Source organism: Bradyrhizobium sp. MOS003, from assembly GCF_003020125.1.
Taxonomy (GTDB): Bacteria; Pseudomonadota; Alphaproteobacteria; order Rhizobiales; family Xanthobacteraceae; genus Bradyrhizobium.
The window spans coordinates 1-57,010 of record NZ_PYFW01000005.1 but is presented as its reverse complement, the minus strand read 5'-3'; the positions used below and the strand labels follow the sequence as shown (position 1 = coordinate 57,010).

Genomic DNA, 57,010 nt, shown 5'->3' with positions numbered 1-57,010 from the left:
CGCTGGGCGCCTGGGGCCTCGGCTGGGAATGCTGGTGCGACGGCATGGAAGTCAGCCAGTTCACCTATTTCCAGCAGGTCGCGGGCTTCGAATGCGCGCCGGTCGCGGGCGAGCTCACCTATGGGCTCGAGCGCCTCGCGATGTATGTGCAGGGCGTCGACCGCGTCTACGATCTCAACTTCAACGGCCGTGACGGCGATGCCAAGGTCACCTATGGCGACGTCTTCCTGCAGGCCGAGAAGGAATATTCGAAACACAATTTCGAAGTCGCCGACACCGCGATGCTGTTCGAGCAGTTCAAGATGGCCGAAGGGGCGTGCAGAAAGTACCTGGAGGCAGGCTGGAAAGACGGCAAGCGCGAGGCGCATCTGATGGCGCTGCCGGCTTACGACCAGTGCATCAAGGCCAGCCACGTCTTCAACCTGCTCGACGCCCGCGGTGTGATCTCGGTGACCGAGCGGCAGAGCTACATTCTGCGCGTGCGCGAATTGGCAAAAGCCTGCGGCGAGGCCTGGATCCATACTGAAGCGGGCGGAGCGGCCTGATGCCTGATCTCCTGCTTGAACTGTTCTCGGAAGAGATTCCCGCGCGCATGCAGGCCAAGGCGGCCGAGGATCTGCGCCGCATGGTCACCGACAAGCTCGTCGCCGAAGGCCTCGTCTACGAGGGCGCCAAGGCGTTTTCGACCCCGCGCCGCCTCGCGCTCACCGTGCACGGCATCCCCGCGCGCCAGCCGGACCTGAAGACCGAACGCCGCGGACCGAAGGTCGGCGCGCCCGATGCGGCCGTGCAAGGTTTTTTGAAAGCGACCGGTCTGAAATCGCTGGATGAAGCCAAGATCCAGCGCGACCCCAAGGGCGATTTCTACATCGGCTTGATCGAGAAGCCCGGTCGCGATGCGATCGACGTGCTTGCGGAAATCCTGCCCGTGATCATCCGCACCTTCCCGTGGCCGAAATCGATGCGCTGGGGCGCGCGCTCGGGCAAGCCGGGCTCGCTCAATTGGGTGCGTCCGCTGCACGCGATCACCGCGACCTTTGGGCTCGAGACGGAAGAGCCCGATATCGTGAAGTTCGAAGTCGATGGCATCGAGACCGGACAGACCACGTACGGCCATCGCTTCATGGCGCCGGACGCGATCAGCGTGCGTCGCTTCGAGGACTACGAAGCGAAGTTGCTGGATGCGAAGGTCGTGCTCGACTCCGAGCGCCGCAAGGACGCGATTCTCACCGACGCCAAGCAGCTCGCGTTTGCGCAAGGCTTCGAGCTCGTCGAGGACCAGAACCTGCTCGACGAGGTCGCCGGCCTCGTCGAATGGCCGGTCGTGCTGATGGGCTCGTTCGAACAGGAATTTCTGGCGACCCCCGCGGAAGTGATCCGCGCCACCATCCGCAACAACCAGAAGTGCTTCGTGGTCAGCGATCCCAAAACGGGCAAGCTCGCCAACAAGTTCATCCTGGTCGCCAATATCGAGGCCACCGACGGCGGCAAGACCATCATCGCCGGCAACGAGCGCGTGATCCGCGCACGCCTTAGCGATGCGAAGTTCTTCTACGAGACCGATCTGAAGACCAAGCTCGAGGATCGCTTGCCGAAGTTCGAGCAGATCGTGTTTCACGAGAAGCTCGGCACGCAGGCGGAGCGCATCAAGCGGATAGAACGTCTGGCTGCCGAGATCGCCCCATTGGTCCGTGCCGATGTCGAGAAGACAAAACGTGCCGCGCACCTGGCCAAGGCCGATTTGCTGACTGAAGTCGTTGGCGAATTCCCAGAGGTGCAAGGCCTGATGGGCAAGTACTACGCACTGGCTCAGGGCGAACACGCGTCCGTCGCTGCGGCCTGCGAAGAGCACTACAAGCCGCAGGGCCCGACGGATCGCGTGCCGACTGATCCGGTCAGCGTAGCGGTGGCGCTGGCGGATAAGATCGATACGCTAGTTGGATTTTGGGCGATTAATGAGAAGCCGACGGGCAGCAAGGACCCGTACGCGCTGCGCCGTGCGGCTCTCGGCGTGATCAGGCTGATTGCCGATAACGCGCTTCGGCTGTCGCTGACGAAGGTGGCTGCGTCGGCGCTCGCCGGCTTGTCCGTCCAGCCTGTCGATGCGCAGAAGCTCCCCGGCGATCTCCTCGCCTTCTTCGCCGACCGCCTGAAAGTCCAGCTCCGCGAGCAGGGCGCGCGGCACGACCTCGTCGATGCAGTGTTCGCGCTCGGCGGCCAGGACGATCTCCTGATGATCGTCCGCCGCGTCGAGGCGCTCGGAAAATTCCTCGAGACCGACGACGGCAAAAACCTGCTCGCCGGCATCAAGCGTGCCAGCAATATCCTTGGCATCGAGGAAAAGAAGGACAAGCGCAGCTTCGACGGTGCGCCGGATGCTACGCTTTATGGCCTGGACGAGGAGAAGGCGCTGGCCCAGGCGATTGGCGAGGTGACGGCGGAAGCGAATGCCGCGATCGCCAGGGAAGACTTTGCCGCCGCGATGACCGCGATGGCGAAGTTGCGTCCGCCGGTCGATGCGTTCTTCGAAAAAGTCCGCGTCAACGACGATGATCCGAAAGTGCGCGAGAACCGCCTGAAGCTGCTCAACGAGATCCGCAGCGCCACGCGCGCGGTGGCGGATTTCTCGAAGATCCAGGATTGAGACGCGCTCGCGGGGTAAACACCGGTTTCATTCCGGGCTCACGCCAAGTGCGCGCCCCGGAATGACAGCGCAAAAATGCCCCGCCCGGCGGGGGAGACCGGGCGGGGCCTGATGTCCGCTTAATTTCGCGCGCCAGCCTGACGTGACGCGCCGGACACCGAGTCGAACTGATTTAGTCGACCACCTCGACAATGCGGCGCGAGCGGGGCTCGACCAGCACGGTCTCGCCATTCACGACGGTGTAGCGATAGGTGGTGGCACCGAAGCGTTGCGGCACGTCATAATAAGTGACGCCTGCCTCGGGTAAGGTGGTGCCGACCACGATACGATCCGGAATGCTGAAAGCCGGCACGCGTTGTTCGACGACATAGTCGCGGAAAGCCGGCCGCTGTTCGACCGCAATGGTCGGGCCGGTGTCGACCACGACGGGCGCGCGTCCGACGGTGACGCCGCTTTGCGCCTGCGCCGCAAGAGGCGAGCCGATCGCGGCTGTGAGCACGGCAAGGGCGAGAATCCTGTTCCGCATGGGCAACTCCTTCGACGTGATGGTTCGGACGCGCCACGGACGCGACCGGTTGGCCAATGCATGCACCCTCGGCAATGTTCCGGGAAAAGCCCCGCCGTATCAGCGGCAATTTCGAGCAGTTTTCGTGGGAGACGGAACTCGCATCGCGCCTTGCGCGTCTCTACTCGCGGAACCGGGAGGGCTATGATCCGCCCGCGATTCGCCCTACCTTCACAGAAAGATAGTTCATGCACATCACCGTCGCCCACATTTCGCCGATCCTGTCGTTGATTGCGGGTGTGCTCATCCTGATCATGCCGCGACTCCTCAATCTGATCGTCGCGATCTTCCTCATTGTGAACGGCGCGATCGGGCTCGGGCTCCTGAAATGGCTCCACCTCTAGGAGTTCACTTTCCGGAACTGTCTGACTTGCGCGGGCCCGTCCAAAATGGTGTAAGGCCCGCGAAATCCCATTCCTCTCGCAGGTTGTGTGCAAGCTATGGCCAAAGCCGCCTCGAAGCCCAATAAAACTGCAGCGAAATCAAAGTCTTCCGCCAAGGCGAAGGCCGCCCCGCCGGCCCGCAAGGCGCTTGCCAAGAGCGTCGCCAAAGCTGCTGCCAAGCCGACCGCAAAGGCTGCTGCCAAGCCGGCTGCGAAGGCTGTGACCAAGGCGGCTTTGCCGAAGGTCGCTGCGAAGCCTGCGCCGAAGAAGGTCGCTACCGTCAAGGCATCGCCGGTCGCGGGCAAGGCCGGCAAATGGGTCTACACGTTCGGTGACGGCAAGGCCGAGGGCCGCACGGAGATGCGCGACCTGCTTGGTGGCAAGGGCGCGAACCTCGCCGAGATGGCCAATCTTGGTCTGCCGGTGCCTCCGGGCTTCACCATCCCGACATCGGTCTGCACCTACTTCTACGCTCACGACAAATCCTATCCGAAGGAATTGCAGGCGCAGGTCGAGAAGGCGCTCGACCATGTCGGCAAGTTGACCGGCAAGATCTTCGGCGACACCAAGAACCCGCTGCTCGTTTCCGTCCGCTCCGGCGCGCGCGCCTCGATGCCGGGCATGATGGACACCGTGCTGAACCTTGGCCTCAACGACCAGACCGTGGAAGCGCTGGCGGAATTGTCGGGCGATCGCCGATTCGCCTATGACAGCTATCGCCGCTTCATCACAATGTATTCCGACGTGGTGCTCGGCTTCGAGCATCACCACTTCGAGGAAATCCTCGACACCTTCAAGGACGGCCAGGGCTACACCCTCGACACCGACCTCACCGCCGACGACTGGGTCGATCTGGTCGGCAAGTACAAGGATGCGGTCGCGCGCGAGACCGGCAAGGACTTCCCGCAGGACCCGCACGACCAGCTCTGGGGCGCGATCGGTGCGGTGTTTTCATCCTGGATGAACGCGCGCGCGGTGACGTACCGCAAGCTGCACGACATTCCGGAATCCTGGGGCACCGCGGTCAACGTGCAGGCCATGGTGTTCGGCAACATGGGCGAGACGTCAGCGACCGGCGTTGCCTTCACCCGCAATCCCTCGACCGGCGAGAGCAAGCTTTACGGCGAGTTCCTGATCAACGCGCAGGGCGAGGACGTGGTGGCGGGCATCCGCACGCCGCAGGACATCACCGAGGAAGCGCGTCAGGAATCGGGCTCGGACAAGGCGTCGATGGAAGCGGCGATGCCGGAGGCCTTCAAGGAGTTGACGCGGATCTACACGCTGCTCGAGAAGCACTACCGCGACATGCAGGACATGGAGTTCACGGTCGAGCAGGGCAAGCTGTGGATGCTCCAGACCCGCGGCGGCAAGCGTACCGCGAAGGCGGCGCTGCGCATCGCGGTCGAGCTCGCCAATGAAGGCCTGATCACCAAGAAGGAAGCGGTGATGCGGATAGATCCCGCTTCGCTCGACCAGCTGCTGCATCCGGCCATCGATCCCGGCGCCAAGCGCGATGTGATCGCGACCGGCCTGCCGGCTTCGCCGGGTGCCGCCTCCGGCGAGATCGTGTTCTCCTCGGATGAAGCGGCCAAGCTTCAGGCCGATGGGCGCAAGGTCATCCTGGTCCGCATCGAGACCAGCCCGGAAGACATCCACGGCATGCACGCCGCCGAAGGCATTTTGACCACCCGTGGCGGCATGACCTCGCACGCGGCGGTGGTCGCGCGCGGCATGGGCAAGCCCTGCGTCTCCGGCTGCGGCACCATCCGCGTCGATTACGGCCGCGGCACCATGAGCATCGGCTCGCGGACCTTCAAGACCGGCGACGTCATCACCATCGACGGTTCGCTCGGCCAGGTGCTCGCCGGCCGCATGCCGATGATCGAGCCGGAGCTGTCCGGCGAGTTTGGCACGCTGATGGCGTGGGCCGACCAGGTCCGCAAGATCGGCGTTCGCGTCAATGGCGATACGCCGGACGACGCGCGCACCGCGATCAAGTTCGGCGCGGAAGGCATCGGCCTCTGCCGCACCGAGCACATGTTCTTCGAAGAGACCCGCATCCGCACGGTGCGCGAGATGATCCTCTCCGAGGACGAGCAGTCACGCCGTGCCGCGCTCGCAAAGCTCCTGCCGATGCAGCGCGCCGACTTCGTCGAGCTGTTCGAGATCATGAAGGGCCTGCCCGTCACGATCCGCCTGCTGGACCCGCCGCTGCACGAGTTCCTGCCGCACACCCATGCCGAGGTCGAGGAAGTGGCGCGCGCCATGAACACCGACCCGCGGCGCCTCGCCGACCGCGCCCGCGAGCTCTCGGAGTTCAATCCGATGCTCGGCTTCCGCGGCTGCCGCATCGCGATCGCTTATCCGGAGATCGCCGAGATGCAGGCGCGTGCGATCTTCGAGGCGGCGGTCGAGGCCGAGAAGCGCACCGGCAAGGCCGTCGGCCTCGAGGTGATGGTGCCGCTGATCGCCACCAAGATGGAGCTCGATCTCGTCAAGGCGCGGATCGACGCGACCGCGCAGGCGGTGATGCGCGACACCAACACCAAGCTGACCTATCAGGTCGGCACCATGATCGAGCTGCCGCGCGCCTGTCTGCTCGCGGCCGAAATCGCGGAGAGCGCCGAGTTCTTCTCGTTCGGCACCAACGATCTGACGCAGACCACCTACGGCATCAGCCGCGACGATGCCGCGAGCTTCCTCGGCACGTACGTGTCCAAGGGCATTCTCCCGATCGATCCCTTCGTCGCGCTCGACCAGGAAGGCGTCGGTGAGCTCGTCAAGATCGGCGTCGCGCGCGGCCGCAAGACGCGCCCGAAGCTCAAGGTCGGCATCTGCGGCGAGCACGGTGGCGATCCCGCTTCCGTCGCCTTCTGCCACAACATCGGCCTCGACTATGTCTCCTGCTCGCCCTACCGCGTGCCGATCGCCCGTCTTGCCGCTGCGCAAGCCGCGCTCGGCAAGGCAGTCGCAAGCCAGGCGTAAGCAGGACTAAAATGCTGAATGAGAGAGGCGGGGCGAAGCTCCGCCTCTTTCTTTTTGGCGATGCTCGCCCTGCGCCGGCATTGCGAGTGCATGTCCCCACTCGGTGTCATCTCCCGCGAAGGCGGGCGATCCAGTACTCCGAGACAGCAGTGGTCGAATCGAGACGCCGCGGCGTACTGGATGCCCGCTTAACCTGCGGGGTGGATACACCTTGCGAAAACACTGACGCCGGAACTCATGCGCGTCCCGTGTTGATACACGCCAGCAAGAGTTCCTTCACCATTCGTGTTGACCTCTTGTTTACCGTTTCACGCGACGACGCGTTTACCACCCTGCGTGATCACCCGTGAAAACACCTGAGATCGCTTGCGTGTGCCGCGCGCGCCACGTCGATTAACGCCCCGGCAACCTAAATTAGATACTCACGATAAAGATCGAATTGCACGGATGTACTGCATCTCGATTTTTGTAAGCGTAGCGTGAGCGTATCGATGTCTGTGTTGCGTAACCATCCGAAGGGCGCGCGGTTCGCGTCCTTCGGCATCGGTCTCTGCATCTTCGCATTGATGCCGAGAGAGACCGGCTATCAGGATATTGCCTCCCTGCTGGCGCGTCAGCCCGGCGTCGCCGAGCGTTGGCAGAAGCAGGTTTTCTCCGCGGCGTCCTCCATCCAGCTTGCCACCTACAGTTTTTCCCGCCCCATCGGCACCTCGGTTCCGCAGAGCGCGATGGTTCGCCTGGCGAGCCTCGACGGCCGCGACGTTACCGGCGCGATCGGCCGCAATCCGGCGCTGCAGGCTGCGCCGCGCTACCAGGCTTCCGACTTTCCCAAGGTCGATCGCTCCATGAAGGGTGATCGCCTCGCAACCGTCACACCGACGCAGGCTCCCGAGACGGCCGCGCCGGCTGCGGCACCGGCACAGCAAGATCCCGCGACGTCGAACAGTTCGGTGTTCGGCGCCAAGACCGCCGCGCTGCCGCAGGCGATGTCGCCGGAATCCGCGGCCGCGCTCGATCCCGAGCTTCAGGAGGCGCTGCGCGCGCCGCCGCTGCCGCAATATTCCAATTCACCGCGGGCCAGCGACGCCGCGCGCGCGCTCGCGACCGCGCCGCTCGAGGCTCTCAAGCGGACCACCGCGCCGACGACGCCCGTGCGCGAGCCCTTCAGCGTCAAGACCTCCAACCTGTTCTTCGGCAGTTCCTCGCTCGGCGGCAATCTGGAGAGCATCGAGAGCTGGCAGCCCGGCGCCGAACCGCTGATCGTGATGGCGGATCCCGACATGAAGGTAACGGCCTCGCTGTCACCGCCGACGGTGGATATCGCCCGGGATATCGAGAGCGGCGAGAGCGTCGCACCGAAGGGCGAGGTCAATGCCGACAACCAGCGCGCCAAATCGCCGGCAGAGCGCCTCGCGCTCGACGACAAGTCGCGCGCGAAGTCCGAGAAGTGCCTCGCGGAAGCCGTCTATTTCGAATCGCGCGGCGAAGCCGTGCGCGGCCAGATGGCGGTGGCGCAAGTCGTGATGAACCGCGTGTTCTCCGGCAAATATCCGGACACCGTGTGCGGAGCGGTCTATCAGAACAAGCACCGCCATCTCGCCTGCCAGTTCACCTTCGCCTGCGACAACAATACCGACGTGATCCGCGAGCCCGAGATGTGGGACCGCGCCAAAAAGATCGCCAAGGCCATGCTCGACGGCCAGATCTGGCTGCCCGAGGTCGGCAAGTCCACGCACTATCATGCCTATTGGGTGCGCCCGTCCTGGGTCGCCGAGATGAAGAAGATGTACAGGACCGGCGTGCACACCTTTTATCGGCCACGCGCTTGGGGCGACGGCAGCGAGGAACCGAGTTGGGGTACCCCGGCCCAGACCGCCGCGCTGTCGGCCGAGCTCGCGCAGGAAGCGAAGAGTTCTGCCGAGATGGGTGTGAGTGAGCGAAGGTAGCGCTTTCACGAGAGACCGTCATGCCCGGGCTTGTCCCGCCTGCGCGGCCGAAGCCGCTTCGGCGCGGCGAAGGCCCGGGCATCCACGTTCTTCGCGCTATCCGGCAAGACGTAAATGGTCGGGACAAGCCCGGCCATGACGTTGTGGAGGCGTGGGCGTTGCAATCACGCCCCGATATCCAGCGCACAGTCGAAGTTCGGCGCCGAATGCGTCAATGCGCCCGCCGAAGCGTAATCGACGCCGGTCGCCGCGATGGCTGCGATCGACTCCAGCGTGACGCCGCCCGAGGCCTCCAGCTCGAGACGACCCTCGTTGATCCGCACCGCCTCGCGCAATGTCGCAAGGTCCATGTTGTCGAGCAGCACGGCGTCGGCCATTCCGGTGGCCAGCACCTCGCGCAGTTGCGCCAGCGTATCGACCTCGATCTCGATCTTGACGAGATGGCCGGCGTGGCTGCGGGCGCGCTCCAGCACCGGCCCGACGCCGCCCGCGACCGCGATGTGGTTGTCCTTGATCAGGATCGCATCGTCGAGGCCGAAGCGGTGGTTGAAGCCGCCGCCGCAGCGCACCGCATATTTCTCCAGCGCCCTCAGTCCGGGCGTGGTCTTGCGCGTGCAGCAGATGCGCATTGTCGTGCCTTCGGTACGAGCGACATAGTCGGCCGTGAGCGTTGCGACGCCCGACAGGCGGCCGACGAAAATTCAGCGCGGTTCGCTCCGCGGTGAGAATGGCGCGCGCGGGGCCGGAGATCGTCAGCACCTGCTGGCCGCGGGCAACGCGTGCGGCATCGCGGACATGTGCGCGGACGTCGATGTCGGACGAGAGTTTTTGCAATGTCGCCAATGCCAGCGGCAATCCGGCGATCACGCCGGACTGGCGTGCGACCAGGATGGCTTGCGCCCTGGTCGCTTCCGGGATCGTCGCAAGCGAGGTGATGTCGCCGGCGCGGCCGAGGTCCTCGTCGAGCGCGCGCTGCACAGCTGCGTCGATGGCGAGTGGTGAGAGAAAGGCGTCGGGGTTGAGCAATGAGGTCGGGGTGATCATGGGGGTCTCCGTCAGGCGATCATGGGTTGCGCAGCGCGCGGCAGGGAGCTCAGGCTTTCCGCGATCTCGCGCGCTGCCGTGAGGGTGGTCATCGTCCGCTGCGCCAGCGCGGGGATTTCGGCGCGATGGTCGGAGCGGAAATGCGCGCCGCGGCTCTCGCGCCGGCTCCACGCCGAGGCTGCCACGAGCAGGCCCGCAACCGCCATGTTGCGCAGCGCCATGCTGGTGGCCTCGCGTTCGACCGCGGCGAAGTGGCGCACGGCATCCGCGAGACCCTCGCTTTCGCGGATCACGCCGACATGGGCCGCCATCGTTGCGCGCAGCCGCTTCACGGCGGCGGCATCCGGCGCGCCGCCGCGCGGTGTCACCAACGCGTCGGGGAGGCGAGCAGGCGAGGGGATCGTACGGCCGGCGATGTCGTCGGCGATGCGCGCGGCGTAGACCACCGCTTCCAGCAGCGAATTCGAGGCGAGCCGGTTGGCGCCGTGCGCGCCTGTCGACGACACCTCGCCGCCGGCCCAGAGCCCGTCGATCGAGCTGCGTCCGCGCGCATCCACGGCGATGCCGCCCATGGTAATGCGCGGCGGGCGCAATTGGGATGATCTGCGTGGCCGGATCGATGCCGGCGGCGATGCAGCTCGCATGCACGGTCGGAAATCTGTCGGCGAAGCGCGCGCCCAGGGTCAGCCGCGCATCGAGGAAGGCGCCGCGCCCGGCCGCGATCTCGGCGAACACGCCGCGCGCCACGATGTCGCGTGGCGCGAGCTCTGCGAGCGGGTGAAGCGCAACCATGAAACGCTCACCGGCGCCGTTGACCAGCGTCGCCCCTTCGCCGCGCAAGGCTTCGGTGGCAAGCGGTGCGGGATCGCGGCCGACCATGATGGCCGTTGGATGGAACAGCACGAATTCCGGGTCGGCGATCACGGCACCGGCACGAGCGGCGATGGCAAGGCCGGAGCCGCTGGCTTCCATCGGATTGGTCGTGACGGCGTAGAGATGTCCGATGCCGCCGGTGGCAAGCACCACCGCGCGCGCGGCGAGCAGGAGCGGCCGTGCCGAAAGGTTGCGGGCTTCGCGCAATTGAAGGCCGGCGACGGCACTGCCCTCAGTCAGGAGGGCTTCGGACACGAGCCCCTCGATCACGCGGATCGACGGCGTGCGGCGTACCGCGTCGCTCAAGGCCGCGATGATCGCGGCACCGGCGCCATCGCCTCGCACATGGACGATGCGCCGGGCCGAATGTGCCGCTTCGCGTCCCACGGCGAGCCTGCCTTCGAGATCGCGATCGAACGGGACGCCATAGTTCAGGAGATCGTGGATGCGCGGCGCGGCCTCGCGCGCGATCCCAAGTGCGACCGCATCGTCGACGAGGCCGCCGCCGACCGCGATCGTGTCAGCTGCGTGCGCTTCCGGCGTATCCTCCTTGGCCACCGCCGCGGCGATACCGCCTTGCGCCCATGCTGAGGATGCTCCCTGTCCGAGCGGCGCGGCCGAGATCAAGGTCACCGGCCGCGGCGCGAGCTTCAGCGCGCAGAACAGTCCGGCAAGGCCGCCGCCGACGATGACGACGTCGTCGGTGCGGGTGAGGTTGTGGATGGTGTCTTGCATGCTGTGCTCTCAATTCTTCAGATTGATCATCCGCTCGACCGAACGCAGCGCACGCACCGCAAGCGCGGGATCGATGGTCACTTCCTCGCGGAGCGTCAGCAGGCTCTCCAGGATGTTGGCGAGCGTGATGCGCTTCATGTGCGGGCAGAGATTGCAGGGCCGCAGCATCTCCACGTCGGGCAGCTCGGCCCGTACATTGTCGGCCATCGAGCATTCCGTGATCATCACCAGCCGTCGCGGCCGCTTTTGGCGCACCCAGTTGATCATGTGCGCGGTCGAGCCGGTGAAATCGGCCTCCGCCAGCACGTCCGGCGGGCACTCCGGATGCGCGATGATCTGGACGGACGGATCGGCCTCGCGAAAGGCGCGCAGCTCTTCGCCTTTGAAACGCTCGTGCACCTCGCAGGAGCCTTTCCAGGCGATGATCTTCACGTCGGTCTTCGAGGCCACGTAAGTGGCGAGATAGCGATCGGGCAGGAAGATCACGGTTGGCGCGTTCAGGCTCTCGACCACCTGCACGGCGTTCGAGGAGGTGCAGCAGATGTCGACCTCGGCCTTCACCTCCGCGGACGTATTGACATAGGCGACGACGGGCACGCCGGGAAATTTCTCGCGGAGCAGGCGCACGTCGGCGCCGGTGATGCTGGCGGCAAGCGAGCAACCGGCGCGCGAGTCCGGGATCAGCACCGTCTTGTCATCCGGGTCGAGCAGTTTTGAGGTCTCTGCCATGAAGTGCACGCCGCACTGGACGATGATATTGGCCTCCACCTTCGTGGCTTCGACCGCGAGCTGGAGCGAGTCGCCGCCGATGTCGGCGACGCAGTGGAAGATCTCCGGCGCCTGGTAGTTGTGCGCGAGGATCACCGCGCCCCGCGCGCGCTTCAGCTCGTTGATTGCCTTGATGGTCGGCGCCATCAGCGGCCACTCGATCGGCGGGATCACGTGTTTCACGCGGTCATAGAGCGCCGCGGTGGCGCGTTCGACCTCCGGCGTCCATTCCAAAGAGGGCCTCGGCAGCGCGGGCCCTGTTCGGGCCGGCGCGTCCCTGGGCGAGCTGACGACCTGGCCCTGCGGCCGGCTGGCGAGATCGTCGGGACCGTAAATTCCAGTGATCGGCATCGAAGCCTCCCATGCATGCTAATTATACTCAGTATGAGCATATATAGAGCCTGAGAAATCCGGCCCGGAGGCCGGGGGTTCGTTGAGGCTGATATGCTCAATCTGAGTAAATCGAAGATATCACGCAGTGCCGCAGGCCGCTAGATGCCGCCCCACACATTTCCGTCAAGTCGCACTTGGGGCGTCAGCCGGGGGCGCCAGAAATGCAATGCTCCCGCCTCAGCCCTTCGTGGAACGCAATTATTTTCGACTTGGGATTTTCATGCAGATGCATTAAACGAACTGGCTCGCGGCGGCCGTTTGCGAATCCGCCAACGAACATGAGGAACAGCATGTCGACACAGATGGGCGAGCTCGGTTCGGTCTCCCGTTCCTCCAACTGGCGTACGCCGGCGGTCATCATCCTCTGTGGCTGTGCGATCGGCATGCTCGGCTTTGGTCCGCGCTCGGCGCTCGGCTTCTTCGTGCAGCCGATGAGCCACGAATTTTCCTGGGGCCGGGACGTGTTCGGCCTCGCCATTGCCTTTCAGAATCTGCTGTGGGGACTGGGCCAACCGGTCGCCGGCGCGGTCGCCGATCGCTTCGGCCTGTTCCGTGTGATGTGCGTCGGCGCTCTGCTCTATGCCGGCGGCCTGCTGTTGATGCGCTACTCCACGACGCCGTTGTCGCTCGACATCGGTGCGGGCGTCATGGTCGGTTTTGGTCTTGCAGGCTGCTCGTTCAATCTGGTGCTGTCGGCATTCACCAAGCTGCTGCCGGCCGAGAAGCGCGGTCTTGCGCTTGGAGCCGGCACGGCGGCTGGCTCGTTCGGCCAGTTTCTGTTCGCACCGATCGGCGTCGCGTTGATCGACAATTTCGGCTGGCAGCAGGCGCTCTCCGTGTTCGGCTTCCTGATGCTGCTGATCATCCCGCTCGCGCTGGCGCTCTCGACGCCGCCGGTCGCAACCACGGCAAACACGGCGCCTGCGGATGAGCAGACGTTTATGAAGGCGCTCGCGGAAGCCTTCGGCCATCGCTCCTACGTGCTTTTGGTGCTCGGCTTCTTCACCTGCGGATTCCAGCTTGCCTTCATCACCGTGCATCTGCCGGCCTTCCTGGTCGATCGCGGCATCTCCGCGCAGACCGGCGGCTGGGTGATCGCAGCGATCGGCCTGTTCAACATCGTGGGCTCGCTGAGCGTCGGCTATCTCCAGAACTCACTGCCCAAGCGCTACATCCTTTCCACCATCTATTTCACGCGAGCGCTCGCGACCCTCGCCTTCATCTCGTTCCCGATCACGCCGTTCTCGGCGATCGCGTTCGGTGCGGTCTCCGGCCTGACCTGGCTGTCGACGGTGCCGCCGACCTCGGCGCTGGTGGCGCTGATGTTCGGCACGCGCTGGCTTGCGACGCTCTATGGCTTCGCCTTCGTCAGCCATCAGGTCGGCGGCTTCCTCGGGGTCTGGCTCGGGGGCATCGTCTTCGAAAAGTACGGTTCCTACACGCCGATCTGGTGGCTCTCGATTGTGTTCGGTGTGCTCTCGGCGTTGATCAATCTTCCGATCGTGGAGAAACCTGTCGTTAGGGCGGTTGCGCAGCCTGCCTGATCGGCTAAACATCCCCGTCAAACCAGTCAGGGAGTTCAGTCGTGGCCACATTCAAGGCGATCCGGATCGACAAGGCGGACAAGGGCACCACCGCCGCGCTGACGCAGTTCGACGAAGCCGAGCTGATGGACGGCGACGTCACCGTCCGCGTGGAATGGTCGACGCTGAACTACAAGGACGGCCTTGCGCTCACGGGCAAGGCGCCGGTGGTGCGCCGCTTCCCGATGATCGCCGGCATCGACTTCGCCGGCACCGTCGAAGCGTCATCGCATCCGCAGTGGAAGGCGGGCGATAAGGTCGTCTGCACCGGCTGGGGCATGGGCGAGACCCATCTCGGCGCCTATGCCGAGATGGCACGGGTGAAGGGCGACTGGCTGGTGGCCTTGCCACAGGGCCTGTCGGCGCGCGATGCCATGGCGATCGGCACCGCCGGCTTCACTGCGATGCTCTCGGTGCTGGCACTGGAGAAGCACGGTCTCTCCCCGAAGAGCGGCCCTGTGGTGGTGACGGGTGCCGCCGGCGGCGTCGGCTCGGTCGCGATCGCCGTGCTCTCCAAGCTCGGCTACCACGTCATCGCTTCGACCGGCCGCGTTTCGGAGGCCGACTATCTGAAGCAGCTGGGAGCAGCCGAAATCATCGACCGCAACGAATTGTCGGCGCCGGCCAAGCCGATCGCGAAGGAGCGCTGGGCAGGGGGCGTCGACAGCGTCGGCTCGACCACACTGGCGAATCTGCTGTCGATGACGAAATACGGCGGTGCGATCGCGGCCTGCGGCCTGGCTGCCGGCATGGACCTGCCGTCGTCTGTCGCACCCTTCATTTTGCGCGGAGTGTGCCTTCTCGGCATCGATTCCGTGATGTGCCCGATCGAGCCGCGCAAAGCCGCCTGGCAGCGCTTGGCGTCCGATCTCGATCGGACGAAACTATCTGAAATTACTCACGAAATTTCACTCGACCAAGTTCCGGAGTGGGGCGCGAAAATCTTGGCCGGCCAGGTCCGCGGCCGCATCGTGGTAAAAATTGTCTAACGCCGTTCAGACTTTACCAACCAAGCTGCTTCAATGTCGCCATGGTTAGTATGGTAAGCAGCGGGTAAAGAGATAAGGCATCGCCCGCGCTGGGGTTGGTTCGGAGTAGAGCATGCTTGCGCGTATTGTGTTGGGGGCTGTCACGGCGGCGGCAACGTTTGCGCCGGCCCTTGCCGGAAGCATGAACGCCGATGAGGCGCGCCGCTTCGTGGCGGGCAAGGTGTTTGCCTTCACCTGTTTCGACGGTACCCGCGGCGCGGGCCGTATCCTGGACGATCTCGGTGCCGCCGGCGCGGTGCAGTTCTCCGGCGCGGGCCCGGTCAAACATCTCCGCCTGCCCGGCAATACGCTCCAGATCCGCGGCCAGAACGTCTGCGCCTCGATCAAGGGCATCCCGTTCGAGCCCTGTTTCAACCTGGAAAAGACCGACGATCGCAGCTTCCGCGGCTCGGTGTCGGGCATGGGCTTCGCCTATTGCGACTTCCATCACCAGGGCGGCAACCAGATGCTGATGGCCCGCGCTGCGGCGCGGCCGCGTTCGCTGCACAGGGCAGAGCACACCGGTTCGGTCGGCCCGGCCAACACCGAAGTGGCCGCGCGCGTCGAGACGCCGCGCGTCGAAAGCAGCCGGCTTGAGCCGGTGAAGTCGGAAATCAAGTCCGATCCCGCCAGGAACGAGGGCCCGCTGGAGCTGCGCCGCTCGACCCAGTGAGACAGCTGCGCGGGACGGTCCGCGCACTTGGTCGTTGAAGACGCCCATCGAACATGAAGCCGCCGCGCCGTAGTCATACGGACGGCGGCTTTCATGCGTTGGTAGCTGTTCGCGCTCCAGTTTGCGTACGGCCGGGGGGCGCGGCCCGATAAAAGGGTTCAACGATGTCGCTGTACTTCTTTCGCATCAGTACCGGACGCTATTCCGGCGCCGCCGACCAGCCGTACGAGTTCGAGGATCGCGCAGCCGCCTGGACCGAGATGACCGAGGTCTGCGCCAACCTGCTCGGTGGCATCGCGCGCAGCCTGAAGCCGAATGCCGAGTGGTGCATGGAGCTGCTCGACGAGAACAAGAAGCCGGTCTTTCGCATCAGCCTCCTCGGCGAGAGCGTACGCTGACGATCGCCGATCGTGCGACCGGCATTGGCGGCGCCGATACCTGTAAATTCGCGAAGTCCAATTTCACCACACGTAAGAGGTGCGGGAAGCCCGAGGGTTGAGCGGTTCTTCCCGTATTTCTACTGAGGTCGCCGAGGTGCTGCTTAACGTTAATGAGGAACCTCGTTGTTAACCTCCCCCAATGTTCACGCGCTTCGCCGCGGCAAATGCGTACCCTTGGGGATACTTTAATGATGTTCATTCAGAACCTGCGAATCGGCACCAAGCTCGCCGTCACTTCGGCGCTGACCATCGGGCTCGTCGCGCTCATGATCTTTCTGCAGATGAGCGGAGATGCCGACGTCCAGAAGCTCGGCAATGCCGCGTCGGGACAGCAGGCGATCGCGCAGAACGCCGCGGAAGCGAAGGCGTCGGTCCGGGGCATGCAGATCGGCATCCGCGACATCCTGTCGTCCGCCTCGCCGGCCGAGATGCAGAAGGCGGTCTCCTACTTCAACGACCGGCAGACCGCCGCCAGCAAATTTTCGAGCGAAATGGCGAAGCTTTCGCACTCGCCGGAAAACCGCAAGCGGATCGACCGCCTGACCGTGTTGATCGGCGAATTCGGCAAGGGCCAGCAGCAGATCGAGGCCATGCGCAAGCAGGAGCTCGCGCTGGAGGGGAAGAAGGACGGCGAAGCCGGGGCGCAGCTCGCCAAGCTCGTGGCCGACGTCGATCATTTTCGCAAGGGAACGCTCGCGCCGATCAACGCAGAGATTTCCGAGTTGACCAACCAGATCACCGATTTCGCCAAGCAGAGGAGCGTCGAGGCGCGCGCAGCCGCGGAAGCCGAGGCCGCCTCAGTTGCACGGACCTCACTCGTCACCGGCGTTCTGGCCGCGCTCGTCTTGATCGGTGCGTGCGTCTTCTCCGTCTTCAGCATCGCGCGGCCCATGCGGGCGCTGACGGCGGCGATGGAGAAGCTCGCCGGCGGAGATTTCTCCGTGGTGCTGCCGGGCCTCGGCCGCAAGGACGAGGTCGGCGAGGTCGCTGGTGCCGTCGAAAAATTTAAGGTGGTGTCAGAGCAGAAGGCGCGCGAGGAAGTGGAAGCCAAGGTGCGGCAGGATCAGATCGCTGCAGAGCATCGCAAGGCAGAGATGCGCAAGCTCGCGGACACTTTCGAGTCGGCGGTCGGCGAGATCGTCGGCACGGTGTCGTCGGCCTCGACCGAGCTCGAGGCATCCGCCACCATGCTGACCTCGACCGCAGAGCGCACGCAGGAACTCACCACCATGGTTGCTGCCGCCTCTGAGGAGGCGTCCACCAACGTGCAGTCGGTGGCGTCCGCGACCGAGGAGCTGTCGTCGTCGATCACGGAGATCAGCCGCCAGGTGCAGGAATCCGCCCGCGTCGCCGGCGAGGCCGTGAGCCAGGCCCGCACCACGACCGACCGTGTCGGCGAGCTTTCCGCCGCCGCGGCGCGGATCGGGGACGTGGTCGAACTGATCAACACCATCGCCGGCCAGACCAATCTGCTGGCGCTCAATGCAACCATCGAGGCCGCGCGCGCCGGTGAAGCAGGCCGCGGCTTTGCCGTCGTCGCCTCCGAGGTCAAGGCGCTCGCGGAGCAGACTGCGAAGGCGACCGGCGAGATCGGCCAGCAGATCGCCAGTATTCAGACCGCCACCGAGCATTCGGTCGGCGCGATCAAGGACATCAGCCACACCATCGAGAAGCTGTCGGAGATCTCCTCGACCATCGCAGCTGCCGTCGAAGAGCAGGGCGCGGCGACGCAGGAGATCTCCCGCAACGTGCAGCAGGCGGCGGAAGGCACCCATCAGGTGTCCTCCAACATCACCGACGTACAGCGTGGCGCGAGCGAAACCGGCTCCGCGTCCTCGCAGGTGCTGTCCGCCGCGCAGATGCTGTCCGGCGACAGCAACCGCCTCAAGATCGAGGTCGGCAGATTTCTCGACACCGTGCGCGCCGCCTGACCGGCGGCGGCGCCCTTCGCCAAACCTTGATCTGCAACCGTCGCGCGTAACCCCGCGGCGGCTGCGCGCGTTCGCATCTCGACGCCGTGCTCGCCCACGCAAGGTTAACCTTCCGGAAAAGCGACGCAGTCATGATGCCCGCAATATTCCGGGCGCCAAGTCGCCCATCGCGCATTGCGTCTCAATCGTTGGAGCAGGTTCATGAGCGGCATTTCCATTCGCCTCACTCACAGGGTCATGGCGATCGGGCTGTTCGGTCTCGTCGGGCTCGTCGCCTTTGGTTCGATCTACCAGATCGGCAGCCTCTCCCAGGACACGTCGCGCGATGCCGCTGAAAGCGCGCGCAAGATGTCCGATCTCAACCAGCGGGTTTCCCAGCAATTGCTCGAAGCTCGCCGGGCCGAGAAGGACTTCCAGCTCCGTCGCGATCAGTCCTACGCGAAGCGGCACGCCGAACTCGCATCCGACATCGTCGGGAACTTCGATCACCTCGGGAGCGCGACGCGTGCGGCGGGAGACGCGACGATTGGCGAGAAGGTGTTGCAGGCCCGCGCCGGGTTCGAGAGATACGTGAATGAGTTTGCGGCCGTCGAGAAGGCCGAGGTCAAGCTCGGATTGAACGAAACGCTCGGCTTGTCAGGTTCGCTGCGCGCCGCGGTCCACGACATCGAGACCAAGCTGAAGGAGGTAGACGATCCCCGACTCACCAGCGGCATGCTGATGATGCGTCGGCACGAGAAGGACTTCATGCTGCGTCGCGACCAGAAATATGTGGAGGCTTTCAAGAAGACCGCGGCGGATTTCTCCAAGCAGGTAGACGCATCGACAATTGCCCCGGCCATGAAGGCGGATATCGCCAAAAAGCTCGCCAAGTATGAGGGTGATTTCTCGACCTGGGCGGGTGGCGCGCAGGATCTGGCCTCGCACGGCTCGGCCATGTCCAGGGAGTTCCGGGTGATCGAACCCGTCCTCGAAGACATCGAAAAGAACGTCGCCCAGCGATACGACGCGGCGAAGTCTGACGAAGCGTCGACGCGAGCCTCGATCAAGCTGTGGATGTGGGTCGCGCTGGGATGTTCCATCCTGCTGGTGGGAAGCGTGGCCTTTTTCATCGGCCGCTCGATCTCGACCGCGCTGATCGCCATGGTGCGCTCGATGACCGGCCTGGCAAACGGCGATAAATCCGTGGTGATCCCCGGCGTCGGCCGCAAGGACGAGATCGGCGAGATGGCCGGAGCGGTCGCGGTCTTCAAGGCCAACATGGCGGAGGCCGAGCGGCTGCGCGCCGAGCAGGCGGAAACCGAGGCGCGTGGTCGCGCACAGCGCAAGGCCGACATGCAGCGGCTCGCCGACGGCTTCGAAGGCGCGGTCGGCGAGATCATTGAGACCGTGTCGTCGGCAGCGACCGAGCTCGAGGCGTCATCCAGCACGCTGACGCGGACCGCCGAGCGCGGCAATAGCCTCGCCACCGCCGTAGCGGCGGCCTCGGAGGAGGCTTCCGCGAACGTGCAGTCGGTATCGTCCGCGAGCGAGGAGTTGACCTCCTCGGTCTCCGAGATCAGCCGTCAGGTGCAGGAATCGGCGCGTGTCGCCGACGTCGCGGTCGGGCAGGCCCAGCGTACCAATACGCGCGTCGCCGAGCTGACCAAGGCCGCTTCCCGCATCGGCGACGTGGTCGAGCTGATCAACACCATCGCCGCCCAGACCAACCTGCTGGCGCTCAACGCGACGATCGAGGCGGCGCGCGCGGGCGAGGCCGGCAAGGGCTTTGCGGTGGTCGCGACCGAAGTGAAGGCACTTGCCGAGCAGACCGCGAAGGCCACCGGCGAGATCGGTCAGCACATCGGTGCGATCCAGACCGCGACGGAAGAGTCCGTCGGCGCGATCAGGGAGATCGGCGAAACCATCGCGCGGATGTCGGAGATTTCGTCGACCATCGCTGCTGCGGTGGAGGAGCAGGGTGCCGCCACGCAGGAGATCTCCCGCAACATCCAGCACGCCGCGCAGGGCACCTCCGACGTCTCGGCGAATATCGGCGACGTCCAGCGCGGTGCGGGCGAGACCGGGGCTGCCTCGGCCCAGGTGCACTCGGCCGCGCAGTCATTGTCCCAGGAGAGCAACCGCTTGAAGAGCGAGGTCACGCGGTTCCTGGAGACGGTACGGGCCGCCTGAATCGTCGGCCACCCCGTTCGACGCGGTGCGGAGCGGTGCAGTGGTGTGGCGCTGCGCGATGTCGGCCGTGGCGCAACAGATGGTTGCGGATCATATAACGGGAGCCATGCCGAATTCCGTAATTCAACGTAGCTTCCTGTTAACGCCTGTTTGCAATTATGGGCGCAATCTTACGAGATAAGAACCAGCCAGCATTATTGGAATGACCACGTCCAGTCGTCCGTCGAGGCGATTGCGGCGTAGGTGATCTGCGCGTTGTATGTTCTTCGGGATTTGTGTGATGTCGAAATTGTCGATCGTCTTCAAACTGCTGACCGTGCTGTCGGTCCTCGTGCTCTCGCTTGCCGGTGTCGGCGTGATGGCGATCGGCACCATGCAAAACATCAACTCCCACACCGTCGAGATTGCGGAGAGCTGGCTGCCGAGCGTGCGTGCGCTGGGCTCCATGCGCGCCGACATCAACGAGCTGCGCGTCGCGCTCCGCCTGCACTTGATGCAGGATACTGCCGAGGGCAAGGAGGCCGCCGAGAAGCGCCTCGCCTCGTTGCGCGAGCGCATCGAAAAGACCCGCAAGGTCTACGAGCCGCTGATCACGGTCGCGGAAGAGCGCTCGCTGTACGAACAATGGACCAAGGCGTGGGCCGAATATCTGAACGGCGTGCAGGAGACGATGGCACTGTCGCGCAAGAGCGTCGGGCGCTTCCCGACCGACGCCAACGAGTTGCTGCAGACCAAGGTCGCGAAGATGGCGCAGGCGGCCGATCCGCTGCTTCAGAAGGGCATCGAGCTCAACAACAATGGCGCCGAGCTGGAGACGAGACAGGCGGCCGAAAGCTACGCGTTGATCTTCCGCGTGCTGGTCGGCATCATCGTCGCGGCCGTCTTGATCGCGATCGCCGCTGCCTATTTTCTGGTGCGCGACGTGTCGCGCGGCATCGCCTCGATCATCAAGCCGATGCAATCGCTCGGCGAGGGCGACCTCTCGGCCGAGGTGCCGCATCGCGGCGAGAAGACAGAGATCGGCTCGATGGCGGATGCGCTGCAGATATTCAAGGAGGCGCTGGTCGCCAAGAAGGCCGCCGACGAGGCGGCGGCGCGCGACGCCGAAGCCAAGATCGAACGTGGCCGCCGCGTCGATGCCATCACGCGCAATTTCGAGGTCATGATCGGCGAGGTCGTCGAGACCGTGTCGTCGGCCTCGACCGAGCTCGAAGCCTCCGCGGCCACGCTGAGCGGCACGGCGCAGCGCGGCCAGGAGCTCGCGACCGTCGTCGCGGCCGCCTCCGAGGAAGCCTCCACCAACGTCCAGGCGGTTGCGTCCGCCTCGGAAGAGCTGTCGTCCTCGATCACCGAGATCAGCCGCCGCGTGCAGGATTCGGCGCGGATGGCTGCGGAAGCCGTCGAGCAGGCGGCGCGGACCAACGACCGGGTCAACGCGCTGTCGCAGGCGGCCTCCCGCATCGGCGACGTCGTCGAGCTCATCAACACCATCGCCGGCCAGACCAACCTGCTGGCGCTGAATGCAACCATCGAAGCGGCCCGCGCCGGCGAAGCCGGCCGCGGCTTTGCCGTCGTCGCGTCCGAGGTCAAGGCATTGGCCGAGCAGACCGCGAAAGCGACCGGCGAGATCGGAGCGCAGGTCGCAGGGATCCAGGCTGCGACGCAGGAATCCGTCAGCGCCATCCAGGAGATCGGCGGCACCATCGAGCGGTTGTCCGAGGTGTCCTCGGCGATCGCCGCCGCTGTCGAGGAGCAGGGCGCCGCGACGCAGGAGATTTCGCGCAACGTCCAGCAGGCCTCGGTCGGCACGCAGGAGGTCTCGTCCAACATCACCGACGTGCAGCGCGGTGCGATCGAGACCGGCGAGGCCTCGGGCGAGGTGCTCTCGGCAGCGAAATCGCTCGCGACCGACAGCACCCGTCTGAAGGTCGAGGTCGCGCAATTCCTGGAATCGGTTCGCGCGGCCTGATCTTTACGCACCCGTCTGCGGAGCCGGTGGCGGTGCGACCTGCCGCCGGAACAGGATGCGCTGGTACAGCCAGCCGATCGCGACCAGCACGATGCCGAGGCACATGAACGACAGCGCGCGGTAGACGCCGGTCAGCGTCGACATGTCGATGACGAAGGCCTTGAGGATCGTCAGCGCGATGACGGCGGCCGAGGCCAGCCGCGCGCGCTCTGAGTTGACGAGGATGCCGACGCCCAGCAACACCACGCCGAAGGCAAGCCAGCCGATCGAATAGGTGTATTGCTCGGCGCCCGTCGTCGGGCCGGTCGAGAGGATCGGGCCGTGATAGAAGCGGCGGATCTCCAGCGTGACATAGGCGAGCGCGAACAGCAGCGCGCCACCAGCGATCGTGTTGGCGTAGACCTTGCCGCGCTCGCCGGCCACGGCATAGGACAGCAGTAGCATCAGCACGGCCGGCAGCGCGTAGCCGAGCAGCAGCAGGTTGAACACCGCGCCACCGACGTCGGTGCTCCACAGCAGCGGATTCTCCAGAATCAAGAGGCCGAACACGCTGATGAGCCCGGCGATCGCCGTGAGCACGACCGCGCCGACATTGTGTACGATGCTGCGGCTGCGCAGCCGCAAGCGCTCGAGCCCGATGGCCATCGCCAGCGTGACACACACTTGCAGTGCGAATTCGAGCAAGGAGGGGGCCGCGGTCATGCGGCCGCCGGTCGCAAAGTGCCGGACCTCCATGAAGGCGAGCAGCGCGGTGAACAGGATCGCCGCGGTCTCGACCATGCGCAGCGGCGGATCGTCGGCGCGGCGGCGCAGGAAGATGCTCGCGCCCCAGAACGAAGCCGCCGGCAGACCGTAGCCCCACAGCAGCCAGTTGAAGATCGGCGTGGTGCCGACGGCATCGCCGACGATGCGCGGGTCATAGCCAATGCGCGCAGTGACGATCGCGGCGAAGATCGCCGCGAGCCGGCGCAGCACAGGGATCGGCCGTTGCAGCGAGATCCAGGCGGTGCCGAGCGACATCAACGCCAGGGCAATCGTGAGCCAGCCCTTTTCCAGAGCGAACGTCAGTGCCAGCGCCAGCGCGCCGAGCGTGCCAGTCGCGAAAAGTGCGGTCGAGATTGCCACGCCCGGTCGATCTTCGCGGCGCGCAAGCGCCTCGGTCGCCGCGCCGAAGGCGGCTGCGAGCAGGACGGCCAGGATCGCGAACGGGATCGAGCGGTCGAGATGGGCGATGCGGGCGTAGAGCGCGACGAGGATCGCGATCGGTGTGGCGACAGCCGCCGCCGACCACACCACGGGAATGATCGCCGAGTTGGAGCGGCCCTGCGCGAGGAAGCCGGCAACGCCGAAGCCGATGGCGAAGATCGCGGCCATCACCAGATGCAGCGTCACCGAGCTGTCGATCGCGGTCGGCCCGATACCGGACATCGCGCCGCCGGGCAGCACCAGCATATCGGGGTTGGCGCGCACCGCCCATTCCGCGAACACGATGAAGACGGCCGCCGCGGCCGCGCCGAGCGCGCCGGTGGCCGCCGGCGCACGCCAGGCGACGAGTAGCGTCGCGCCGACGAGAAGCGCGAACGCGATCAGCGCCAGGTCCGCATGTGCGCTCGACAGCACGATCAGCATTGCGCCGAACAGGTAGGCGCCGAGCGAGCTCGATGAGACCGGCTCGATCTCGCCATCCTCGCTGCTGGGGCCGAACATGAAGCCGCAGACGACGAGCAGTGCGGCGAGCACGAAGCCTGCGATGGCATGGAAGGCGTGCGGCGCGACCTGCACCTGCTCGGTGTCGAGACCCGGGAAGATCCACAGCACGGCGAAAGCGATGGTGGTCACCGCGAGCCAGCGCCACAGCCGGATCCGGGCGAGGCCGAAGCTCGCGGCAGTAACGACGGCAAGATAGATGTAGAGCGCCCAATAGTCCGGCTTGCCGCTGGAGACGAGGAGTGGCGTCACGAAGGCGCCGACCACGCCGAGGCCGGCGAGCGCGGGTCCGTGCAGCAGTGCGGCGGCGAGCGTGCACATGGCCACGATGCCGAGCAGCACGAAGGCGGTCGCGGGCACCAGGAAGCCGTAGAGCGCGTAAGCCGCATAGACGGTCGCGAACGCGACGGCCGTACCCGCTGCGGTGAGGATCGCCGGGATGTTGGCGATCGGCAGCGCCTGGATGTTCGAAATGCTTTCCTTGCGCCGCGACCACTCGCCGGCCCCGAGCAGCGCGGCGGCGAACAGGCCTCCCAGGAACACGCGCACGCCGGGGCCGAGCAGGCCGGCCTCGATCGAATAGCGCACCATGAAGAAGCCGCCGAGCGCCAGCGCAAGGCCGCCGATCCACACCACCCAGCGGGTGCCGAGCCGCTCCTCGAAGCCGGGCGCAGCGGCCGGCACCGGAGGTGGTGCTGCAGCCGCGGGGCTCGCTGCGAGCGGCGGCGGTGAAAGCTCTTCGGTGACCAGCGGAGACGGCGCCGCTTCGGCTTCGGGCGCAAGCGGCGGTGGCTCGGTGGCCATTGTTGCGGGCGCATCAGCCTGCGCCTGTGCGGGGAGCGGTGGCGGCGTCTGGACCGGCCGTTGCGCGTAAAACATCTGTTCGAGCGCGTCGAATCGCCGGCGCAGCTCGGCCGCCTGGCTGGAGGCCTTGATGGCGATCAGGATGGCGATGATCGCGATGATCAGCGCAAAGACGTCAAACGGGCCGTCGAACATGAAGCCTCCAGGCGATCGACGGGCAGGGGCCGATCACGCAAATCTTGAATTAGCGCCGGGAGCGTACCCGCAACCCCGGCGCGGGTCGCTCCTGGAGCACGTCGCGCCGGAAGCGATAGAGCGCCGCCGGCCGTCCGCCTGTCTGTGTCGACATCACCCCGGTCGGTTCGACCAAGGCTTCCATTTCGACCAGGCGGCGGAAATTCTGCTTGTGCAGGTGTCGGCCGGAGATCGCCTCGACCGTATGCTGCAGTTCGGTAAGTGTGAATTCAGGCGGCAAAAGTTCAAACACGACGGGACGATACTTCAGTTTTGCCCGCAGCCGCGCGATTCCAGTAGCGAGGATCCGGCGGTGATCGAACTGCATCGAGGTCCCGAGCGGGGCCAGTGTCTTGCGCGCTAATGCCGCGGGGCGGCCATCGCGCCGCGCTTCCTCGACGAGCCCCGCCTCGTATAGGAGCTCGTAGCGGTCGAGCACGCGCTCTTCGTCCCAGGCTGCCCCGTCGAGGCCGAAATAGAACCGCACGCGATCCTTGCGCGGCAACGCGCGATTCGTCTCCGGCGTCTGCTCCGCAGCCCATTCGGTCAGCGCCGGAATGATGTCGCGGGCGATGATCGCAGGTGGCTCCTCGCGCCGGTCTTCCCAGGGGAAGAAGCGATACCATGGCGCGAAGCTCGCCGCGTTAGCCGCAAGCTCGCCGTCCATCGCGCGCGTCAATGCGAGATAGCCGATCGACACCATATGGGCCCCGGTGTCGCCGGCCTCGGCATGGCGGCCGCGATCGCCGAATGTGTAGAGCTGTTCGACATAGCCGAGCCGCAAGCCGGTCTGTTCCTCGACCCAGGCGCGCAGGCCGATGTCGAAGGTGCGGTGTGCGAGCGCGTCGAACGGGCCGAACGGCAGGCCGGCAAGCCCGTCACCGCCGCGCGCGGTGAGGATCAACGGCTCATGCCCCTCGATCGCGACGATCGCCGCAGTCAGGCCGATCTCGATCGGCGTGAGGAGCTTGTCGCTCATGCGATGGTGATCGCGAATGTCATTCGAGCTCGATCACGAAGGGGCGGCCCTCGACCATCATCGCGCCCGGGCCGATCTCGTCGAGCGCGCGCAGCATGCGGCCGTTGCGTCCCAGGGCACGGTCGGCCAGGCTGACGATGCGCCGGTTCGGCGAGGCGATCGGCGAGGCCGTGCGGATCTTCTGCGCGATCTCGAGTTCGTCGCGGTTTGGATTGAGCGCGCAGGCCGCCGCAAACGCGCTCGCGGTGGAGCGGCTGATGCCGGCATAGCAATGCACCACCAGCGGCGCGCCGCGGTCCCAGCCGCGCACGAAGTTCAGCACCTGATCGATATGGGTCTCGGACGGTGCGACGAAACCGTCCATCTCCTCGGTGATGTCGTCCATCGACACCTTGAGATGGTTGGCGGGCAGCACGGATACCGGCCGTGCCACCTGCTCGACATTGGCCATCACGGTCAGCACGTGGCTGGCCCCGGTGAGGCGGACGGTTTCGGGAAGCGCGGCGAGGGAACAGACGTGGATCATGGGGGACCTTTTTGTCGCTGATTATAGCCAGCCCTCGTGGGGTGGGCAAAGGCGCATCGCGCCGTGCCCACCATTTCGCGTCGCGCACGCCTCGCTTGTTTGGTGGGCACGCTTCCGCCGTCGCTCTCCGAGCTATGGCGGACAAGTCGCTTTGCCTACCCTACGAAGGGATGATGTTACGCGAACACCGCGCCGAACCGCTCCAGAAACTGCTTCTCGGCCCGCGCCGCGGTCCAGGGCGTGAGGTAGTCGCGCCGGACGCTGTCGGAGAGGCCGGGATCCTTGCCGAACAGGCGCCGCGCCTCGCTCTCGCTGAAGCCGGCAAGCTCGGTCGCCTCGAGGTAAGCTGCGCCGCGATCGGCGGCCTTGATCGCCAGCGTGACCTCCTCGGGCAGCACCGGCGGCAGGCCGAAGCGGATATGGATGGCGCCGAGCAGGCGCATCTCCACGGCCTTGTAATGGCCGTCGAGCACGGCCTTGAACGGCGAGATCATGTCGCCGATGACATATTCTGGCGCATCGTGCAGCAGCGCTGCGAGCCGCAGGCGCTGGTCGGCCCGCGGCATCTCGTGCCGCAGCACGGTCTCCACCAGCAGTGTGTGCTGCGCGACCGAGAAGATGTGCGTGCCCGTCGTCTGCCCGTTCCAGCGGGCGACGCGCGCCAGCCCATGCGCGATGTCGGCGATCTCGACGTCGAGCGGGGAGGGATCGAGCAGGTCGAGCCGCCGGCCCGACAGCATGCGCTGCCAGGCGCGGGACGCCACGTCGCGTGCAGTCTTCTTCGCGGTCATTTGACCTTGAGGCGCGGCTTGCGTTGCGACTTGCTGCAACTGGCGTGACAGTGGCAGTCGACGAGGTGGTCGTTGACCATGCCGGTCGCTTGCATGAAGGCATAGACGATGGTCGGGCCGACGAATTTGAAGCCGCGTGAGGACAGCTCCTTCGAGATTTGCACCGACAGCGGCGTCGAGGCCGGGACGCTCGCGGTCGTCTTGAAATGGTTGACGAGCGGCCGCCCGTCCATGAAGTCCCACAGCAGCTTCGAGAAGCCCGGGCCTTTCTCCATGATATCGAGATAGGACTTCGCGCTCGCGATCGTGCCGTCGATCTTGGCGCGGTTGCGCACGATGCCGGCGTCGTTCATCAACGCGTGAACCTTCTTGGCATTGTAGCGCGCGATCTTCTCCGGCTGGAAATCGTCGAAAGCCTTGCGGAAATTGTCGCGCTTGCGCAGGATCGTGATCCAGGACAGGCCGGCCTGGAAGCCGTCGAGGATCAGCTTCTCGTACAGCGCGCGGTCGTCATACTCCGGCACGCCCCATTCGGTGTCGTGATAGGCGACGTAGAACGGGTCATCGCCCGGCCAGGGGCAGCGGGTCTTTCCGTCGGGATGCAGACGAGGGGCTCGGCTCATGCGATGGGCTGCTTCGCAGGAATACGGACGACGTCAGGTTCTGCCAGCTTCAACGCGAGACCGCCGGCGGTGAGCGGCTGGCCGGCATCGAGCGCATCCGCGACACGGTCGATGCGCACCAGGGCAATGCCCTTGCCGCCGGACGTCGAGCCGATGGTGCCGACCGGCTTGTCGCCGGCGAGAATGGTCGCTCCGGCTTCGGGCGAGGCACCGTCGAGCAGCACCTTGACGCTGCGGGTGCGTGCGGTGCCCCGATGCTGCATGCGCGAGACGACCTCCTGGCCGACATAGCAACCCTTGTCAAAGTCGACACCGGCAAGCCGATCCATGTTGGTCTCGTGCGGAAACGCATCGCTGTACATGAAATCGAGCCCGCCGCGCGGCACGCCGAGCGCAATGCGGTGCGCTTCGTAGTCGGCCGCATCGACCAGCTCGGCCCCTATGAGGTCGGATAGCTTCTTCTTGAGAACTTCAGGGATCAGGATGCGAAAGCCGAGCGCATCATTGCGCGGGTCAGCGAAGGCAAGATCGGGTTGCGCTGCGGGCTGGCCGTCCCAGGCGGCGAGCACGCCGAGCTCGTCGGAGAGGTTTTCCACCGTGACCTTGGCGCGCAACTTGTAGAATTTCAGCTTGGTGGCGAGACTTTCGGCGAGCGCCTTCGGGCAGTCGATCAGGAACCCGCCGCCGTGCCCGGCGGGTGCTTCCGTGATCAGGAAATCGACGATGATCTTGCCCTGCGGCGTCAGCAGCGCGCCGAATCGCCCCAGGCCCGGTTTCAGCCGGTCGACGTCGGTCGTGACCAGGCCGTTGAGAAAGTTGCGCGCATCCTCGCCCGCGATCTTGACCACGCCCCGGTCGGGAAGAAACGCTGATTTCATGCGAAAATCTCTTGCGACATGTTGCTCCGGAACGTAAGCCCGCGAGGCATAAACGACAAGACCTCGAGCCCTGCGCTTGGGGATGAAAGAGGCCTTCAGCCATGACCCAGCGCTTCGATGTGATCCTCAAGGGCGGCACCGTCGTCAACCAGGACGGCGAGAATGTTCGCGATATCGGCGTCACCGGCGGCCGCATCGCCGAGCTGGGCCCGCTGTCGCACACCTCGGCCGCGGAGGTGATCGACTGCAAGGGCCTGCACATCCTGCCCGGCGTGATGGACACGCAGGTGCATTTCCGCGAGCCCGGGCTGGAGCAGAAGGAAGACCTCGAAACCGGCTCGCGCAGCGCCGTGATGGGCGGCGTCACCGCGGTGTTCGAGATGCCGAACACCTCGCCGCTCACAGTGACGGAGGCCACCTTCACCGACAAGGTGAAGCGCGCCCATCATCGCATGCATTGCGATTTCGCATTCTTCATCGGCGGTACCCGCGAGAACGTGCAGGAACTGCCGGTGCTGGAGCGCGCGCCGGGCTGTGCGGGCGTCAAGGTGTTCATCGGCTCCTCGACCGGCGCTCTGCTGGTGGAGGACGACGAGAGCCTGCGTCGCATCTTCCAGGTGATCCGCCGCCGCGCCGCCTTCCATGCCGAGGACGAATACCGCCTCAACGATCGCAAATCGCTGCGCGTCGAGGGCGACCCGCGCTCGCATCCGGTGTGGCGCGACGAGACCGCGGCGCTGATGGCGACGCAGCGCCTCGTCAAGCTCGCGCACGAAACCGGCAAGCGCATCCACGTGCTGCACATCTCGACCAAGGAAGAAATCGAGTTCCTGCGCGACCACAAGGACGTCGCCTCCTGCGAAGCGACGCCGCACCATCTCACGCTGGTTGCGCCCGAGTGCTACGAGCGGCTCGGCACGCTGGCGCAGATGAACCCGCCGGTGCGCGGCGCTGATCACCGCGCCGGCATCTGGCGCGGCATCGAGCAGGGCGTCATCGACGTGCTCGGCTCCGACCACGCCCCGCATACGCTGGAGGAGAAGCAGAAGACCTATCCGGCCTCGCCCTCCGGTATGACCGGCGTTCAGACGCTGGTGCCGCTGATGCTCGATCACGTCAATGCGGGCCGGCTGTCGCTGGCGCGCTTCGTCGATCTCACCAGCGCCGGCCCCGCGCGCCTCTACAACATGGCCTGCAAAGGCCGCATCGCCGCCGGCTACGATGCCGACTTCACCATCGTGGACCTGAAGCGCAGCGAGACCATCACCAACAAATGGGTGGCGTCGAAAGCCGGCTGGACGCCCTATGACGGGTTGCGCGTCACCGGTTGGCCCGTCGGCACCTTCATCCGCGGTCGACGCGTGATGTGGCAGGGCGAGCTGGTGACGCCCTCGCAAGGCGAGCCGGTGCGGTTTCTGGAGACGTTGAAGGCGTAGGGTGCAGTGTGGGGACGCACGGTGCTTCCTCATGCTCGTCATTGCGAGCGCAGCGAAGCAATCCAGAATCTTTCCGTGGAGGCAGTCTGGATTGCTTCGTCGCTCCTCGCAATGACGAGGGGAGAGGCTTACACTCCCTCTCGAACGGGAGAGTAGTCTAATGTCCCAGCCATCACCCCTCATCACCACCGAACAGCTCGCCGCCATGCTCGGCGATGGCAACCTCCGCATCTACGACTGCACGACCTACAACGAGCCGGTGCCACCAGGCAGCGACGTGCCCTATCGCGCCGTGCCCGGCGACAAGACCTTCGCGGCCGGCCACATCCCCGGTGCCGATTTCCTCGACCTGCAAGGCGAGTTCTCCGACACCTCGGTGCAGCAGTTCTTCATGATGCCTGATGTCGCCCAGTTGGAGGCCGCCTTCGGCCGCCACGGCCTCGATGCGAGCACGACCATCGTGCTCTACAGCATCGGCACGATGATGTGGGCGACGCGGTTCTGGTGGATGCTGCGCGCGCTCGGCGTCGATGCCCATGTGCTCGACGGCGGCTTCGATAAATGGAAGGAGGAGGGGCGGCCGGTCGAGACGGGCGCACCGAAGGGATATCCCGCCACCACCTTCAAGGCAGCGCCGCGCGCGGGCCTCTTCGTCGACGCCACGACCGTAAAGGCGCGGATCGGCGATCCCGCGACGGTCATCGTCAACGCGCTCGGGCCGCAGTTTCATCGCGGCCTCGAGCCGAGCCGCTATGGCCGGCCAGGCCGCGTTCCTGGCAGCATCAACGTACCGGCCGCTACGCTCGTCAACACCGACAAGACGCTGACGACGCTTGCCGATGCCGAAGCTAAATTCGCGGCGGCGGGCGTCACGCGCGACAAGAATGTGATTCTCTATTGCGGCGGCGGCATCTCGGCGACGATCGACCTGTTCCTGCTGGCGCAGCTCGGCTACGACAGGCTGACGCTCTATGATGCCTCGATGGGTGAATGGGCGAGGGATCCGGCGCTGCCGATCGAGACGGACTAGGGGAAGAAAAAATCGGGAACCTTTTCCCTGAGCTTGCATCCAATGTCTGGAACCAATGCAGACAGGGTAATCGCAATGCCAAAGACCGCAGCCGGCCTGTCCGCCGGTGCCAGGACAGCGGAAGCCGAGTTGATCGACCGTGCGCGGCGCCGGGATGAAGCCGCATTGCGCGAGATCATGCAGACCAACAACCGCAGGCTCTACAGGCTCGCCCGCGGCATCCTGCGCAACGATAGTGAGGCAGAGGACGTGGTGCAGGAAACCTATGTCCGGGCATTCACGCATCTCGACGACTTTCTTGGTGAGTCGGCGCTGTCGACCTGGTTGTCGCGCATTGCCATCAACGAAGCGCTCGGCCGGGTGCGAAGCGCAAAGCCGCATGTCGAGCTCGGTGCTGTGCCGGAAGCGGCGCTCGACGCGCAAATCATCAAATTTCCCGTTTCTCCCGCAGGCGATCCGGAAAGGACCATGGCCCAACGTGAAATCCAGCGCGTCGTCGAACGCGCCATCGACGAATTGCCGGATGTTTTTCGCATGGTCTTCGTCGCGCGGGTCATGGAGGGCATGAATATCGAGGAGACCGCCGATCTGCTCGGCATCAAGCCCGAGACGGTGAAGACCCGGCTGCATCGCGCCCGCACCATGCTGCGCGAGAATGTCGAGAAGGAAATCGGCCCGGTGGCGATGGACGCGTTTCCGTTCGCCGGTTGGCGCTGCGAGCGTCTGACCGAGGCGGTGCTGAAACGTCTCGGAATCGGCGGCTGAAAAGTTTTCGGGAACGTTCGCGCGAAAATCCCATCCAATCCCTGTGAAGCAATGCGCCGGCGAGCGTCCGGCACCACAGGAGTATCGAGCCATGTTCACCCGACGGAGCGCGGCGATCGCCGCGGCAATTCTGTTGTCGAGTCCCGCGCTGCTGCAAGGCGCCAGCGCAGCCGACAAGCCCACCGATCCGCAGATCGCCCATATCGCGTACACCGCTGGTGTCATCGACATCAACGCCGCCAAGCAGGCGAAGAAAAAGGCGCAGAACAAAGACGTCAAGGCGTTTGCCGAGGACATGCTGCGCGATCACGAGGCCGTCAACAAGCAGGCGCTCGCGCTGGTCAAGAAGTTGAATGTTACGCCGGAGGACAACGACACCAGCAAGGCGCTGTCCAAGCAGGCGAGCGACAAGCTGACCGAACTCGACAAGCTGGACGGCGCAGCGTTCGACAAGGCCTACGTCGCCAACGAGGTCGCCTATCACAAGGCGGTCAACGGCGCGCTGGAGACCCAGCTCATTCCGTCGGCGAACAATGCCGAGCTGAAGAGCCTGCTGCAAACCGGCCTGAAGATCTTCCAGGGCCATCAGCAGCACGCCGAGCACGTCGCGGCCGAGCTGAAATAGGGAGGAAGCAATGATGCCGGAGCGACTGCCTTCGATCGCCATAGCCCTTGTCCTTGCGGCGATGGTCGCCCCGGCGCACGCCGAGACCATCGTGATCACGATGGAGAATCTCGTGATTTCTCCCGCTGACGCGTCGGCGAGGATCGGTGACACCATCGAATGGATCAACAAGGACGTCTTCGCCCACACCGCCACCGCGAAGAATGGTGACTTCGACGTGACACTGCCGCCGAACAAATCGGCGACGTCAGTTCTGACGAAGGCGGGAGCGGTCGATTATTACTGCCGCTTTCATCCCAACATGAAAGCGACGCTCAAGGTCGCGCCGTGAGGAGGGAGCACGTTCCCGATCGCAGCGGGAACATCTCCCGGTCACCGCGAGACTAATGCTTGTCCGCGGCAAGCGGCTTCCGTGCGATAAAAGCGGCAGACTTCGCGAAGGCTTTCGCAAAGTCATTCATCCGTCGACTGGCCCCGCCCGTGTGGCGGGGTCATTTTCGTGGAAAGCTTATTGCCTTGCGAGCGTGACCGAGAATTCGCCGTTGCGGATGCGGCCGGGAAAACCCTCGACGAACTTGGCGACCGCGTCCTCGCCATAGGTGCCGACGAGCTCGGCAAAGGCCGCAAACAGGCTGGCCTGCGCCAGGCAGTCGCCGTCGACGCCCTCATGGCGCGCTTCGGCCCAGGCCTCGTTGAGATAGCTCAGTGCGGCCTGCTTCTGCTCGTGATCGGGCAGCGGCGCGCGGTCGGGGGCGTAGGAAATCGGCTGGCTCATGAAACTCGATCGGGGCTGGGGCGCGATCCACGGCGATGCGCTGTGCGAGAGGTGTAGCACGCGCATTAACGACCGCTAGGCCACATCTTTAGGAACGGTTAACGGCTGTGAACAAAGTCGATGACAGGGTTCCCGTGGAGCCTCAGGTCGATCCGCGCTGTCATTCCGGGCTCGCGCTGCGCGCGCCCTGGAATGACGGGAAGAACTAGTTCGCGTAGCGCGCCGTCAGATCCCGCGAGATCTTCGAGCCTTCCTCGATGTAGCGGCGGATCGCCACGGTCGCGGCCGGCGTGCAGCTGCGATAGGTCTGCTGAAAGCCGTTATAACCGCGGTTGAAGCCGGCGATCATGCGGGTGCGGCGCTCCCCCGAGGGGGTTTCGGCATCGATCAGCGCCTGCATCTCGTTGCGCCATCTGTTGCCCTCGTTGGAGCCGCAGATGCCGCGCAGGTAGTGCAGGCCGCCGAGAATCTCCGCCAGCCGCTGCAAATCGGCGTCGAACGGCGCCGCCACGTCCTGGGCCCGCGTGGGCACGGAGGCGCAGGCGAGAATCAGGGCAAAAATGGCCAGAAATCGCGTGGACATCGGCGGGGTGTATGCCTCGTCAAGGCAGGGGACGCAAGGCGGAGCGTCAGGCTCCAACGAGCCGCGCGGCGGACTGGATGATCTCCTCCAGTCCTCCGGTCAGCTTGAGGTCGCCGAGGCCCGCCAAGGCGTCGGGGGCGACCCAGCGGTAATCGTCGAGCTCGTCGTTCAGGGACGGCTCCCTGGCCACCCAGCGGGCGGCAAAGGACATGATCAGATAGTGGCCGGCGCCGGGCGCGGCCGGCAGCACCTCGCGCCAGCCGGCAAGGCCGATGATCTCGATCTCGAGCCCGGTTTCCTCGTCGACTTCGCGGCTCAGGGCCTGCTGCAGCGATTCGCCGAATTCGACCCGGCCGCCAGGCAGCGAATAGAAGCCCTTGGCGGGCGAACGGGCGCGGCGGGTCAGCAGCACCTTGCCGTCGCGAAAAATCGCGGCGCTGACCGCGATCTGGGGACGGGTGGGCTGGACGATGGCCGACATGTCTTCAGGATCCCGGCTCAGTTCGCCATGATGGTTTCGACGTCGGCGTCGGCGCCACCATGAATGATGCCGCCGCAGGCCGCGATCAGCGGCTGGACCCAGAGGGTCGCCTGCTCGGCGAGCTTGATGCGGGTCTGATCCTTCTCGACCTCGCGCATGGCGGTGCCGACCGCGGTCAGGATCGAGTGCAGGGTCTGGGTGATGTGGTCGAACCGGCCCCGCACGTTCGGATCGGCCTTCTCATAGGCCTCGATGGCTAGGTCCCGCGCCTTGAAGTTCGATGCCGTGAAATGCTCGGCATAGGACAGCGGCGACCAGGTCAAAAAATCTTCCGCGCATTCCGGCATGTCCGGAATCATTTCCAGCAGCATCACGGCTTCATTGAAATGGTTGAGATAGTCGGTGGCGAGCCCGGTCCGCGGGTTGATATTGGCCACGCGCAGCCGTTCCGCCCAGTCGGCGGCCTCGGGGCCCGTCTGTGCATGCGTCCGCGCGGGTTGGGAGGCCGTTGAGCTCATCTGCCGCAGTGTTAACGTTCGGGGTTAAAAGGACCTGAACGGACCCTATATAGACACCCGGGATGTGTGGACGCTTCGTCATAACTTCGGCCCCCGCGGCTTTGCGGCAACTGTTCGGCTATGTCGAGCAGCCGAATTTCCCGCCCCGGTACAATGTCGCTCCGACACAACCGATTCCGGTGGTCTGGATCGAGAACGGCGCGCGCCATTTCCGTCTGATGCGCTGGGGCCTCTTGCCGGGCTGGGTCAAGGACCCCAAAGGGTTCACGCTCCTGATCAATGCCCGCTCTGAAACGGTGCTGGAGAAGCCCGCGTTCAAGCGGGCGATTCGCCGGCGGCGCGGCCTGATCCCGGCCGACGGCTATTACGAATGGAAGATGGAGGACGGCCGCAAGCAGCCCTTCTTCATCCACCGCGCCGACGGCGCGCCGCTCGGCTTCGCTGCATTGTTCGAGACCTGGGCCGGGCCGAACGGCGAGGAGCTCGACACCGTCGCGATCGTCACGGCTGCGGCGGGCGAGGATCTCGCGAGCTTGCATGACCGCGTGCCCGTCACCATCAGCCCGCGCGATTTCGAGCGCTGGCTCGACATCAGGGGCGACGAGGTCGATGCGATCCTGCCGCTGATGACGGCACCACGCATCGGCGAATTCGCCTGGCACCCGGTTTCCACCCGCGTCAACCGCGTCGCCAATGACGACGATCAGCTGCTGCTGCCGATCAGCGCGGAGGAGATGGCGGCGGAAGCAGAGGCGGCGAAGCCGAAGAAGGCGGCCCGGAAGGCCGCGGCCGGGCCGGCCGATGACGGGCAGGGATCGTTGTTCTAGGCGCACTGCCGTAGGGTGGGCAAAGCGAAGCGTGCCCACGATTGCGCGCGAAGGCCACAGGTGATGGGCACGGCGCGTTGCGCCTTTGCCCACCCTACGGCAGCGGAGTTTTAGACGACTTCTCTCGCCCGCAACGCCGCGATCTCCGCCGCATCAAACCCCAATTCATCCAGCACCGCGTCCGTATCCGCCCCTAACGCCGGCGCCATCCGGTCCAGCCGGCCGCCGCCATGGGCGAGCTTGAAGCCGCTGCCGGCAAAGCGCAGGCGGCCGTATTGCGTATCGAGCTGCTGGATGGCTTCGCGAGCCTTGATCTGCGGATGGTCGATCACCTCTTCGACCTTCCAGATGCTGGCGCAAGGCGCGCCGGCGTCCTCCAAAATCGTCTCCCATTCGCGCGCCGGTCTGGCCGCGAGCGCTTCCTCGATGATGGCACGCAGCGCCGGTTCGTTCTCGTTGCGGGAAAACCAGTCGGCAAAGCGCGGGTCGGCGAGCGTGTCCTCGCGGCCGAGCGCGCTCATCAGCGCGCGGTACTGCTTCTCGTTGTTGACGGCGAGCAGGATGTGGCCGTCGCCGCATTTGAACAAATTCGCCGTGGTCCTGCGGCTCACGGCCTGATTGCCCGAGAGCGTTTGACGATGGCCGGCAACCGACCAGTCCGCGATCTGCCCCGACAGAAACGCCATCGTCGCCTCCAGCATGGAAACGTCGACGAACTGGCCCTTGCCGGTGCGGTCGCGCTGATACAGCGCGCTCGACACGCCGAATGCGGCCGTCGCCCCCGACAGCACGTCGCAGACCGCAAAGCCCGCGCGCGTTGGTCCCGTCTCGGGATGCCCCGTGATCGCCATGATGCCCGACAGCGCCTGCATCTTGCCGTCATAGCCCGGCCGTAAACGATCCGGGCCGGTCTGGCCGAAGCCCGAGACCGCGCAATAGATCAGTTTTGGATTGATTGCGGAGAGCGCTTCATAGCCGATGCCGAGCTTGTCCATCACGCCCGGGCGGAAATTTTCCATGACGACGTCGACGGTCGCGGCGAGCTTCTTCACGATCGCGATCGCCTCCGGCTTCTGCAGATCGAGCGTCAGGCTGCGCTTGTTGCCGTTGACGGCCTGGAACGCCGGCGCCAGCCCGCGATCGGCCCATTCGCGGCTGAGCGGCGTGCGGCGCATGTCCTCGCCCTCGCGCCGCTCGACCTTGACGACATCGGCCCCCAGCAGCGCGAGCTGATAGCTCGCATAGGGGCCGGCCAGCACTTGCGTGAAATCCAGGATCTTCACGCCCTCGAACGGTCGCGTCACGTCGCTCTCCCCATTTTGTTGTCGTTATCGGAGGACGTCAGGCGGCGCGGTTGCCGCGCGCGATCTCCTTCTGCTTGTCGAATTCGGCGCGGCGGCGTGCCAGCTCTTCCGGCGAGAGCTGTGCGACGTTGTTGTAGTCGAGCTTCCACGACGCGTCCTCGCTCCAGCGCAGCGGCGATTGCATCGTGGTCTGCGGGCCGCTGGCGCTCTCGAGCAGCTCGAGCGCCAGTTCGAGCGTCTGCGCCTGCGAGGTGACGTCGTGCGGCTTGCCGGCGGAATTGCCGAGCGGGAAGTCCGAGAACAGGAAGCGCGGCACGGCGGCGTGCTCGATGATGTCCTTGGCGCAGCCCATGATCACGGTCGGGATGCCGTTCCGCTCGAGATGCCGCGCCGCCAGCGCGGTGGTCTGGTGGCAGACCGGACAGTTCGGCACCAGCACCGCGACGTCGACCTTGTCCGCGAGGCAGCGCGCCAGAATTTCCGGCGCGTCGGTGTCGAGCGTGACGCGGTGGCTGCGATTGGTCGGCGCGCCGAAGAAGCGCGGAGCGACCTCGCCGATGCGGCCGGCGGCGGACGCCTTCAGGAGCTGAGGCAGCGGAAACCAGGTGCCGTTGTCGGTCGCCGAGGTGTGCTTGCGGTCGTAGCCGATATGCGAGATGCGCAAATCGTGTTCTTTCGAGGTTTCACCGTCATAGACCTGGTAGAACTTCGCGCTGCCATTATACGCCGCGCCCGGCCCCTGGTCGCCCTTGGCGGGATCGTAGGGTGCAGCCGTGGTGATGATCGTCACGCGCGACTTTGCCAGCGGCTTCTTCAGCGGCTGGAACGGCGCCTCGGTGTAATGCGCCCAGCGATACGCCGTGGTGTAGCCGATCGCCGCGTAATAATCGCGGGTGCGCTGCATGTAGGGGACGGGGGCATCGTAGTCGGGCGCAAAGCCGAATTCGTCGTCGCGCGAAGCGGACATGGGCGCGTCTCCTGGTTCTTGTTGGCGCCAGACTAGAGATAGTCGGCGGTGAGCTCAACGGGGGGCAGGGCAGCGCAGGCCAGAATTGCGATCTCGTGGGAGCGCCTTCTTCACCTCTCCCCTTGTGTGAGAGGGTGGCTCGCCGCGAAGCGGCGAGACGGGTGAGGGGTCTCTCTCCGGGAGTCCAACTCTCACTGGAATTTGCGGACGGAGACCCCTCATCCGGCGCTTCGCGCCACCTTCTCCCACAAGGGGAGAAGGGAAGAAGTCAGCACGCCCGTGATCACCTGAACACGTGCAGGGCCACATATTGCAGCAGCATGATCGCCTTGGCGTCGATGATCCTCCCGTCCGCCATCATCGCCAGCGCCTCGTCGATCGAGAGCTCCAGCACCTCGATGTCCTCGCCCTCGTGTTCGAGGCCGCCGCCGTCGCTGACGCGCATCGAAGGTTCGTATTCCGCGACGAAGAAATGCAGCTTCTCGGTGATGGCGCCGGGGCTCATGAAGGCCTCGAACACCTTGTGCACGTGGTGCAGGCGATAGCCGGTCTCTTCCTCGGCCTCGGCGCGGATCCGCACCTCGGGCTCCGCGTCGTCCAGCACACCTGCCGCCGCCTCGATCAGCAGGTCGTCGTAGCCGCGGATGAATGCCGGCAGGCGGAACTGCCGCACCAGGATCACGGTCCGCCGTGCGAGATTATAGGGCAGCACGGCGGCGGCGTTGTCGCGCTCATAGGTTTCCCGGTGCTGCGTCTGCCACTCGCCGCTGGCGCGCCGGTACTCGAGCGTCGTTTTTTTCAGCGTGGTCCAGCCGTCCGAGAGCACGCGGACGTCCTTGATGCGGACGCGGTCGGAAATTGTCATTTGCCTGATCTCAGTTGCTTGGCGTGGTGTCGCGGCCGTCGAGCCACTTCTGGAACATCACCGAGGTGGATTCCTCGAACCCCAGCGACTGGTAGAACGCATTGGCCTGCGAATTCTCGCGGCGGACCAGGAGCTGCAGCTTCGCAATTCCGGCGGCGCGCAGCCAGTCCTCGGCCGCGGCCATCATGACGCGGCCATGGCCGCGCTTGCGGCCGTCGGGGTCGACCGCGACGTAATAGACCCAGCCGCGGTGACCGTCATGGCCGACCATGACGGTCGCTACGATGGTGCCGGCGTCGCGGCCGATCAGCACGGTAGAATTGTCGCGCCGGCGCGCCAGCGCGATGTCGGCATGCGGATCGTTCCAGGGCCGCGTGAGGCCGCAGCGCTGCCACAGCGCGACGACCTTCGCGACATCGGCATCCCCGATGGCGTCGATTGCGAGCGGAGCAGGCGAGGCCGATGCGCTCACAGCACCTTGCCCGGATTCATGATGCCGTGCGGATCGAGCATCGCCTTGATCGCGCGCATCAGCTCGATCGCGGTCTTGTCCTTGACCTCGGGCAGTTCGTCGCGCTTGAGCACGCCGATGCCGTGCTCGGCGGAGATCGAGCCGCCCATGCGCAGCACGATCTCGAACACCACCGCGTTCACCTCGTGCCAGCGCGCCAGGTAATCGGCGGTGTCGGCCCCGATCGGCTGGCTGATATTGTAGTGCAGATTGCCGTCGCCGAGATGGCCGAACGGCACCGGCCGCGCGCCCGGGATCAGCTTCACCACCGCGGCGTTGGCTTCGTCGATGAACGCGGGCACCGCGGCGATCGGTACCGAGATGTCGTGCTTGATCGAGCCGCCCTCGGGCTTCTGCGCCCACGACATCTCCTCGCGCAATTTCCAGAAGCCGTTGCGCTGGGTGAGGTTGGCCGCGATCACCGCATCGTCGACAATCCCCGCCTCCATGGCACGTCCGAGAATCGTCTCCAGCGGCGTACGGGCGTCGTCGCCGGGCGAGGACAATTCCATCAGCACGTACCAGGGATGTTTCTCTGCGAGCGGATCGCGCACGTCGATGGCGTGGCGCACCGAGAAATCGACCGCCATCTCCGACAGCAGCTCGAAGCTCGTCAGCAAATTGGCGGCCTCGCTCTGTGCGATCGCGAGCAGCTTGAGTGCCGCCTCCGGCGATTTCAGCCCAACATAGGCCGTCTCGATCGCCCGCGGCTTCGGAAACAGTTTCAGGGTCGCCGCCGTGATGATGCCGAGCGTGCCTTCGGCGCCGATGAAGAGATTGTGCAGATTGTAGCCGGTGTTGTCCTTCTTCAGCTTCGACAGCAAATTGAGCACGCGCCCGTCGGCGAGCACCACTTCCAGCCCCAGCGCCATCTCGCGCGCAACGCCATAGGCGAGCGCGGCGGTGCCGCCGGCATTGGTGGAGAGATTGCCGCCGATGGTGCAGCTGCCTTCGGCGCCCAGCGACAGCGGAAACAGCCGGTCGACCTCAGCCGCCCTCGCTTGCGCGATCTGCAGCACCACGCCGGCCTCACACGTCATGGTGTTGGACGCCGTGTCGACCTCGCGGATCTTGTCGAGCCGCCGCAGCGACACTACCACCTCGCCATTGTGCGGGGTCTGCCCGCCGACCAGCCCGGTGTTGCCGCCCTGCGGCACCAGCGCGATTCTGTGCGCGGAGGCGAGCTTGCAGATTTCGGAGACCTCAGCGGTCGAGCCCGGACGCAGCACCAGCGGCGAGCGGCCGTGGAACAGATTGCGCTCCTCGGTGACGTAAGGCTCGATATCGCTTGCATCGGTGATCGCGTGGCGCTCGCCGACGATCTTGCGGAATTGGTCGATCAGCTCGGGCGCAAGCGGAGGCGTGGCGGATTGATTGATGTTCATTTCTCGTGTCTCTTCTCAAGCTTCTTATCGCATGACCGCAGCCCGGCGCAGCCGGTCGTTGATCGCTTCGCCAAGTCCTTCCTCGGGGATCGCCATCACCGCAATCGCCCGCGGGCTCTTCGCATCGAGGCTGCGAAGATAGCCGAACAGATTGGCGGCGGCTTCATCGAGATCAGCGGTCGGCGACAAATTCATGACGGCAACCGCGCCGTCGACGCCGGGAAGGCGCGCCGGTCCGAACGCCAGCAGCGCTTCATCAGGCGCAACGTCCTGCGCACCAAGTCGCACCTGGGCGCGCGGCGCGTAATGCGAGGCCAGCATGCCCGGCGCCAGCGGCTGGCTGTCGTCGCTCTCGGCCTCCAGTGGCGGCCGCGCCAGGGCTGCGCCGAGCACCGCCTCGATCCGCTCGCGCGACAGCCCGCCCGGGCGCAGCAGCATCGTCTCCTCGAAGCACCCGACGATGGTCGATTCGACGCCGACCGTAACAGGCCCGCCGTCCACGATCAGGTCGATCCGGCCCGATAAGTCGTTCTCGACATGGGCCGCCAGCGTCGGCGAGACGTGGCCGGAGATATTGGCGGACGGCGCCACCACGGCCCCGCCGAAGGCGCGGAGGATCGCCTGCGCCACCTCGTGGGCGGGAATGCGGATCGCGACCGTGTCGAGGCCGGCGGTGGCGAGATCCGCCACCGGGCAGTTGTCCGTTTTCGGCACCACCAGCGTCAGCGGCCCCGGCCAGAACGCTTCCGCGAGCCTCAATGCGCGGGCGTCGAACCGGCCGATCCGGCGCGCGGCCGCAATGTCCGGGACATGGGCGATCAGCGGATTGAAGGCCGGCCGCCCCTTGGCGGCGTAGAGATGGGCGATCGCGGCGGCATTGGCCGCATCCGCCCCCAGCCCGTAGACGGTCTCGGTCGGAAACGCGACCAGCCCGCCGGCGGCAAGCCGGCGGGCCGCAGCCTCGGCGCCGGCGTGGCCTGCCGGTAAAATCAGCGTTTCAAGACCCGTTTTCACAGGGATAAAATTCCTCAGCTCGGCCGCTTGCGGTGCGCCAAACCCGACGCTATAAGCCGGCCTCTTGTCGGAGTGTGGCTCAGCCCGGTAGAGCACTGCGTTCGGGACGCAGGGGTCGCAGGTTCGAATCCTGCCACTCCGACCAGATTTCATTAGGGTTTTTCGTCTGATTTAGACCCTCGGTCAAGCTGACCACCGTTTCAACCACCGAAACGTACCGGCCTTTTTGACCAATGGCTGTCGCCGCGCCCTGCAGAAAGTCTGGGTGGTGGTGGCCGTAGGTGTCCTGCAGGACATCGGGAGACATGCCCAGGAACCCCGCCGCCTCCCACATGGGCACGCCACGCTGCATGAGCCATGTCGCAGCGGTATGACGCAGGGTGTGGGGCGTCACCCTGCCCGGCAGGCCAGCAAGCCCCACAGCAGTCTTGAAGCCCTTTTTTACGGATGCGACCGGCTTGCCGTTGAACTCAACGAAGCACTCTGCAATCAGCTTGCGGTTCCACCAACGCCGAAGGTGGGCTAGCAGTCGAGGCGGTATGGGCGCTGGTGTCTGCCGCTTCTTTGTCGCGCGCTTGCCAATGGCCTTACGATAAAAAATGCCGCGCTCCAGATCCACGTGAGAGCGCCCAGTTATCGAATATGGCGACGCCGATGCGATCGCGCCCGCCCGAGTGCCCGTGTATAGGCCTATCAGGATAAACCGCGCGATATGACGTAAAGGTCTTCGGTTCGTAGCGACCGGGCCGCCCTTCGACGCCCCTGAGTGTATCGTCTGCTTCTCGCGATACCTCCAACAATGCCACAGTAGCGCTGCGGCTTCCTGGCGCGTCAGCCATCGCTCGCGCGCCTCACCTTTGGGAGGGAGCGACACCCGCACCACGCCGCGGTGAAAGCCTTCCTTTGCGTGGTGATTTATCGCGGCCCGCAGTGTCTCAAGGTCCCGGCGAGCGCCGCCCGGACTGCCACGATGCTTGGTATATCCCGCACAAGTTTGGGCATTAACTTGCGCAAGCTTCTTGCCACCCCAATACTCGTTGAGCCGTTCGATCCTCGGCTCAATCTCGTATTGCTCGCCTGGCTCGCCAATGTCCGTTAGATAGATTGACAGCACATCCGCGCAGTCGATGTCCTCTATGTCCCGTCTGCTCCGTTCGGGCTGGTACTTGCGCGCAATGTAGTCCGCGAGCGCCTGCTCTGCTTCTCGAGGCGGCTTCGTTCTAGACGCGTTCGCAAGGCATCCTGTGGCGATATGCCGGTCTCCGTCCTTGATGATCCAGACGGCTTGGGCAACGAGCTTGCCGTTGCGATATCGCGGTTTGCGTCTGAAGAGCCTTGCTCCCTTGCTTGGACGCGGCATAGTTCTCTCATTCTGTCGATCGAGTTGAGCGTAGTATACACCTATCCAGTCCGGGTCGCCTGTTCCAATCCCGGCCAGGGACGGGCCAGGGAAGTTACGTCCGACATCGCCGATACGCTGGCCCAGCGCGCAGCCAACAGCGATCAGGATGTGCCGGAAGCAGCGCTGCGGGACTTCATCGCCGCCAATGCAACGCGGCGTTTCGACATCCAGCTCGCGCTCCTAGGCCCAAAACGACAGCATCGCTGGCTGTTTATTTCAACCGACGCCGCAACGCTTTTGGCTGTATCGTTCCTTACCGTTTTTTCCTGACAGCGGGCTGGATTGCCATGTACCCCATCCAAAATACGCACATCGCCGCGATATCCAAATTGGGCGCCTGGCAGCTTGAAGCACTTCGGATCCCCGCAGATATCGCAAAGGAATATTCCGAAATCCTCGCTTTGAGAGAGAAGATAAAACTGGTGACCGATCTGAAAACGGCAGCTCTTTACTCGGTGCTGCCACGCGCCTGAAGATAAATGATCCTGACCTCAACGATACGTGTCCCAAGTGCGGTCACGCTGCTGCCGGGGTCATGCCGACCGACGCTTGCCAGTTCTTCTCCGACTGCAAAGGCTGCGGCGAGCGCCTGAAGCCGCTCCTTGGCGACTGCTGCGTGTTCGTGCCCAGGAATTCGCCCTGATTGCGGGGTGCTGCTTAAGTGGAATGGACGGAACAGCAATGGTCCGGTTGGCTGAGTAAGCGGAGACTTGAATCTGCGCAATTTCCCAAAGATAGGCGATCCAATAATGAAAACTGAGCCGGACTGGCTGCTGATCGGCGTGTTCATCTGGATCGCATGTGCGGCCCGATACATCCTCCACATAGCCATACAGTTGATCAGGTGAAGCGGACATGTACCTTGAGGAGCAACGGCCGGCGCTCTCGAAGCTAGGCTTGGAAGGGGTCTAGCTTTTCAAGAGACGCCAATGCCCTTTTTCACAAGAAATCAAACCGGGACGCGAAGGTGATCGCCGCATCTTCTGCGCTCTCTTGCTAGGAACTTTTTTGGTGATCTTTTTTTTGGTTGGGTCGGCGCTAACTCGCTTCCGAAGCTTGTCCGCTCGCGCTTAGTTGGCTGGTTTCGAGCGACGACGACTTTGCGGCTGCCATCGCTGACCCGCGATGCTCAATCTGAGGATTGCCGGAATCCCGCCAGACAAATACGGAGGGCCATTTAACAGTGAAGACCAGCCGCCGCGTTTAGCCAATGTCCTCTCGAGCGTTTCCAATGATCCCTGCCTGAGGAACAAGCGAGGATTGACGCAATTAATGATATGCCTCGTTATCATTTCGATCTTGTAGACAGCAAAACCGTAGCCGACCAGGGCGGCCAACTGCTCGAGGACGCCTCGATGGCGATGCAAGTCGCTGACCGGCCTGCCGAAGAACTATCGGACGCTCGGCCCGAATTGCGAGGCAAGGGCTTCAAAGTGCTGGTGACGGACGTGGATGGTCAGCACGTCCACGAAGCTCCGTTAGACAAGTTCAAGCTCGTCTAAACGCGAAATTGTAGCCATCCGGGGCTGCTGATTCCCAAGTAAAGTAGATGCTGCCACTTTCTAAACGTTCACGAGAAGCTTCCAAGTATCGAATGGGGGGAGGCTGCATCATTTGAGTTTGGGGAGTGAATCTTGGTCAGAACGGATATCATTTGGCATCCGACTTTGAGTCGGTGCGTCGGGCGACCTAGGCGTGTCTCGGTCCAGCCCCGGAGATGCCCAGGGCCGTTCTCGCCGCAAGAAAATTAGGACAGTGCAACTCGATGCCCGCCTGCCCAACTACTCATATAGGACAGGTTACACTTATAAATGGGTCCACCCCAGCGAGGAGCGGGTTAAGCAAATGCCCGACCTTCAACTGCTAAATGTCGAGCTGACGCACTGCACGGTTCGCTCAACAATCTCACTGCGGAGTTGGCGTTGCTTGTTGGCGCTAGCCCGGGAGACACGGCTGCTTTTGACGATATGGTAATTTGTTCAGTTGCAGAACGTTTTAGAAGGCACAACGCGCGCTATCGCAGAAGCATCAGAGGTGTTTCCGGTCAAGCTAACTGTAAGGCCACCGCCTGACGGTCGAGGCCCGACGCCAAAAACGAAAGTTGCCTCAAGCTTGCAACGGTGGCTGGGGCGTTAAACCCGGCGACGCACAGAGGGCTTAGGGCCGGAGGAGTGGCGCGAGGACATCCTTTCCGCGCGAAGGTCACAAGGTCACTCATTTGCGTGGAAGTTGAAGGGAGAAGGTTGTCCCTGTTTGTTCATTAGATGTGACAGATATTTCGCCGCCGTGAGCTTCGATAATCAATTTTGAAATGTGGAGACCGAGGCCCAGATGTGTGCCCTTCTCAGGTGCATTAGCGACGTCCTGGCCGCGGGTCCACGACTGAAACATCGATTTTAGTGTTTCCGGGGAAATCGGTGAACCCAAGTTGTGAACGGCTATTGTGACCGTCTCCGGCTCGTTGCCTGCGACGCTCACGGCAACCGGCCGTGATGCACTGCCATACTGGACAGCGTTGCCCATCAGGTTCGACAGCACCTGTCCCAGGCGCGCTGGGTCGAAACAGCCCTTCGGATCTCCGTCGTGGGTAACCTCAAAACTACGATCGGCGTGGATCGCGCGAAGCTCATCCGCGATCTCCTGACAGAGCACTACTATGTCGACCTTGGCTTTTGTAATTGGAATTTGTGTGCCGAAGGATGAGCGCGTTAGATCGAGCAAATCGTTCAGAATTTGTGTAGCCCGGCCCGCCGCCGTCCTTATTTCCGAAACCACCTTCGCCTGCTTCGGGTTGGCTATTCCGGATCGCTCCATCCACTGAGCGCCCATTGACACCGCACCTATAGGATTGCGTAGATCGTGACCAAGCACGCCTAAAAATAAATTGCGGGATTCATTTATCGTCTTTGTATAATGAGCCACCGACTCCGTTACAGCCTGATCAATCGCTTCGTTGAAGCGCGTTAGATCTTCGACATCAGTCAAAGCCAACTCGTGGTGGTGCGCCACCCATTGCTTCACTACGCTTGCTCGAAGCGCACGATATTCGGAAATCATCTGATCGATGTCGAAACCGTCCGCAAGACGAAGAGCAGCATGAATCTCTGCCGCGCTTTGAGCAAACGGACTGTCGGGAGGCCCCTTGCCTCGCGATTTATCAAGCCGCTCTCGTGGAGTCTGCATGGACTCGAGGTCGTCTGCAACAAATTTGAGTATATCGGCGATATGATCTTCTAAAGCCAGCTTTGTCATCTTGTCGCTGGCCGGCGAAAGAGTCCGCGCGAACTCGGTCCATTCCTTGATGATAGCGGCCTCGTTTTGTCCAATGAAGTCCGCTAGTCGACGTCCACGTCCTGGCCGCTCGTTTGGATTGCTCAAGTTCGCCCCCGGGCGCGTGGTTGCAAGGTTTTGAGCAGCATGGCTTCGCGGAAAGCGGCGCTACTCACTGACGTTACCAAACAGGAATATATACAAAGGTTCCAGGCTGCTCCATGCCCTTGGTCCAGCGAGTCCATCCCTTGCCAGGATCTCTAAAGGTGGTTTCGAAGGACGCTATTCTAAACTTGTTCTCAGCTTTGTGCCCCTAGAAGCAACGTAAAGCCTGGCGGTCTGCGCCGACATCAGATTTGCGGCAGCGATCCTGTCGGAAACATTCATGCGTGTAGCTCACTCGGGGTTAGTCGTATTGCTGAACCAACCCCGAGGTTGCCAAAGAGATTATTCAACGTTTCGCAGGCGGCCCGCTCTTATTACCCGGCAGTCCCTTAACGCCGCTCGGATCCTGTTGCTGCACAGTAGAGTCGCCTGCTGATCCGACAGTGCCTTGCCCGGGAGGCGGTCCGCTCTTACTGCCAGGCGCACCGCTGATGCCAGCGCCCGAGTTTTGCGCGCTAGTAGCGGTTGCAGCACCACCAACAGCAGGTTGCCCAGGCGGGTGCGCTGCAGCGCCAGGAGCCTCCTGACTTCCGACGTTTCCAGATGCACCGGAATTGTGCGTCTTGATGCCCTTATCGGCTTCATTCTGCAAGTTCTGGTTGGGAGTCGCTTGCTGGGCCATGACAGGGCCAATAGCTAGGGCAGAGGCGACGAGTAATGCCGACAAGTTCTTCATGAGCTTCCTCCGTGATTGCCCCCCGCCGTCTCATTAACCCGCGACCGGCCCGAGATTTCCTGTGCACGGCAAATTAAGCCGCGAGCGATTGTCGCCGGCCCATGACATTACTCTCGCAGGAATGGGAATGGCATTGAGCTTGCCAATCCGGCTTCTTTATTTGATTGCTGCTGCCGCGCTAACGACTTCGCCCACAGTCCGCTCTTCCTGTGCAGCCCTTTTCGCAAAGCTCGCCTGGTCGGAGTGCACCCGGCACGAGCCCGCGATAGCACCGTCGAAACACGCCCGGCCTACGGAGGAACGATGACACGGAACGGCGGTTCTCCGCTGCGTAACGTCGCGTTTTGCACGACTTTAACAGCCAGAACCAATGATGACCGACACGACTTCTCCCGCTTCGCAGGGTCGGGGCGCACCTCCAGGCGAAGGGCAGCCTATCAACGCGTCCGATCCCTACTTCATGCAGATTCGGGACGACCTAGCCGACAAAGGGTTCTTCACCGCCTCGGCTGAGGAACTGATCACCTGGGCGCGCACGGGATCGCTGATGTGGATGACGTTTGGGCTCGCCTGCTGCGCCGTCGAGATGATGCAGATGTCGATGCCGCGGTATGACGAGGAACGTTTCGGGTTCGCTCCGCGCGCCTCACCGCGGCAATCCGATGTAATCATCGTCGCGGGCACATTGACCAACAAGATGGCGCCGGCCTTCCGCAAGGTCTACGACCAGATGCCGGAGCCGCGCTATGTGATCTCGATGGGGTCCTGCGCCAATGGCGGCGGTTATTATCATTATTCCTATTCGGTCGTGCGCGGCTGCGACCGCATCGTTCCGGTCGACATCTACGTTCCAGGCTGCCCGCCGACAGCCGAGGCACTGCTCTACGGCGTGCTGCTGCTTCAGAAGAAGATCAGACGGATGTGTACGATCGAGCGTTAGGACAGACAACCGAGTTAGGCTAGTAGGACAATGATGCAAATTCCTCTTCCCTCCGCGGCGGACGCCGAAAACCGGAACATAGACCTCTACCGCAATGACAATACGCGGCAGATCGCCGCTGACGTCGCCTATCGGCAGCTCGCAATCGTCAATGTGATCGTCGTCGGCTATCAAAATGCCGGCGATGGCAATTGGGTACTGGTGGATGCCGGTATACCGGGTTCGGCCGAGGCCATCCGCTCCGCAGCGCACGCGCGCTTCGGCGGCAGTGGCAGGCCCGCGTGCATCATCTTGACGCACGGTCATTTCGATCACGTGGGCGTGCTCGAAACGCTCGCAAACGAATGGGGCGTTCCGGTGTACGCTCATGCGGAGGAACATCCGTACCTCGACGGGAGCCGTTCATATCCGCCCGCGAACCCCGCCGCGGGAGGCGGACTGATCGCACTGATCTCGCCGTTTTTTCCAACTAAGCCGGTTAACGTTGCGTCGCATCTCTACGATCTCCCTTGTGATCACACCGTACCTTTCATGCAGGGATGGCGATAGATCCTTACGCCGGGTCACACGCCGGGGCACGTCTCCCTGTGGCGTCAGCATGATCGCATGCTGATCGCCGGCGATGCCTTCATCACCACGCGCCAAGAATCCGTGTATTCAACCGTCACTCAGTCCCCGGAGATGCATGGCCCGCCGATGTACTTCCCGCCCGATTGGCAGGGCGCAAAAGCATCGGTGCGCGAATTGGCCGCGCTGGCCCCGAACATCGTGATCACCGGCCACGGTGCGGCGATGCAAGGGCCGCTGATGCGCTCAGCATTGAATGCGCTCGCCGAGCGGTTCGATGAAGTCGCCGTGCCGCAACGCCCTTGAAGATGATGCGGAGCTAACGAACGGTCCTGACGCTACCATGATCGAGGAGGGGCGTTCCGCGACTCCTGACAAATCATCACGCGCCTCTCTCCGTTTTCTCAAAGGGGCTGAGTGCGAGGGCGTCCCGGCAGCTTTTGACCGCCGGACCGCCTCCACAACCCAAGTTAGAAAACATCCAGGCTCGACGCGATTTGCGTTAGGAACGCAACCGGACGGCTTCATTGCGCTGATGTACCAAGATAAAAAGGAGCTGCGCATGTACTACTTCGACAAGAGGCTGCAATACCCTGTTAGGGTCGAGAAGCCCGATCCTATCTTCGCCCGCCAATTGCAACAGGCAATCGGTGGCGTTGAAGGCGAAATCCGCGTTTGCCTACAGTATTTCTTTCAGGCATGGGGCGCCCGGGGCCCTGCGAAATATCGCGACGTCCTTCTCAACACTGCCACCGAAGAGATCAGCCATATCGAGATGCTCGCAACAGCGGTCGCCTTGAATCTCGAAGATGCACCCGCGACGATGCAAGAGACCACGATGCAGGCTAATCCTATCGTCGGCGCCGCCATGAACGGTGGGGAAAGGCCGCGTCATGTGATTGAGGGAATGCTGCATCAGCACCTGCTTTCGACCGGCCTTGCCCCATCCCCCGTCAGCAGCGACGGGGTGCCATTCGATTGCTCCCACGTCTACGCCAGCGGCAATCTTGCAGCCGACATGTACTGCAACGTGGCAGCGGAATCGACTGGCCGAACTCTCGCCGTCCGACTTTTACAATTCCACGAGCGATTCCGGCATGCAGGACATGTTGAGCTACCTTATCCCGCGACAGGATGCACCAGCAGCAATGGCTCGCGGTGATCGAGGAGATGGGTGCGGAGGCAGCGCTGCCGATCCCAAACAGCTTCGATCGCAGCAAGGAAGCGACGGAGTTCAGCTACATGTTCATGGGCACCGAGCGCGGTGGAGACTTGCTTCCGTCGGGTCGCTATTGCGAAGGGCCCTCGCTGGACGGCCAGGGGACGTTTACATTTAGTGCTGGCTTCGAACCTCTCGGCCAGAAGCCGGTGCTCGGACCCGCGCGACCGGACAGCGGTGCGCAGGTGGAGCAGATGAACGAGCCGCCTGTGACGAACGCGTTGGACTGAAGTCACCAAGAGCGGGCCGCCCGACAGGCGGCCCGCAGATTCAGCAGTCGACCTCGCCGAACACGATGTCCAGCGATCCCAGGATCGCCGAGACGTCGGCGACCAGGTGGCCCCTACAGAGGAAGTCCATCGCTTCGAGATGGGCAAATCCGAGCGACCTGATCTTGCACTTGTAGGCCTTGTTGGTCCCGTCGGACACGAGAAACACGCCGAACTCGCCTTTTGGCGCCTCCACAGCAACATAGATTTCGCCAGGAGGCACATGAAACTCCTCGGTGTACAGCCTGAAGTGGTGGATCAGAGCCTCCATCGAGCGCTTCATCTCGCCGCGTCGGGGCGGGGCAACCTTGTTGTCCTGCACGATGACCGGACCTTGCCCGTCCTGAGATTTCAGCTTTGTGATGCATTGCTTCATGATGCGGACTGACTGCCTCATCTCCTCCATGCGAATGAGGTAGCGATCGTAGCAATCCCCATTCCGACCGATCGGGATGTCGAAGTCCATCTCGGCATAGCAGTCACAGGGTTGGGCCTCCGCAGATCCCAGGCCGCGCCTGAGCCGCGCACCATCACGCCGGAAAAGCCCCAGCCCCAAGCCTGCTCGAGTGTTACACGGCCGATGTCGACGTTGCGCTGCTTGAAGATGCGGTTGGCGGTGAGCAGCCGATCCAGGTCGTCGACGACCTTCAGGAACGGACGCACCAGGCTTCGATGTCGTCGATTAGCTTGGGTGGAAGATCCTGATGCACGCCGCCAGGCCGGTAGTAATTTGCGTGCATGCGGCTACCAGAGGCACGCTCGTAAAAAACCATGAGCTTCTCGCGCTCCTCGAAGCCCCAGAGCGGCGGCGTCAAGGCGCCGACGTCCATCGCTTGGGTAGTCACATTCAGCAGATGCGACAGGATGCGGCTGATCTCGGGATAGAGTAAAGGATGAGTTGCCCTCGTCGCGGCACTTCAAGTCCAAGCAGCCGCTCGATGGCAAGACAGAATGCGTGCTCCTGTGTGAGAGGAGCAACGTAGTCGAGGCGATCGAAATATGGGATTGCCTGCAGATATGGCTTAGCCTCGATCAGCTTCTCGGTGCCCCGGTGCAGCAGTCTATGGGGATCGACGCGCGCGACAACTTCTCCGTCGAGTTCGAGTACGAGCCGAAGCACGCCGTGGGCCGCGGGATGCTGAGGACCGAAATTGATGGTGAAGTTTCGAAGGCTCGAAGAATGTTCGGTCATCCCGCATCCAATCAAACATTGCACCACTAATCTTAGCCGCCATCAGCTTCGGAGCAGCATCACAAAGGTTAATGTACAGGAAAAGGCGCGCGCCACTTTGAGGCAGCAGTGGTTCCAAGATGCATAACAGGGCTCTCTGGGTCGAGTGGTTCGGCGCCAGCTTGAAGCGAGATTGCAGCAGCGTGACGACCCGCGCCTGTATTGGGATCAACGCGAGATGATCAAGCGGAGCTAGTTGTCGACGGGGAACTTGCCGGTGGTCCGCCAGATGCGGAGTTTGACCAGCAACATCTGGTCTCGCTTTAGAGCGTACCAGACGTGGTGGAACTCAAAGGCACCCCCGATCCGCTCGGGCTGGCGCATGAGGTGTCGAAGTCGGAGGCAGCGCGCCAAACTAGTCTTGCGGCGAATTGGATATCGAACGGAGATAGGCAGGGCTTCGATCTCTGCCCATCGAGCCGTCTCCTCTGTCGTAGGCTTGTAGGGCTTCTTAGTCATAATCGGCAGCCAAAAAGCGTCGAGCTTAGGCTCGTGCGCCAACTACGCCAACGCGCGGCCTTAGTTCTATTCCGGGGGTTTAGCCCGGGCGATGTCAGCCAATTATTGATCCGTACACCGGCCTCCGCTTGCCGCGCCCTGCGTAAGGCGTCATCAGATACAGGCCCGTGCTGGAGGAGTTCGGCTTCTTCACGAAGACGTCGGGCTTCTGCGGCCAGGCGCTCTTCAAGGGTCGTGGTCCGCCTAAAACGTCGACGCAGCTGCATCATGCTACCTCGGGTCCTAACTGTGGGGTTAGATTTCCCTGACTCCTAAAATGTGCTGTCTGTTCCTAAGTTGAATTCGCTGGCAGGAACCGGCAGCCGGTTTCCGACATACGACGCTTCCAGCGCAGTAATTGCGATTTGCGCGAGGCTTCGAATTGCGCCTCGGTCAGCGTCGGTGCGGACCCGCGCCAATGCCGCATCAAACGCATCGCGCGCCGTGACGGAGCGCCGCCGGCGAGTTGGATGCTGATGCTGGGTGGAAGCCAACCGTCTACCCCCTCGATATCCTCATGCTTCGGCACGCCCGACCTCATCCTTTCACCAGGTAGACTGTCTGATCGTCACCGGGCCGGCACGATCGAAAGGCGCCCAGCTGCGTCCTGGCATACTCAAATCCTCGTACCGACGCTGCCAAGATAGTGTGTGGTGACCGGAATTCTGACTTTGCGCACCAGAGGTTCAGGCGCGAGCGCGACCGTAAATGACGACCGCCGCAGCGGGGGCGCTGCGGCCTCATTGTCAAAAATAACCGGTCAAAAATCTAAGTGAACTATCCAGCCGGCCCCGGTATCGCGATCGAACACCGCAATGTTTCAGCCATGTTTCGCCGCAAAAGTAACTTGCTGTCCGTCAACGAACTTGGTGAGTGTGGCAATAGTGGCCTATCCAGCGAGATGGCTCTCACCGCGCGCAGCAGACCGCCTTCCTCGCTCGCCTGAGGGATTGGGCTGGGAGCGGATTTTGTCCACAACCGTGACACGGGCCGGTTAAGACCCTAACCCGACGCTCTGGCTCGCTACGTGTGCGCTACGAATCGCTCTTTCCCTCTTGGCTCGCTCACACCCTTTTCAACGGGCAACTTACCCTGTCCTATCCGTTGATCGCATGGCTCGCGCAAGCCGACTAGTTTTCGGATCTTATAGATCGTCACCCGGCAAGCCCGCGTCGCAGACGTCCGTTAATGGCCCGAACGCGACGTCTAGGCAGCGTCCCGGGTCGTCGGCTCATAGGGGTAGACCGGAAGCAGCCGGCCGGCACCCTCCGAGGCGCAGTTATGACCCATCGCGGACATTCGGTGTTCTCGGTCCATGAAGCGACCCTCGTGGGGAGCGGATCTTCGGCAGCCTAAAGTTAAGGACCGGCGCGGTCGATCAAGATTCCCCCAACACCCAGAATCCGGCTGGGCGCTACAAAGCGCACACAAGGAAAAAGTTGCCCTCGGGAAAACGTGGAGTGATCTATCTAAGAGGACGCTTTGGGTGCTTTCTTATTTTTCTGGCGGATGAAGCTGACCCTCAGCTCGTCACCGTTCACCCCATCGAGTTGGCATCGGCGATATGCAAGGCCGGTGGAGGAGAGAACAAGAAAGAACTCGATTAGGGATAAGCCCTCAATTGAGGTTTCAATTTGGAGAGTCGCACCCGCATCAGAGACATCCTTGAGTTTACAGGAACGCCGCCATGTTCCATCGATGCCCATCAACTGAACGGGCAAGCTATGCTCGAATGTGACCCTTCGGCCTTCTTGTTCTTTGTCTTTTGGCATGGGCAAACGAAATACTCTGCCGATGCTAAGCAAGGGGTGACTAAGGAAAGGTAACTGGCTCGGGAAAAATAGGCATCCCCAATCTCGGCTAAGTCATGGGCCAGTTCCGACGGCTCAAAATACGACACGTAGTCCGCTTGGCTCGCGGGCGACGTTTGGCTCAGTATGGTCTGTCGGGGCACACCAGAACTGCCGCGGCACCGTTAAAACCGGCGCTTTGGACTGAGCGGATTTTTGACCGTCCTGACGTCGGGGTTTGTTCTCGTTCAACGGTTGGCGCTGGCCTGTTTCCGCGCGCGGTGGCCTAATTTGATTTTGGGAGTGGCCTGATTCAAATAGGAACGACGACCGCAGACTCTCCCGGCTGTGAGCCTTCGGTCTCGCTCCACCGTTCCACACGATCTATGGAGCAGGCACAAGGGCCGCCTTGCCGCCGGCCTTGGGGGCTAACTTTGGGGGTTCGGAAAGGCCAAGACGACGCTCCCGACCGCGTGGCCCGCCGGCTCACACTGGCGGGGTCTTGTTATGCAAAGCAGGCAATGATTGCGAGAAACACGTCCGCTCCTAGGTCGCCGGAATACACTGTGAAGAGAAACCCGGCTCCAAGGGCGACTGCAATTGCTTTGAGTGTAATCATCTCGAAACCTCCCCGTTAATCAGAGGAGCATAGGCCCGGCTCGTTTCAGGACTGTTTCGGGCGCTCTGTGGATGGTTTCGTTCACCAGAGCGTTATCTGTATCGCTACGGAAAACGGCGAAGGCCGCAGCGGGAGGTTCATTTCGCTGCGGCCCGCGCCTGTCAAAAAACCCGGGTGAAAACTTCTAAGTGAAATATGAGACCAGCCCCGGTGATCAGAACCCTATTCGGGAAAAAACGGCATGGCGAATCATTTTCGCCGGTTCCGAAAATGAGACTTGAGTTTTATTGAGATGGATTAATGAGGGAGACCCGCCGGGGGCTGGCGATCTGGCGGGCCTCACCTCTGAGCAAGGCCGCGTATGTCCCCCACGGCCCCGTCCCAAAAGCAACACTGACAGATATTCGCTAATGCCAGTCTAAGATCGAGGCAAGATTGGCCTGCGGTGTGCTTAGGTCTGGTGCCGCGCCGATCGTGCGGAACGTCGCGGCGTCGGTCGCAGGAGATGCCTCGTTGCACTCCTGCGACCTTCTCTGCGTGCTCCGGCGCTCTGATCCGCAATTGGACTAGCAGCCAGGAGCTGGGGGCTAGACCCAAGCAGATCCCACATCGGATCTGATCCGACGATGCGTCAAACCCGCACTCCGTAGCTTTACGCTTCGGGCCTTTGCAACTTGAACCCAGTACGTCCTGAAGCTTTAACCGAGGAAAGAAGTAGCTTGGGCCGGTAAAAGCTGAAGAGAATCGCATGACCGTCTGGATCTACAATAAAGGCAAAGAGCTGATGGTGTTTGTTTCCGAAGAAGCCGCGAAGGTTTGGCTCGATGAACACGATCCCCAGGGTGTAGCCTTCGAGTATGAAGTGCTGGACTTGCCGGCGCAACTTGGAGATAGGGGCTAGGTCCTTAGGAACATGGGCCGGCACTGTTGGGTTAGGAAGTGCGGCGGGCCAAGTTGCGGATCGGCCTGTCGTGAGAAGGCCTCGGCCTCAGTTCATCCCTGGGGCCGCTCTTGAACCTTGATACACGTCAAAACTGCGATCACTCACCCGCCGTAAATAGAGAACATAGCCGAGCGGCATCAAGCACGGGTGTTGCTGAGGTTATGGGCTCGGTGTCCTAGGTACACCGGGCTCGCTTTGTTTTAAAAGGCGGCTTCAGGGGCGGCTGTTGAGGGTAGGCCGGGTCCGCTCCACCAGGTCGGCGACTGAGCTAGCCAGTCTCACGAGACTGCCCAGCGGCAGTTGTTCTGTAATTTTCGGCGCTGCCCCGTTTCCGACCTCAGTTGCCTAGTTTGTTTTTTGTGGCCTGATTTGGTTTTGGCACAAATTGCATATGCGGTACGGGGCAACCTCTTTTACGCTGTCCATATGAACAATGACCTTTGGTACAAAGTTTTGGTTATCACCGCCGGTGCGGTACCGGTGGTCCTGCCCGCTATAGCCATTTTTAGGTAATAAGGCCGCTTGACGCTTGGCCTGTTTTGAAATCCCGAGTGGCCTATTTCGGCCAATACGCTAATCCCCCAAAGATCCTGCAGGCCCCAGGCTGCGCTATAGCGCCCAAGCCCGTGATCGAGCCGTGCCTGTGGGGGCGCTCCCGCCAGCACGATAATCATTCCCGGCAGTTGAACCGACACTGGATACGGCCACACTAAGAGCCGGGTGCGATGTCCGCGCCTGGGCCTTGACCCTGCCGATCGGCCCCCGACGACACCGGCCACCGATGGCTGACGAACGGACGTTCTATGCAGTTCTCCCTTTACGAGATCGCTGCGCGCCTGTTCGGCCTCTATCTGGTCGTCGATTGCTTCCGCACGCTGCGGGCCGGCTATGCCGACAGGAAGATCAGGAGCTTCAATCACAGTTCGAGCATTCTGGACTGGGTGATCGACGTGTGGCTGCCGAGGCCCGTCTACGAACGGGACACTCGCCGGTCCGCTACTGGATGGAGATGAGCGGGCAGGCGTTCGTCGTTCTGTGCTGCGTGGTGATGGTGATCTTCGGCTGGGTTAACGCGAGCACCTAAGCATTCGCCGATAGCAGCGGCGCGTCGTTCTGACGTGCGATCCTAGCGCACGCAGTTGAGGTGACGGCACCGCTCAGTGACGTCCGCTTAGCCGGGCGGAGCGGACTGGATCTGCTCGCGCTGAGCTTCTCGCATTCTGACCCTAAGCTGACAATTTTTGGATCGCTTTTTGAGTGCCCAAAAGCCCCGGGTGCTGGCCTGTCTCCGACCTCAGTAGCCTAGTTTAGATTTTGCGAGTGGCTCAGTTGAGTAGGTCGCTCAGTTTGAGTAGGTTTTGATGATTAATTATTTCCCGCGTCGTATCAAAAGATGCAGAACCAAACCCGGGGGTGAGTCATTATCCCTTCATCACGGAGCGGACCTCGGCTTTTGTCCGTGATGAGAACGCCCCTTGCGCTCCCGCCTTCCTCAAACGGGAAAGGAGCGCGCTGTGTCAATCATTCCTCGGCGTCGTTTCAAACAAACAAAATCACTCAAGGAACGGCTTCTCGAAGAAGCTCACAAGCTCTTGGAGGAGGCCAGATTGCTGCCGCACGGACCAGTGCGCGACGCGGCATTATTAAGAGCGAAGCAAGCA

The 57,010-nt window shown here is 63.5% G+C and carries 46 protein-coding genes, 1 tRNA gene and 6 pseudogenes (1 of these 53 cut by a window edge); 28 read left to right on the top strand and 25 right to left on the bottom strand.

Annotated features, from left to right (window positions below; all coding sequences use genetic code 11):
* Together C7G42_RS22430 and glyS are read left to right on the top strand one after the other, a co-directional pair.
* Positions 1-545, top strand: the 3' portion of a protein-coding gene (locus C7G42_RS22430) for a glycine--tRNA ligase subunit alpha (protein ID WP_106951131.1). The gene continues 391 nt to the left of window position 1, outside the view; only the last 545 of its 936 coding nucleotides appear in the window; the start codon falls outside the window, past its left edge; its stop codon occupies positions 543-545.
* On the top strand, positions 545-2,644 hold the full coding sequence (glyS, locus tag C7G42_RS22425; RefSeq protein ID WP_106951130.1) for a glycine--tRNA ligase subunit beta: 2,100 nt from the start codon (positions 545-547) through the stop codon (positions 2,642-2,644). The genes C7G42_RS22430 and glyS overlap by 1 nt, the downstream gene beginning before the upstream one ends.
* Positions 2,645-2,816: 172 nt before the next feature.
* On the opposite strand, the gene C7G42_RS22420 is transcribed toward glyS, so the two are convergent.
* Positions 2,817-3,170 carry a DUF1236 domain-containing protein gene (locus tag C7G42_RS22420; RefSeq protein ID WP_106951445.1) on the bottom strand — a complete coding sequence of 118 codons (354 nt, stop codon included), beginning with the start codon at positions 3,168-3,170 and terminating at the stop codon, positions 2,817-2,819.
* A gap of 227 nt (positions 3,171-3,397) precedes the next feature.
* On the opposite strand from C7G42_RS22420, the gene C7G42_RS22415 reads away from it, so the two are divergent.
* The 3 genes from C7G42_RS22415 (at position 3,398) to C7G42_RS22400 (ending at position 8,523) form a co-directional block, all read left to right on the top strand.
* Positions 3,398-3,553: a DUF3096 domain-containing protein gene (locus C7G42_RS22415; RefSeq protein ID WP_018648785.1), complete on the top strand. Its 156-nt coding sequence runs from the start codon at positions 3,398-3,400 to the stop codon at positions 3,551-3,553.
* Positions 3,554-3,649: 96 nt separating this feature from the next.
* A complete protein-coding gene (gene ppdK / locus C7G42_RS22410) occupies positions 3,650-6,577 on the top strand; it encodes a pyruvate, phosphate dikinase (RefSeq protein WP_199581072.1) in 2,928 nt (975 codons plus the stop codon).
* Positions 6,578-7,068: 491 nt separating this feature from the next.
* On the top strand, positions 7,069-8,523 hold the full coding sequence (locus tag C7G42_RS22400) for a cell wall hydrolase (RefSeq protein WP_199581071.1): 1,455 nt from the start codon (positions 7,069-7,071) through the stop codon (positions 8,521-8,523).
* Between the two features lie 164 nt (positions 8,524-8,687).
* Here C7G42_RS22400 and nadC read toward each other — a convergent pair.
* From nadC to nadA, 3 genes and pseudogenes are all read right to left on the bottom strand, one after another.
* A pseudogene (gene nadC / locus C7G42_RS22395) lies at positions 8,688-9,567 on the bottom strand (carboxylating nicotinate-nucleotide diphosphorylase).
* 11 nt (positions 9,568-9,578) lie between these two features.
* Positions 9,579-11,175: pseudogene (locus tag C7G42_RS22390) on the bottom strand (L-aspartate oxidase).
* 9 nt (positions 11,176-11,184) lie between these two features.
* Positions 11,185-12,294: a quinolinate synthase NadA gene (nadA, locus tag C7G42_RS22385; protein WP_106951126.1), complete on the bottom strand. Its 1,110-nt coding sequence runs from the start codon at positions 12,292-12,294 to the stop codon at positions 11,185-11,187.
* Positions 12,295-12,626: 332 nt separating this feature from the next.
* Between nadA and C7G42_RS22380 the strand changes: the two genes are divergently transcribed.
* The 7 genes from C7G42_RS22380 (at position 12,627) to C7G42_RS22350 (ending at position 22,132) form a co-directional block, all read left to right on the top strand.
* Positions 12,627-13,880 carry an MFS transporter gene (locus tag C7G42_RS22380; protein WP_106951125.1) on the top strand — a complete coding sequence of 418 codons (1,254 nt, stop codon included), beginning with the start codon at positions 12,627-12,629 and terminating at the stop codon, positions 13,878-13,880.
* 41 nt (positions 13,881-13,921) lie between these two features.
* Positions 13,922-14,908: an acrylyl-CoA reductase (NADPH) gene (gene acuI / locus C7G42_RS22375; protein WP_106951124.1), complete on the top strand. Its 987-nt coding sequence runs from the start codon at positions 13,922-13,924 to the stop codon at positions 14,906-14,908.
* A gap of 112 nt (positions 14,909-15,020) precedes the next feature.
* The gene (locus C7G42_RS22370) at positions 15,021-15,620 is read left to right on the top strand and encodes a hypothetical protein (protein ID WP_106951123.1); all 600 of its coding nucleotides are present in this window, start codon (positions 15,021-15,023) and stop codon (positions 15,618-15,620) included.
* Between the two features lie 164 nt (positions 15,621-15,784).
* Positions 15,785-16,018 carry a DUF6894 family protein gene (locus C7G42_RS22365; protein WP_063196530.1) on the top strand — a complete coding sequence of 78 codons (234 nt, stop codon included), beginning with the start codon at positions 15,785-15,787 and terminating at the stop codon, positions 16,016-16,018.
* Positions 16,019-16,248: 230 nt separating this feature from the next.
* The gene (locus tag C7G42_RS22360; protein ID WP_199581070.1) at positions 16,249-17,991 is read left to right on the top strand and encodes a methyl-accepting chemotaxis protein; all 1,743 of its coding nucleotides are present in this window, start codon (positions 16,249-16,251) and stop codon (positions 17,989-17,991) included.
* Between the two features lie 201 nt (positions 17,992-18,192).
* Complete coding sequence (locus C7G42_RS22355) at positions 18,193-20,163, top strand: methyl-accepting chemotaxis protein (protein ID WP_106951121.1); 1,971 nt, start codon at positions 18,193-18,195, stop codon at positions 20,161-20,163.
* 280 nt (positions 20,164-20,443) lie between these two features.
* A complete protein-coding gene (locus tag C7G42_RS22350; RefSeq protein ID WP_199581069.1) occupies positions 20,444-22,132 on the top strand; it encodes a methyl-accepting chemotaxis protein in 1,689 nt (562 codons plus the stop codon).
* A gap of 3 nt (positions 22,133-22,135) precedes the next feature.
* On the opposite strand, the gene C7G42_RS22345 is transcribed toward C7G42_RS22350, so the two are convergent.
* The 6 genes from C7G42_RS22345 to ygfZ all read right to left on the bottom strand — a co-directional run bounded on the left by C7G42_RS22345 (position 22,136) and on the right by ygfZ (position 28,674).
* Positions 22,136-24,838, bottom strand: a complete 2,703-nt coding sequence (locus C7G42_RS22345; RefSeq protein WP_106951120.1) for a DUF2339 domain-containing protein — start codon at positions 24,836-24,838, stop codon at positions 22,136-22,138.
* Positions 24,839-24,887: 49 nt separating this feature from the next.
* On the bottom strand, positions 24,888-25,856 hold the full coding sequence (locus C7G42_RS22340; protein ID WP_106951119.1) for an NUDIX hydrolase: 969 nt from the start codon (positions 25,854-25,856) through the stop codon (positions 24,888-24,890).
* 19 nt (positions 25,857-25,875) lie between these two features.
* Positions 25,876-26,382 (bottom strand): tyrosine phosphatase family protein, encoded by a 507-nt coding sequence (locus C7G42_RS22335; RefSeq protein WP_106951118.1) that lies wholly within the window; start codon positions 26,380-26,382, stop codon positions 25,876-25,878.
* A gap of 176 nt (positions 26,383-26,558) precedes the next feature.
* Positions 26,559-27,173: a YfbR-like 5'-deoxynucleotidase gene (locus C7G42_RS22330; protein ID WP_106951117.1), complete on the bottom strand. Its 615-nt coding sequence runs from the start codon at positions 27,171-27,173 to the stop codon at positions 26,559-26,561.
* Positions 27,170-27,796 carry a DNA-3-methyladenine glycosylase I gene (locus tag C7G42_RS22325; protein WP_106951116.1) on the bottom strand — a complete coding sequence of 209 codons (627 nt, stop codon included), beginning with the start codon at positions 27,794-27,796 and terminating at the stop codon, positions 27,170-27,172. Before C7G42_RS22325 ends, C7G42_RS22330 begins: the two co-directional genes overlap by 4 nt.
* The gene (ygfZ, locus tag C7G42_RS22320) at positions 27,793-28,674 is read right to left on the bottom strand and encodes a CAF17-like 4Fe-4S cluster assembly/insertion protein YgfZ (RefSeq protein WP_106951115.1); all 882 of its coding nucleotides are present in this window, start codon (positions 28,672-28,674) and stop codon (positions 27,793-27,795) included. Before ygfZ ends, C7G42_RS22325 begins: the two co-directional genes overlap by 4 nt.
* 101 nt (positions 28,675-28,775) lie before the next feature.
* Between ygfZ and C7G42_RS22315 the strand changes: the two genes are divergently transcribed.
* From C7G42_RS22315 to C7G42_RS22295, 5 genes are all read left to right on the top strand, one after another.
* Complete coding sequence (locus C7G42_RS22315) at positions 28,776-30,110, top strand: dihydroorotase (RefSeq protein ID WP_106951114.1); 1,335 nt, start codon at positions 28,776-28,778, stop codon at positions 30,108-30,110.
* A gap of 160 nt (positions 30,111-30,270) precedes the next feature.
* Complete coding sequence (locus tag C7G42_RS22310) at positions 30,271-31,140, top strand: sulfurtransferase (protein ID WP_106951113.1); 870 nt, start codon at positions 30,271-30,273, stop codon at positions 31,138-31,140.
* A 75-nt stretch (positions 31,141-31,215) separates the two neighbouring features.
* A complete protein-coding gene (locus C7G42_RS22305) occupies positions 31,216-31,905 on the top strand; it encodes an RNA polymerase sigma factor (RefSeq protein WP_199581068.1) in 690 nt (229 codons plus the stop codon).
* A 91-nt stretch (positions 31,906-31,996) separates the two neighbouring features.
* The gene (locus tag C7G42_RS22300) at positions 31,997-32,530 is read left to right on the top strand and encodes a DUF4142 domain-containing protein (protein WP_199581067.1); all 534 of its coding nucleotides are present in this window, start codon (positions 31,997-31,999) and stop codon (positions 32,528-32,530) included.
* A gap of 10 nt (positions 32,531-32,540) precedes the next feature.
* Complete coding sequence (locus tag C7G42_RS22295) at positions 32,541-32,861, top strand: cupredoxin domain-containing protein (protein WP_106951110.1); 321 nt, start codon at positions 32,541-32,543, stop codon at positions 32,859-32,861.
* A 177-nt stretch (positions 32,862-33,038) separates the two neighbouring features.
* Here C7G42_RS22295 and C7G42_RS22290 read toward each other — a convergent pair whose 3' ends face one another.
* The 4 genes from C7G42_RS22290 to C7G42_RS22275 all read right to left on the bottom strand — a co-directional run bounded on the left by C7G42_RS22290 (position 33,039) and on the right by C7G42_RS22275 (position 34,887).
* Positions 33,039-33,305, bottom strand: coding sequence for a hypothetical protein (locus C7G42_RS22290; RefSeq protein WP_018323382.1), 267 nt, complete (start codon positions 33,303-33,305; stop codon positions 33,039-33,041).
* Positions 33,306-33,510: 205 nt separating this feature from the next.
* On the bottom strand, positions 33,511-33,888 hold the full coding sequence (locus C7G42_RS22285; RefSeq protein ID WP_106951109.1) for a TIGR02301 family protein: 378 nt from the start codon (positions 33,886-33,888) through the stop codon (positions 33,511-33,513).
* A 46-nt stretch (positions 33,889-33,934) separates the two neighbouring features.
* Complete coding sequence (locus tag C7G42_RS22280) at positions 33,935-34,369, bottom strand: NUDIX hydrolase (RefSeq protein WP_106951108.1); 435 nt, start codon at positions 34,367-34,369, stop codon at positions 33,935-33,937.
* Positions 34,370-34,386: 17 nt separating this feature from the next.
* Positions 34,387-34,887 carry a hypothetical protein gene (locus C7G42_RS22275; RefSeq protein WP_106951107.1) on the bottom strand — a complete coding sequence of 167 codons (501 nt, stop codon included), beginning with the start codon at positions 34,885-34,887 and terminating at the stop codon, positions 34,387-34,389.
* A gap of 62 nt (positions 34,888-34,949) precedes the next feature.
* Between C7G42_RS22275 and C7G42_RS22270 the strand changes: the two genes are divergently transcribed.
* On the top strand, positions 34,950-35,714 hold the full coding sequence (locus C7G42_RS22270) for an SOS response-associated peptidase (protein WP_106951106.1): 765 nt from the start codon (positions 34,950-34,952) through the stop codon (positions 35,712-35,714).
* A gap of 110 nt (positions 35,715-35,824) precedes the next feature.
* On the opposite strand, the gene C7G42_RS22265 is transcribed toward C7G42_RS22270, so the two are convergent.
* From C7G42_RS22265 to C7G42_RS22240, 6 genes are all read right to left on the bottom strand, one after another.
* Positions 35,825-37,018 (bottom strand): CaiB/BaiF CoA transferase family protein, encoded by a 1,194-nt coding sequence (locus C7G42_RS22265; protein ID WP_106951105.1) that lies wholly within the window; start codon positions 37,016-37,018, stop codon positions 35,825-35,827.
* Between the two features lie 37 nt (positions 37,019-37,055).
* Positions 37,056-37,985 (bottom strand): glycine/sarcosine/betaine reductase selenoprotein B family protein, encoded by a 930-nt coding sequence (locus tag C7G42_RS22260; RefSeq protein ID WP_106951104.1) that lies wholly within the window; start codon positions 37,983-37,985, stop codon positions 37,056-37,058.
* A 283-nt stretch (positions 37,986-38,268) separates the two neighbouring features.
* Positions 38,269-38,850: an NUDIX hydrolase gene (locus C7G42_RS22255; RefSeq protein ID WP_106951103.1), complete on the bottom strand. Its 582-nt coding sequence runs from the start codon at positions 38,848-38,850 to the stop codon at positions 38,269-38,271.
* Positions 38,851-38,860: 10 nt separating this feature from the next.
* Positions 38,861-39,322 (bottom strand): GNAT family acetyltransferase, encoded by a 462-nt coding sequence (locus C7G42_RS22250; RefSeq protein WP_199581066.1) that lies wholly within the window; start codon positions 39,320-39,322, stop codon positions 38,861-38,863.
* The gene (locus C7G42_RS22245) at positions 39,319-40,746 is read right to left on the bottom strand and encodes an FAD-binding oxidoreductase (RefSeq protein ID WP_106951102.1); all 1,428 of its coding nucleotides are present in this window, start codon (positions 40,744-40,746) and stop codon (positions 39,319-39,321) included. The genes C7G42_RS22250 and C7G42_RS22245 overlap by 4 nt, the downstream gene beginning before the upstream one ends.
* 24 nt (positions 40,747-40,770) lie before the next feature.
* A complete protein-coding gene (locus tag C7G42_RS22240) occupies positions 40,771-41,760 on the bottom strand; it encodes an L-threonylcarbamoyladenylate synthase (RefSeq protein ID WP_158537628.1) in 990 nt (329 codons plus the stop codon).
* A 68-nt stretch (positions 41,761-41,828) separates the two neighbouring features.
* Between C7G42_RS22240 and C7G42_RS22235 the strand changes: the two genes are divergently transcribed.
* Positions 41,829-41,905: transfer RNA gene (locus C7G42_RS22235), tRNA-Pro, on the top strand.
* Positions 41,906-42,073: 168 nt separating this feature from the next.
* On the opposite strand, the pseudogene C7G42_RS22230 reads toward C7G42_RS22235, so the two are convergent.
* Positions 42,074-43,120: pseudogene (locus tag C7G42_RS22230) on the bottom strand (tyrosine-type recombinase/integrase); the annotation flags it as partial.
* Between C7G42_RS22230 and C7G42_RS22225 the strand changes: the two are divergent.
* The 4 genes from C7G42_RS22225 (at position 43,013) to C7G42_RS22215 (ending at position 44,664) form a co-directional block, all read left to right on the top strand.
* Complete coding sequence (locus C7G42_RS22225) at positions 43,013-43,432, top strand: hypothetical protein (protein WP_106951100.1); 420 nt, start codon at positions 43,013-43,015, stop codon at positions 43,430-43,432. The pseudogene C7G42_RS22230 and the gene C7G42_RS22225 sit on opposite strands and share 108 nt — an antisense overlap.
* Positions 43,433-43,449: 17 nt before the next feature.
* Complete coding sequence (locus C7G42_RS22220) at positions 43,450-43,635, top strand: hypothetical protein (protein ID WP_106951099.1); 186 nt, start codon at positions 43,450-43,452, stop codon at positions 43,633-43,635.
* Between the two features lie 62 nt (positions 43,636-43,697).
* A complete protein-coding gene (locus C7G42_RS36150) occupies positions 43,698-43,805 on the top strand; it encodes a GDCCVxC domain-containing (seleno)protein (protein WP_283809857.1) in 108 nt (35 codons plus the stop codon).
* A gap of 634 nt (positions 43,806-44,439) precedes the next feature.
* Entirely contained in the window at positions 44,440-44,664 is a 225-nt protein-coding gene (locus C7G42_RS22215) for a DUF6894 family protein (RefSeq protein ID WP_106951098.1), read from the top strand.
* Positions 44,665-45,376: 712 nt separating this feature from the next.
* Here the strand turns inward: C7G42_RS22215 and C7G42_RS22210 are convergent.
* Entirely contained in the window at positions 45,377-46,540 is a 1,164-nt protein-coding gene (locus tag C7G42_RS22210) for a sensor histidine kinase (RefSeq protein WP_106951097.1), read from the bottom strand.
* 1,106 nt (positions 46,541-47,646) lie between these two features.
* Here C7G42_RS22210 and C7G42_RS22200 point away from each other — a divergent pair.
* From C7G42_RS22200 to C7G42_RS22190, 3 genes and pseudogenes are all read left to right on the top strand, one after another.
* On the top strand, positions 47,647-48,213 hold the full coding sequence (locus tag C7G42_RS22200; protein ID WP_106951442.1) for a NuoB/complex I 20 kDa subunit family protein: 567 nt from the start codon (positions 47,647-47,649) through the stop codon (positions 48,211-48,213).
* Between the two features lie 30 nt (positions 48,214-48,243).
* Positions 48,244-49,086 (top strand): annotated as a pseudogene (locus C7G42_RS22195) (MBL fold metallo-hydrolase).
* A gap of 256 nt (positions 49,087-49,342) precedes the next feature.
* A pseudogene (locus C7G42_RS22190) lies at positions 49,343-50,229 on the top strand (manganese catalase family protein).
* Between the two features lie 40 nt (positions 50,230-50,269).
* On the opposite strand, the pseudogene C7G42_RS35890 reads toward C7G42_RS22190, so the two are convergent.
* The 3 genes and pseudogenes from C7G42_RS35890 to C7G42_RS22170 form a co-directional block, all read right to left on the bottom strand.
* Positions 50,270-51,041 (bottom strand): annotated as a pseudogene (locus tag C7G42_RS35890) (NADH-quinone oxidoreductase subunit D-related protein).
* Between the two features lie 74 nt (positions 51,042-51,115).
* Complete coding sequence (locus C7G42_RS35885) at positions 51,116-51,460, bottom strand: hypothetical protein (protein WP_245427873.1); 345 nt, start codon at positions 51,458-51,460, stop codon at positions 51,116-51,118.
* Positions 51,461-53,466: 2,006 nt separating this feature from the next.
* Complete coding sequence (locus tag C7G42_RS22170; RefSeq protein ID WP_106951094.1) at positions 53,467-53,769, bottom strand: hypothetical protein; 303 nt, start codon at positions 53,767-53,769, stop codon at positions 53,467-53,469.
* A 1,385-nt stretch (positions 53,770-55,154) separates the two neighbouring features.
* Here C7G42_RS22170 and C7G42_RS35415 point away from each other — a divergent pair.
* Both C7G42_RS35415 and C7G42_RS22165 read left to right on the top strand, forming a co-directional pair.
* Positions 55,155-55,307 carry a hypothetical protein gene (locus C7G42_RS35415; RefSeq protein WP_199581065.1) on the top strand — a complete coding sequence of 51 codons (153 nt, stop codon included), beginning with the start codon at positions 55,155-55,157 and terminating at the stop codon, positions 55,305-55,307.
* Positions 55,308-56,152: 845 nt separating this feature from the next.
* Complete coding sequence (locus C7G42_RS22165; protein ID WP_106951093.1) at positions 56,153-56,362, top strand: hypothetical protein; 210 nt, start codon at positions 56,153-56,155, stop codon at positions 56,360-56,362.
* The last annotated feature ends 648 nt before the right edge of the window (positions 56,363-57,010 follow it).

What these genes read in the sequence shown, in the direction of transcription:
- C7G42_RS22415 (WP_018648785.1), top strand. Translation starts at nt 3,398, where the DNA reads ATGCACATCACCGTCGCCCACATTTCGCCGATCCTGTCGTTGATTGCG.
- nadA (WP_106951126.1), bottom strand. Translation starts at nt 12,294, where the DNA reads ATGCCGATCACTGGAATTTACGGTCCCGACGATCTCGCCAGCCGGCCG.
- C7G42_RS22330 (WP_106951117.1), bottom strand. Translation starts at nt 27,173, where the DNA reads ATGACCGCGAAGAAGACTGCACGCGACGTGGCGTCCCGCGCCTGGCAG.
- C7G42_RS22245 (WP_106951102.1), bottom strand. Translation starts at nt 40,746, where the DNA reads ATGAACATCAATCAATCCGCCACGCCTCCGCTTGCGCCCGAGCTGATC.
- C7G42_RS22170 (WP_106951094.1), bottom strand. Translation starts at nt 53,769, where the DNA reads ATGCCAAAAGACAAAGAACAAGAAGGCCGAAGGGTCACATTCGAGCAT.
- C7G42_RS22285 (WP_106951109.1), bottom strand. Translation starts at nt 33,888, where the DNA reads ATGTCCACGCGATTTCTGGCCATTTTTGCCCTGATTCTCGCCTGCGCC.
- C7G42_RS36150 (WP_283809857.1), top strand. Translation starts at nt 43,698, where the DNA reads ATGCCGACCGACGCTTGCCAGTTCTTCTCCGACTGCAAAGGCTGCGGC.
- C7G42_RS22220 (WP_106951099.1), top strand. Translation starts at nt 43,450, where the DNA reads ATGTACCCCATCCAAAATACGCACATCGCCGCGATATCCAAATTGGGC.
- C7G42_RS22325 (WP_106951116.1), bottom strand. Translation starts at nt 27,796, where the DNA reads ATGAGCCGAGCCCCTCGTCTGCATCCCGACGGAAAGACCCGCTGCCCC.
- C7G42_RS22335 (WP_106951118.1), bottom strand. Translation starts at nt 26,382, where the DNA reads ATGATCCACGTCTGTTCCCTCGCCGCGCTTCCCGAAACCGTCCGCCTC.
- C7G42_RS22340 (WP_106951119.1), bottom strand. Translation starts at nt 25,856, where the DNA reads ATGAGCGACAAGCTCCTCACGCCGATCGAGATCGGCCTGACTGCGGCG.
- C7G42_RS22165 (WP_106951093.1), top strand. Translation starts at nt 56,153, where the DNA reads ATGCAGTTCTCCCTTTACGAGATCGCTGCGCGCCTGTTCGGCCTCTAT.
- C7G42_RS22215 (WP_106951098.1), top strand. Translation starts at nt 44,440, where the DNA reads ATGCCTCGTTATCATTTCGATCTTGTAGACAGCAAAACCGTAGCCGAC.
- C7G42_RS22380 (WP_106951125.1), top strand. Translation starts at nt 12,627, where the DNA reads ATGTCGACACAGATGGGCGAGCTCGGTTCGGTCTCCCGTTCCTCCAAC.
- C7G42_RS22420 (WP_106951445.1), bottom strand. Translation starts at nt 3,170, where the DNA reads ATGCGGAACAGGATTCTCGCCCTTGCCGTGCTCACAGCCGCGATCGGC.
- C7G42_RS22315 (WP_106951114.1), top strand. Translation starts at nt 28,776, where the DNA reads ATGACCCAGCGCTTCGATGTGATCCTCAAGGGCGGCACCGTCGTCAAC.
- C7G42_RS22255 (WP_106951103.1), bottom strand. Translation starts at nt 38,850, where the DNA reads ATGACAATTTCCGACCGCGTCCGCATCAAGGACGTCCGCGTGCTCTCG.
- glyS (WP_106951130.1), top strand. Translation starts at nt 545, where the DNA reads ATGCCTGATCTCCTGCTTGAACTGTTCTCGGAAGAGATTCCCGCGCGC.
- C7G42_RS22270 (WP_106951106.1), top strand. Translation starts at nt 34,950, where the DNA reads ATGTGTGGACGCTTCGTCATAACTTCGGCCCCCGCGGCTTTGCGGCAA.
- C7G42_RS35885 (WP_245427873.1), bottom strand. Translation starts at nt 51,460, where the DNA reads ATGACCGAACATTCTTCGAGCCTTCGAAACTTCACCATCAATTTCGGT.
- C7G42_RS22400 (WP_199581071.1), top strand. Translation starts at nt 7,069, where the DNA reads ATGTCTGTGTTGCGTAACCATCCGAAGGGCGCGCGGTTCGCGTCCTTC.
- C7G42_RS35415 (WP_199581065.1), top strand. Translation starts at nt 55,155, where the DNA reads ATGACCGTCTGGATCTACAATAAAGGCAAAGAGCTGATGGTGTTTGTT.
- C7G42_RS22355 (WP_106951121.1), top strand. Translation starts at nt 18,193, where the DNA reads ATGAGCGGCATTTCCATTCGCCTCACTCACAGGGTCATGGCGATCGGG.
- C7G42_RS22345 (WP_106951120.1), bottom strand. Translation starts at nt 24,838, where the DNA reads ATGTTCGACGGCCCGTTTGACGTCTTTGCGCTGATCATCGCGATCATC.
- C7G42_RS22310 (WP_106951113.1), top strand. Translation starts at nt 30,271, where the DNA reads ATGTCCCAGCCATCACCCCTCATCACCACCGAACAGCTCGCCGCCATG.
- C7G42_RS22350 (WP_199581069.1), top strand. Translation starts at nt 20,444, where the DNA reads ATGTCGAAATTGTCGATCGTCTTCAAACTGCTGACCGTGCTGTCGGTC.
- C7G42_RS22260 (WP_106951104.1), bottom strand. Translation starts at nt 37,985, where the DNA reads ATGTCCGCTTCGCGCGACGACGAATTCGGCTTTGCGCCCGACTACGAT.
- C7G42_RS22280 (WP_106951108.1), bottom strand. Translation starts at nt 34,369, where the DNA reads ATGTCGGCCATCGTCCAGCCCACCCGTCCCCAGATCGCGGTCAGCGCC.
- C7G42_RS22305 (WP_199581068.1), top strand. Translation starts at nt 31,216, where the DNA reads ATGCCAAAGACCGCAGCCGGCCTGTCCGCCGGTGCCAGGACAGCGGAA.
- C7G42_RS22200 (WP_106951442.1), top strand. Translation starts at nt 47,647, where the DNA reads ATGACCGACACGACTTCTCCCGCTTCGCAGGGTCGGGGCGCACCTCCA.
- C7G42_RS22275 (WP_106951107.1), bottom strand. Translation starts at nt 34,887, where the DNA reads ATGAGCTCAACGGCCTCCCAACCCGCGCGGACGCATGCACAGACGGGC.
- C7G42_RS22290 (WP_018323382.1), bottom strand. Translation starts at nt 33,305, where the DNA reads ATGAGCCAGCCGATTTCCTACGCCCCCGACCGCGCGCCGCTGCCCGAT.
- C7G42_RS22365 (WP_063196530.1), top strand. Translation starts at nt 15,785, where the DNA reads ATGTCGCTGTACTTCTTTCGCATCAGTACCGGACGCTATTCCGGCGCC.
- ygfZ (WP_106951115.1), bottom strand. Translation starts at nt 28,674, where the DNA reads ATGAAATCAGCGTTTCTTCCCGACCGGGGCGTGGTCAAGATCGCGGGC.
- C7G42_RS22300 (WP_199581067.1), top strand. Translation starts at nt 31,997, where the DNA reads ATGTTCACCCGACGGAGCGCGGCGATCGCCGCGGCAATTCTGTTGTCG.
- C7G42_RS22225 (WP_106951100.1), top strand. Translation starts at nt 43,013, where the DNA reads ATGCCGGTCTCCGTCCTTGATGATCCAGACGGCTTGGGCAACGAGCTT.
- ppdK (WP_199581072.1), top strand. Translation starts at nt 3,650, where the DNA reads ATGGCCAAAGCCGCCTCGAAGCCCAATAAAACTGCAGCGAAATCAAAG.
- C7G42_RS22370 (WP_106951123.1), top strand. Translation starts at nt 15,021, where the DNA reads ATGCTTGCGCGTATTGTGTTGGGGGCTGTCACGGCGGCGGCAACGTTT.
- C7G42_RS22295 (WP_106951110.1), top strand. Translation starts at nt 32,541, where the DNA reads ATGATGCCGGAGCGACTGCCTTCGATCGCCATAGCCCTTGTCCTTGCG.
- C7G42_RS22360 (WP_199581070.1), top strand. Translation starts at nt 16,249, where the DNA reads ATGATGTTCATTCAGAACCTGCGAATCGGCACCAAGCTCGCCGTCACT.